At 71.5% G+C, this 55,772-nt stretch carries 52 protein-coding genes and 6 pseudogenes (2 of these 58 only partly in view); 38 read left to right on the forward strand and 20 right to left on the reverse strand.

Annotated features, from left to right (window positions below; all coding sequences use genetic code 11):
* Positions 1-1,503, forward strand: the 3' portion of a protein-coding gene (gene argS / locus ACQPXS_RS43600; protein ID WP_433455009.1) for an arginine--tRNA ligase. It extends 159 nt beyond the left edge of the window; the window shows 1,503 of its 1,662 coding nt (coding positions 160-1,662); the start codon falls outside the window, past its left edge; the stop codon is at positions 1,501-1,503.
* Positions 1,504-1,580: 77 nt separating this feature from the next.
* Here argS and ACQPXS_RS43605 read toward each other — a convergent pair whose 3' ends face one another.
* Together ACQPXS_RS43605 and ACQPXS_RS43610 are read right to left on the reverse strand one after the other, a co-directional pair.
* Positions 1,581-1,874 carry a hypothetical protein gene (locus ACQPXS_RS43605; RefSeq protein WP_433455010.1) on the reverse strand — a complete coding sequence of 98 codons (294 nt, stop codon included), beginning with the start codon at positions 1,872-1,874 and terminating at the stop codon, positions 1,581-1,583.
* Positions 1,875-1,953: 79 nt separating this feature from the next.
* Positions 1,954-2,229 (reverse strand): annotated as a pseudogene (locus ACQPXS_RS43610) (PIG-L deacetylase family protein); the annotation flags it as partial.
* 92 nt (positions 2,230-2,321) lie between these two features.
* Between ACQPXS_RS43610 and ACQPXS_RS43615 the strand changes: the two are divergent.
* Positions 2,322-2,972 (forward strand): HAD family hydrolase, encoded by a 651-nt coding sequence (locus tag ACQPXS_RS43615; protein WP_433455011.1) that lies wholly within the window; start codon positions 2,322-2,324, stop codon positions 2,970-2,972.
* 33 nt (positions 2,973-3,005) lie between these two features.
* On the opposite strand, the gene ACQPXS_RS43620 is transcribed toward ACQPXS_RS43615, so the two are convergent.
* Entirely contained in the window at positions 3,006-3,659 is a 654-nt protein-coding gene (locus tag ACQPXS_RS43620) for a class I SAM-dependent methyltransferase (protein ID WP_433455012.1), read from the reverse strand.
* Between the two features lie 247 nt (positions 3,660-3,906).
* Between ACQPXS_RS43620 and ACQPXS_RS43625 the strand changes: the two genes are divergently transcribed.
* The 9 genes and pseudogenes from ACQPXS_RS43625 to ACQPXS_RS43665 all read left to right on the forward strand — a co-directional run bounded on the left by ACQPXS_RS43625 (position 3,907) and on the right by ACQPXS_RS43665 (position 12,509).
* Entirely contained in the window at positions 3,907-4,458 is a 552-nt protein-coding gene (locus tag ACQPXS_RS43625) for a YciI family protein (protein WP_433455013.1), read from the forward strand.
* Positions 4,459-4,669: 211 nt separating this feature from the next.
* Entirely contained in the window at positions 4,670-6,334 is a 1,665-nt protein-coding gene (locus ACQPXS_RS43630; RefSeq protein WP_433455014.1) for an alkaline phosphatase family protein, read from the forward strand.
* A 360-nt stretch (positions 6,335-6,694) separates the two neighbouring features.
* Positions 6,695-7,252 carry a lamin tail domain-containing protein gene (locus ACQPXS_RS43635; RefSeq protein WP_433455015.1) on the forward strand — a complete coding sequence of 186 codons (558 nt, stop codon included), beginning with the start codon at positions 6,695-6,697 and terminating at the stop codon, positions 7,250-7,252.
* A gap of 119 nt (positions 7,253-7,371) precedes the next feature.
* Positions 7,372-7,566, forward strand: a pseudogene (locus ACQPXS_RS43640) (diflavin oxidoreductase); the annotation flags it as partial.
* A gap of 153 nt (positions 7,567-7,719) precedes the next feature.
* Positions 7,720-8,736 carry a cytochrome c oxidase assembly protein gene (locus ACQPXS_RS43645; protein WP_433455016.1) on the forward strand — a complete coding sequence of 339 codons (1,017 nt, stop codon included), beginning with the start codon at positions 7,720-7,722 and terminating at the stop codon, positions 8,734-8,736.
* Positions 8,737-8,802: 66 nt separating this feature from the next.
* Positions 8,803-9,462 carry a flavin reductase family protein gene (locus tag ACQPXS_RS43650; RefSeq protein ID WP_433455017.1) on the forward strand — a complete coding sequence of 220 codons (660 nt, stop codon included), beginning with the start codon at positions 8,803-8,805 and terminating at the stop codon, positions 9,460-9,462.
* 124 nt (positions 9,463-9,586) lie between these two features.
* On the forward strand, positions 9,587-10,849 hold the full coding sequence (locus ACQPXS_RS43655) for an FAD-dependent oxidoreductase (RefSeq protein ID WP_433455018.1): 1,263 nt from the start codon (positions 9,587-9,589) through the stop codon (positions 10,847-10,849).
* A 96-nt stretch (positions 10,850-10,945) separates the two neighbouring features.
* Positions 10,946-11,287 (forward strand): YciI family protein, encoded by a 342-nt coding sequence (locus ACQPXS_RS43660; protein ID WP_365328740.1) that lies wholly within the window; start codon positions 10,946-10,948, stop codon positions 11,285-11,287.
* A complete protein-coding gene (locus ACQPXS_RS43665) occupies positions 11,274-12,509 on the forward strand; it encodes an RNA polymerase sigma factor (protein ID WP_433455019.1) in 1,236 nt (411 codons plus the stop codon). The genes ACQPXS_RS43660 and ACQPXS_RS43665 overlap by 14 nt, the downstream gene beginning before the upstream one ends.
* A gap of 183 nt (positions 12,510-12,692) precedes the next feature.
* On the opposite strand, the gene ACQPXS_RS43670 is transcribed toward ACQPXS_RS43665, so the two are convergent.
* The 3 genes from ACQPXS_RS43670 to ACQPXS_RS43680 all read right to left on the reverse strand — a co-directional run bounded on the left by ACQPXS_RS43670 (position 12,693) and on the right by ACQPXS_RS43680 (position 14,843).
* Entirely contained in the window at positions 12,693-13,751 is a 1,059-nt protein-coding gene (locus ACQPXS_RS43670) for an LLM class flavin-dependent oxidoreductase (RefSeq protein WP_433455020.1), read from the reverse strand.
* Positions 13,751-14,257 carry an SRPBCC family protein gene (locus ACQPXS_RS43675; protein ID WP_433455021.1) on the reverse strand — a complete coding sequence of 169 codons (507 nt, stop codon included), beginning with the start codon at positions 14,255-14,257 and terminating at the stop codon, positions 13,751-13,753. The genes ACQPXS_RS43670 and ACQPXS_RS43675 overlap by 1 nt, the downstream gene beginning before the upstream one ends.
* An 85-nt stretch (positions 14,258-14,342) precedes the next feature.
* Positions 14,343-14,843: a winged helix-turn-helix transcriptional regulator gene (locus tag ACQPXS_RS43680; protein WP_433455022.1), complete on the reverse strand. Its 501-nt coding sequence runs from the start codon at positions 14,841-14,843 to the stop codon at positions 14,343-14,345.
* A gap of 112 nt (positions 14,844-14,955) precedes the next feature.
* Here ACQPXS_RS43680 and ACQPXS_RS43685 point away from each other — a divergent pair, with 112 nt between their 5' ends.
* Entirely contained in the window at positions 14,956-16,326 is a 1,371-nt protein-coding gene (locus ACQPXS_RS43685; protein WP_433455023.1) for a HEAT repeat domain-containing protein, read from the forward strand.
* A gap of 26 nt (positions 16,327-16,352) precedes the next feature.
* On the opposite strand, the gene ACQPXS_RS43690 is transcribed toward ACQPXS_RS43685, so the two are convergent.
* Entirely contained in the window at positions 16,353-16,874 is a 522-nt protein-coding gene (locus ACQPXS_RS43690) for an N-acetyltransferase family protein (protein ID WP_433455024.1), read from the reverse strand.
* On the opposite strand from ACQPXS_RS43690, the gene ACQPXS_RS43695 reads away from it, so the two are divergent.
* The 3 genes from ACQPXS_RS43695 to ACQPXS_RS43705 all read left to right on the forward strand — a co-directional run bounded on the left by ACQPXS_RS43695 (position 16,873) and on the right by ACQPXS_RS43705 (position 21,010).
* The gene (locus tag ACQPXS_RS43695) at positions 16,873-17,463 is read left to right on the forward strand and encodes a helix-turn-helix domain-containing protein (RefSeq protein ID WP_433455025.1); all 591 of its coding nucleotides are present in this window, start codon (positions 16,873-16,875) and stop codon (positions 17,461-17,463) included. The two genes, ACQPXS_RS43690 and ACQPXS_RS43695, sit on opposite strands and share 2 nt — an antisense overlap.
* Positions 17,460-18,692 carry an MFS transporter gene (locus tag ACQPXS_RS43700; protein ID WP_433455026.1) on the forward strand — a complete coding sequence of 411 codons (1,233 nt, stop codon included), beginning with the start codon at positions 17,460-17,462 and terminating at the stop codon, positions 18,690-18,692. The genes ACQPXS_RS43695 and ACQPXS_RS43700 overlap by 4 nt, the downstream gene beginning before the upstream one ends.
* Positions 18,693-18,892: 200 nt before the next feature.
* Positions 18,893-21,010 (forward strand): SpoIIE family protein phosphatase, encoded by a 2,118-nt coding sequence (locus ACQPXS_RS43705; RefSeq protein WP_433455027.1) that lies wholly within the window; start codon positions 18,893-18,895, stop codon positions 21,008-21,010.
* Between the two features lie 55 nt (positions 21,011-21,065).
* Here the strand turns inward: ACQPXS_RS43705 and ACQPXS_RS43710 are convergent, their stop codons facing one another.
* Positions 21,066-21,716, reverse strand: a complete 651-nt coding sequence (locus ACQPXS_RS43710) for a substrate-binding domain-containing protein (RefSeq protein ID WP_433456215.1) — start codon at positions 21,714-21,716, stop codon at positions 21,066-21,068.
* A 31-nt stretch (positions 21,717-21,747) separates the two neighbouring features.
* Here ACQPXS_RS43710 and ACQPXS_RS43715 point away from each other — a divergent pair.
* Positions 21,748-22,014, forward strand: a pseudogene (locus ACQPXS_RS43715) (hypothetical protein); the annotation flags it as partial.
* 36 nt (positions 22,015-22,050) lie between these two features.
* On the opposite strand, the gene lpdA reads toward ACQPXS_RS43715, so the two are convergent.
* A complete protein-coding gene (gene lpdA, locus ACQPXS_RS43720; RefSeq protein WP_433456217.1) occupies positions 22,051-23,463 on the reverse strand; it encodes a dihydrolipoyl dehydrogenase in 1,413 nt (470 codons plus the stop codon).
* Positions 23,464-23,645: 182 nt separating this feature from the next.
* Between lpdA and ACQPXS_RS43725 the strand changes: the two genes are divergently transcribed.
* Complete coding sequence (locus ACQPXS_RS43725; protein ID WP_433455028.1) at positions 23,646-24,515, forward strand: helix-turn-helix domain-containing protein; 870 nt, start codon at positions 23,646-23,648, stop codon at positions 24,513-24,515.
* Between the two features lie 85 nt (positions 24,516-24,600).
* On the forward strand, positions 24,601-24,753 hold the full coding sequence (locus ACQPXS_RS43730) for a helix-turn-helix domain-containing protein (RefSeq protein WP_433456219.1): 153 nt from the start codon (positions 24,601-24,603) through the stop codon (positions 24,751-24,753).
* Positions 24,754-24,779: 26 nt separating this feature from the next.
* Here ACQPXS_RS43730 and ACQPXS_RS43735 read toward each other — a convergent pair whose 3' ends face one another.
* The 5 genes from ACQPXS_RS43735 to ACQPXS_RS43755 are packed head-to-tail and all read right to left on the reverse strand — an operon-like array spanning position 24,780 to position 31,097.
* Positions 24,780-25,970, reverse strand: coding sequence for a thiolase family protein (locus ACQPXS_RS43735; RefSeq protein ID WP_433455029.1), 1,191 nt, complete (start codon positions 25,968-25,970; stop codon positions 24,780-24,782).
* Positions 25,967-26,611, reverse strand: coding sequence for a CoA transferase subunit B (locus tag ACQPXS_RS43740; protein ID WP_390679691.1), 645 nt, complete (start codon positions 26,609-26,611; stop codon positions 25,967-25,969). Before ACQPXS_RS43740 ends, ACQPXS_RS43735 begins: the two co-directional genes overlap by 4 nt.
* Positions 26,608-27,366 (reverse strand): CoA transferase subunit A, encoded by a 759-nt coding sequence (locus tag ACQPXS_RS43745; RefSeq protein ID WP_433455030.1) that lies wholly within the window; start codon positions 27,364-27,366, stop codon positions 26,608-26,610. The genes ACQPXS_RS43740 and ACQPXS_RS43745 overlap by 4 nt, the downstream gene beginning before the upstream one ends.
* A gap of 12 nt (positions 27,367-27,378) precedes the next feature.
* The gene (locus tag ACQPXS_RS43750; protein WP_433455031.1) at positions 27,379-29,151 is read right to left on the reverse strand and encodes an FAD-dependent oxidoreductase; all 1,773 of its coding nucleotides are present in this window, start codon (positions 29,149-29,151) and stop codon (positions 27,379-27,381) included.
* 17 nt (positions 29,152-29,168) lie between these two features.
* Complete coding sequence (locus ACQPXS_RS43755; RefSeq protein ID WP_433455032.1) at positions 29,169-31,097, reverse strand: maleylacetate reductase and hydroxyquinol 1,2-dioxygenase domain-containing protein; 1,929 nt, start codon at positions 31,095-31,097, stop codon at positions 29,169-29,171.
* 374 nt (positions 31,098-31,471) lie between these two features.
* Between ACQPXS_RS43755 and ACQPXS_RS43760 the strand changes: the two genes are divergently transcribed.
* The 11 genes and pseudogenes from ACQPXS_RS43760 (at position 31,472) to ACQPXS_RS43810 (ending at position 38,567) form a co-directional block, all read left to right on the forward strand.
* Positions 31,472-31,687, forward strand: coding sequence for a hypothetical protein (locus ACQPXS_RS43760; protein WP_433456285.1), 216 nt, complete (start codon positions 31,472-31,474; stop codon positions 31,685-31,687).
* Positions 31,617-31,772: pseudogene (locus tag ACQPXS_RS43765) on the forward strand (LuxR C-terminal-related transcriptional regulator); the annotation flags it as partial. The gene ACQPXS_RS43760 and the pseudogene ACQPXS_RS43765, both read left to right, overlap by 71 nt.
* Positions 31,732-32,091: a zinc ribbon domain-containing protein YjdM gene (locus ACQPXS_RS43770; protein ID WP_433455033.1), complete on the forward strand. Its 360-nt coding sequence runs from the start codon at positions 31,732-31,734 to the stop codon at positions 32,089-32,091. The pseudogene ACQPXS_RS43765 and the gene ACQPXS_RS43770, both read left to right, overlap by 41 nt.
* 165 nt (positions 32,092-32,256) lie before the next feature.
* The gene (locus ACQPXS_RS43775; RefSeq protein WP_356312772.1) at positions 32,257-32,598 is read left to right on the forward strand and encodes an ArsR/SmtB family transcription factor; all 342 of its coding nucleotides are present in this window, start codon (positions 32,257-32,259) and stop codon (positions 32,596-32,598) included.
* Positions 32,595-34,343, forward strand: a complete 1,749-nt coding sequence (locus tag ACQPXS_RS43780) for a SulP family inorganic anion transporter (RefSeq protein ID WP_433455034.1) — start codon at positions 32,595-32,597, stop codon at positions 34,341-34,343. Before ACQPXS_RS43775 ends, ACQPXS_RS43780 begins: the two co-directional genes overlap by 4 nt.
* Positions 34,340-34,747 (forward strand): pyridoxamine 5'-phosphate oxidase family protein, encoded by a 408-nt coding sequence (locus tag ACQPXS_RS43785; protein ID WP_433455035.1) that lies wholly within the window; start codon positions 34,340-34,342, stop codon positions 34,745-34,747. Before ACQPXS_RS43780 ends, ACQPXS_RS43785 begins: the two co-directional genes overlap by 4 nt.
* On the forward strand, positions 34,747-35,172 hold the full coding sequence (locus ACQPXS_RS43790; protein WP_433455036.1) for an ATP-binding protein: 426 nt from the start codon (positions 34,747-34,749) through the stop codon (positions 35,170-35,172). Before ACQPXS_RS43785 ends, ACQPXS_RS43790 begins: the two co-directional genes overlap by 1 nt.
* 49 nt (positions 35,173-35,221) lie before the next feature.
* Complete coding sequence (locus tag ACQPXS_RS43795) at positions 35,222-35,635, forward strand: anti-sigma factor antagonist (RefSeq protein ID WP_433455037.1); 414 nt, start codon at positions 35,222-35,224, stop codon at positions 35,633-35,635.
* A gap of 201 nt (positions 35,636-35,836) precedes the next feature.
* Positions 35,837-36,187, forward strand: coding sequence for an ArsR/SmtB family transcription factor (locus ACQPXS_RS43800; protein ID WP_356312758.1), 351 nt, complete (start codon positions 35,837-35,839; stop codon positions 36,185-36,187).
* Positions 36,188-36,492: 305 nt separating this feature from the next.
* Positions 36,493-38,139 (forward strand): aa3-type cytochrome oxidase subunit I, encoded by a 1,647-nt coding sequence (gene ctaD, locus ACQPXS_RS43805; RefSeq protein WP_433456221.1) that lies wholly within the window; start codon positions 36,493-36,495, stop codon positions 38,137-38,139.
* Positions 38,140-38,141: 2 nt separating this feature from the next.
* The gene (locus ACQPXS_RS43810; protein ID WP_433455038.1) at positions 38,142-38,567 is read left to right on the forward strand and encodes a hypothetical protein; all 426 of its coding nucleotides are present in this window, start codon (positions 38,142-38,144) and stop codon (positions 38,565-38,567) included.
* A 43-nt stretch (positions 38,568-38,610) separates the two neighbouring features.
* Here the strand turns inward: ACQPXS_RS43810 and ACQPXS_RS43815 are convergent.
* A pseudogene (locus ACQPXS_RS43815) lies at positions 38,611-38,751 on the reverse strand (helix-turn-helix domain-containing protein); the annotation flags it as partial.
* Positions 38,752-38,833: 82 nt separating this feature from the next.
* Here ACQPXS_RS43815 and ACQPXS_RS43820 point away from each other — a divergent pair.
* Positions 38,834-39,199 (forward strand): helix-turn-helix transcriptional regulator, encoded by a 366-nt coding sequence (locus ACQPXS_RS43820; protein ID WP_433455039.1) that lies wholly within the window; start codon positions 38,834-38,836, stop codon positions 39,197-39,199.
* A gap of 518 nt (positions 39,200-39,717) precedes the next feature.
* On the opposite strand, the gene ACQPXS_RS43825 is transcribed toward ACQPXS_RS43820, so the two are convergent.
* Positions 39,718-40,293, reverse strand: a complete 576-nt coding sequence (locus ACQPXS_RS43825) for a Dps family protein (protein WP_433455040.1) — start codon at positions 40,291-40,293, stop codon at positions 39,718-39,720.
* A 308-nt stretch (positions 40,294-40,601) separates the two neighbouring features.
* On the opposite strand from ACQPXS_RS43825, the gene ACQPXS_RS43830 reads away from it, so the two are divergent.
* The 5 genes from ACQPXS_RS43830 (at position 40,602) to ACQPXS_RS43850 (ending at position 46,283) form a co-directional block, all read left to right on the forward strand.
* Entirely contained in the window at positions 40,602-42,878 is a 2,277-nt protein-coding gene (locus ACQPXS_RS43830) for a xanthine dehydrogenase family protein molybdopterin-binding subunit (protein WP_433455041.1), read from the forward strand.
* Entirely contained in the window at positions 42,875-43,807 is a 933-nt protein-coding gene (locus ACQPXS_RS43835; RefSeq protein ID WP_433455042.1) for an FAD binding domain-containing protein, read from the forward strand. The genes ACQPXS_RS43830 and ACQPXS_RS43835 overlap by 4 nt, the downstream gene beginning before the upstream one ends.
* Positions 43,804-44,286: a (2Fe-2S)-binding protein gene (locus ACQPXS_RS43840; RefSeq protein ID WP_433455043.1), complete on the forward strand. Its 483-nt coding sequence runs from the start codon at positions 43,804-43,806 to the stop codon at positions 44,284-44,286. Before ACQPXS_RS43835 ends, ACQPXS_RS43840 begins: the two co-directional genes overlap by 4 nt.
* A gap of 284 nt (positions 44,287-44,570) precedes the next feature.
* Positions 44,571-45,542 carry an alpha/beta hydrolase gene (locus ACQPXS_RS43845; protein ID WP_433455044.1) on the forward strand — a complete coding sequence of 324 codons (972 nt, stop codon included), beginning with the start codon at positions 44,571-44,573 and terminating at the stop codon, positions 45,540-45,542.
* A 21-nt stretch (positions 45,543-45,563) separates the two neighbouring features.
* On the forward strand, positions 45,564-46,283 hold the full coding sequence (locus ACQPXS_RS43850; RefSeq protein ID WP_433455045.1) for an alpha/beta fold hydrolase: 720 nt from the start codon (positions 45,564-45,566) through the stop codon (positions 46,281-46,283).
* 169 nt (positions 46,284-46,452) lie between these two features.
* Here ACQPXS_RS43850 and ACQPXS_RS43855 read toward each other — a convergent pair whose 3' ends face one another.
* Both ACQPXS_RS43855 and ACQPXS_RS43860 read right to left on the reverse strand, forming a co-directional pair.
* Complete coding sequence (locus ACQPXS_RS43855; RefSeq protein WP_433455046.1) at positions 46,453-46,647, reverse strand: cupin domain-containing protein; 195 nt, start codon at positions 46,645-46,647, stop codon at positions 46,453-46,455.
* A 380-nt stretch (positions 46,648-47,027) separates the two neighbouring features.
* Positions 47,028-47,735: a TetR/AcrR family transcriptional regulator gene (locus ACQPXS_RS43860; protein ID WP_390679674.1), complete on the reverse strand. Its 708-nt coding sequence runs from the start codon at positions 47,733-47,735 to the stop codon at positions 47,028-47,030.
* Positions 47,736-47,871: 136 nt separating this feature from the next.
* On the opposite strand from ACQPXS_RS43860, the gene ACQPXS_RS43865 reads away from it, so the two are divergent.
* The gene (locus ACQPXS_RS43865; RefSeq protein WP_433455047.1) at positions 47,872-49,095 is read left to right on the forward strand and encodes a saccharopine dehydrogenase family protein; all 1,224 of its coding nucleotides are present in this window, start codon (positions 47,872-47,874) and stop codon (positions 49,093-49,095) included.
* 53 nt (positions 49,096-49,148) lie between these two features.
* On the opposite strand, the pseudogene ACQPXS_RS43870 reads toward ACQPXS_RS43865, so the two are convergent.
* A pseudogene (locus ACQPXS_RS43870) lies at positions 49,149-50,425 on the reverse strand (ATP-binding protein).
* Positions 50,426-50,822: 397 nt separating this feature from the next.
* Between ACQPXS_RS43870 and ACQPXS_RS43875 the strand changes: the two are divergent.
* Complete coding sequence (locus ACQPXS_RS43875; protein WP_433455048.1) at positions 50,823-53,108, forward strand: ATP-binding SpoIIE family protein phosphatase; 2,286 nt, start codon at positions 50,823-50,825, stop codon at positions 53,106-53,108.
* A gap of 1,393 nt (positions 53,109-54,501) precedes the next feature.
* Positions 54,502-55,224 (forward strand): VOC family protein, encoded by a 723-nt coding sequence (locus tag ACQPXS_RS43880; protein WP_433455049.1) that lies wholly within the window; start codon positions 54,502-54,504, stop codon positions 55,222-55,224.
* 300 nt (positions 55,225-55,524) lie between these two features.
* Here ACQPXS_RS43880 and ACQPXS_RS43885 read toward each other — a convergent pair whose 3' ends face one another.
* Positions 55,525-55,772, reverse strand: partial view of an SUKH-4 family immunity protein gene (locus tag ACQPXS_RS43885; RefSeq protein WP_433455050.1) — the 3' portion only. 244 nt of this gene lie beyond the right edge of the window; 248 of the gene's 492 nt are visible here — the last part of the coding sequence; its start codon lies off the right edge, out of view — the gene reads right to left on this strand; it ends in the stop codon at positions 55,525-55,527.

Raw genomic sequence — 55,772 nt, forward strand, 5'->3', positions numbered from 1 at the left:
AAGTCCGCCGGCATGCCCGCCCGCGCCGTCGCCGAGGTACTGGCGCCACTGGTGAGCGCGGCCACCGGAGTGGCGAAGGCCGAGGTGGCGGGCCCCGGGTTCCTCAACATCACGCTGGAGACCGCGGCGATCGGTGCCCTGGCCCGGGACATCGTCCTGGCCGGCGACGCCTACGGCCGCACCGACCGGCTGGGCGGCCTGCGGCTCAACCTGGAGTTCGTCTCCGCCAACCCCACCGGCCCGGTGCACATCGGCGGGGCACGCTGGGCGGTCGTGGGCGACGTCCTCGCCCGGCTGCTCGAGGCCGCGGGAGCGGACGTGTCGCGGGAGTACTACTTCAACGACGCCGGCGTGCAGATCGACCGCTTCGTCCGCTCGCTGCTCGCCGCCGCGCAGGGCCTGCCAGTGCCCGAGGACGGCTACAGCGGCGCGTACGTCCAGGAGATCGCGGACGCCGTGCTGCGGCACCACCCCGGCGCCCTGGACCTGCCGGAGAGCGAGTCCTCCGCCGTGTTCCGGGCGGTGGGCACAGAGCTGATGTTCGACGAGATCAAGACGTCGCTCGCCGCGTTCGGGACCCACTTCGACACCTACTTCAACGAGAAGGACCTGCACGACCGGGGGGACCTGGACGCCGCCGTCACCCGGCTGCGCGACGGCGGCCACGTCTACGAGACCGACGGCGCACTCTGGCTGCGCACCACGGACTTCGGCGACAACAAGGACCGGGTGCTGGTCAAGAGGGACGGCTCGTGGACGTACTTCACCGCGGACTGCGCGTACTACCTGAACAAGCGGTCCCGGGGCTTCGAACGGGTCGTCATCATGCTCGGCGCCGACCACGCCGGCTATGTCGGCCGGATGCGGGCGATGGCGGCCTGTTTCGGCGACGACCCGGACCGGCATCTGGAGATCCTCATCGGCCAACTGGTCAACCTCGTCAAGGACGGCAGGCCGGTCCGCATGAGCAAGCGCGCGGGTACGGTCCTCACCCTCGACGACCTCACCGAGGCGGTCGGCATCGACGCCGCTCGCTATGCGCTGGCGCGGGCCAGCGTGGACGCGATGATCGACCTGGACGTCGACCTGCTGACCCGGCAGTCGAACGACAACCCGGTCCACTACGTCCAGTACGCGCACACCCGGCCCTGTGCCGTACTGCGCAAGGCGAGGGAAGCCGGGATCGACAAGGGCGCCCCGGAGGAATTCGACCCAGCCCTCCTCACCCACGGACGCGAGGCGGACCTGCTGGGCATACTGGCCGAGTTCCCGCAGGTGGTGACCACCGCGGCCACACTGCGCGAACCACACCGCGTGGCGCACTACCTGGAGGCGCTGGCCGGCACCTACCACCGCTTCTACGACGCGTGCCGGGTCCTGCCGCGGTCGGGCGAGACCCCGGACGACCGTACCCGGGCCCGGCTGTGGCTGACGGAGGCCGCCAGGCTGGTGCTGCGCAACGGGCTGCGCCTGCTCGGTGTGTCGGCGCCGGAACGGATGTGAGCCCCCCGGTCCGCAGCTCGGCGGGCGCTGCCGGAAGGCCGGTTGGAGGGAGATGCTCGGGGGCCGGCAGGCGGCTGTTAGACGACCGGTCGGAAGATGTCGGCGACGACGTCGGACGGCGCCGGAGCCGCATACGCCTCGACGAACCACTCCCGGCCGAACAGCCACCCGAAGACAGGGGCCGGAATCCGGACCAGCACCCTCAGCACCGGAGCAATCCGACCGGTGCCCGACACCTCTGAACGATGAGCGGCGAGAGCCGCCCGCTTCCGTGCCGCGAACCGCCGGACATCCACCGTGTGGGTGATGGCCGCGCGCGAGGTGTAGGCGGTGCGCACCGGGTCCTCGTCGAGCCGCAGCGGGATCCTCATAGCCGAGGAGCACGTTCACCCCTTCCTCGCGGAGGACGGCGGCCAGCCGCCCGGCCGCCTCCTCCGGGTCCGCCCGCACGAAACGTGCCCGGTCCGGCGGATCCGGATAGAGCACCGCACCGTGGCCGCTGTCCGCATACCCCAGATGCACCACACGCTGCACGCCCAGCAGAGCAGCACTCGCCCGAAGCTCCGCCAGTCGCGGCGCTCCGCCATCCGGCACGGCGTCCATGAGCCCGTCCGTGGCGACCACGATCACGACACGATGCCCCTCGGCCGCGGCCCGCGCGAGGGTGCCTCCCGTCAGAAACACCTCGTCGTCAGGGTGGGCGTGAAAGGCCAGGACGGTTGCCATGAGTCCATCCTGGACCACGAACCCCGCGAACGGCCTTTGCTGCTCCGGCCGGTGGACGCCATGGTGAGCACCCGACCCTCTATGCTGCCGGGATGATCAAGCCGATTGAGCTCGTCATATTCGACTGCGACGGCGTGCTGGTCGACAGTGAGCGCATAGCGGCGTGCGTCCAGGTCTCTCTCGGCGCGGAGTTGGGCTGGCCGCTCACCCAAGAGGAGGTCGTCGAGCGCTTCATCGGGCGCTCGCATGCCGTCATCCGTGAGCAGGTCGCCGCCCGGCTGGGCGAGGAGACCGCGGCGGTCTGGGCGGAGCGGTTCGAACAGCTCCACCGCGAGGCCGTGAACGCCGATCTCGCGCCGGTGGACGGACTGCCCGAGGCGCTGGACGCGATTGCTCTGCCGACCTGCGTGGCCTCCAGCGGGTCCCACGACAAGATGCGCCACACCCTCGGCCGTACCGGGCTCTACGACCGGTTCGCGGGCCGCATCTACAGCGCCACCGAGGTCGCCCGTGGCAAACCTGCCCCCGACCTGTTCCTGTATGCCGCCCGGCACATGGGGGTCGATCCCGCCGCCTGTGTGGTGGTCGAGGACAGCCGGCCCGGCGTCCTGGCCGCCCGCGCGGCCGGCATGCGTGCCTTCGGGTACGCCGGCGGACTCACCCCGGCCGAACGGCTCGAAGGCCCTGGCACGACCGTCTTCCACGACATGCGCAAACTGCCCGCACTCATCGCCGAGCAGTGAGTCCTCGACGACTGGGCGTAGGAATGACGGTGACTACCCTCCGGTGACGTCACATGCCTCGTCGCGCTCGAAGCCGAGATAGGTCCAGGACACTCCCGGACGGCCGTGCGGGTCCTCCCGCTGGGCGTGGTGGAGGAGGTCCAGGCCGTGCCTGCGGGCGAGACCGGTCGTCTCCTGCGCCGTGACAGGGAACATGCGGCGGCCCTGCGGTACCGGGCCGTGGCGCAAGGAGAGGATGATCCGGCCGCCGCCCGCGAGCAGGCCGGCCAGACGGGCCATCGCGAGGGCGCGTTGCCGCTCGTCGAGATGCATCCAGACCGCGGTGAGCAGGATCAGGTCGAAGCGGGTCCCCGCCGCGACCAGACCGGGCAGTTCGGGCAGCGCGTCATCGGTCCATTCGATCCGCTGGTCGGCGTGGCGGCGCCGGCCCAGCGCGCGCAGCTCGGCAGTGGGTTCGGCGGCGACGACCCGGTGCCCCTGCGCAGCCAGCGCTGTCGCGTCGCGCCCGCTGCCCGCGCCGACGTCCAGCACCGTGCTCGGCCGGGTGGGGAACAGATGCAGCACTTCGCGGTGCACCTCGGCGAAGGTCACGCTCTCGTACTGCTCGGCCAACGCCTCGGCCGCCTGCCCGTATCCGGCGGTGCTCTCCATTCCCTGCAACTGCTCGCTGGTCGCGTCACGGCTCATGTCCCGGAACACTACGGCTCCTTGGGGATCAGTCGCCGACGCGACGAAGATCACCGCCTTGCCGTGCCGGACTCCCCGGTTCCTATCGCCGGTTCCACCACGGACGACGGGAGTTGGGCGAACGTCGAACTGGCCGACTCATAGGACCCGCTACCGACCCCGACGTTGACGACCGAGCGCGCCCACCGAGAGCGTTCTCACAGACAATCGCCGTGCTGTCGTGCCCCGGCACCGACAGACTGCGGGCATGGAATTCTTCTGCTACCACCGCGATCGGCGAGGCTCGCTGGCGCTGCGCATGGAGCTCCTGGAGGCGCACTGGTCGTACATGGACCGGTTCGACAAGGAGCTGATCGCCCGCGGTCCGACCCTCACCGGTGACGGTGAAGTGCCCACCGGCAGCGTGCACATCGTCGACCTGCCCGATCCCGCCGCTGCCCGCGCGTTCGCCTTCGACGAGCCCGGCTACCAGGCCGGCATGTACCGTGACGTGCTGCTGCGCCGATGGCGCAACATGCTGGGGCGCACCATGTGGGACTTCCCCGGCGGGCGGAACGGCGGCCGCCGGTACCTCGTGCTCGGCCTCGGCCAGGGACAGGCCGCCGACCTCGCCGTGCCGCCGGACCGGGACGAGCTGATCGCATACGGACCACTGCTGTCCGACGACGGCAACACCTGGCTGGGTACGGCAGCCCTGCTCCGTGCCCCGGACCCGGACACGGCACGCGCCGTGCTGACCGTGGACCGGTATGCCGAGATCGAGGTCCACGACTGGCAGTTCGGCGGACGGCCATCATGAACTGCCGTGCGGGGCCCCGCCAGGGCCGTCTTCTCTGCGTGACGGCTGCGACCTGAGCGGCTGTCAGAAGGACGGAAGTCTTTGCCCGGGCCGATGCGTTTCTTGGGCTGGACCCGGCATGACGCTCCGCTGGCGTACATGTTCCACCTCTCGGATGTCGGTGCACGACGCGCACCCCGCTCGCCGGCTCGACACAGTCCGAGGAGAAGCCATGTCCCGACGTCCGGCCCACCCCGCACGTTCCGTCACGGCGGCTGCCGCCGCGCTGGCCGCGGTCGGTGCGCTCACCGCCGCGGCCGCACCCGGCCCGGCGCGCGCCTCCGTCCAGCCGCACCCGGCTGCCCGGCACGTCCTGCTGCTGTCCGTCGACGGTCTGCACCAGTCCGACCTGGCCTGGTACATCGCCCGTCACCCCCACTCGGCGCTCGCCGGGCTCACCGCAGGCGGCGTGCAGTACACCCGCGCGGCGACCACCAACCCCTCCGACTCCTTCCCGGGGATGATCGGCCAGCTCACAGGCGGCGACCCGGGCACCACGGGCGTCTACTACGACGACACCTACAGCTCCGCCCTCCTGCCGGCCGGCACGACCGACTGCGCCGGCGCGAAGCCCGGTGCCGAGGTCGACCTCACCGAGGACCTCGACCGGAACAAGGACTCCCTCGACGCCGGTCAGGGCCTGAGCGGCCTGCCCGGCAGCATCCTGCAGATGACCGGCGACCCCGCCCGGCTCATCGACCCGTCGAAGCTGCCGGTCGACCCGACGACCTGCAGACCGCTCTACCCTCACTCCTATCTGCGGGTGAACACCGTCTTCGACGTGGTCCGCACGGCCGGCCTGCGCACCGCGTGGTCCGACAAGCACGCCGCCTACGACATCCTCGACGGTCCCTCCGGCAACGGCATTCAGGACCTGTTCACGCCCGAGATCAACAGCAAGGCCATCGGCTACGACGCGGGTGACTGGACGAAGGACAACGCCGCGACCGAGCAGTACGACGGGTACAAGGCGCAAGCCGTGCTCAACGAGATCGACGGCTACGACCACAGCCGTACCCACAAGGTCGGCACCCCGGCGGTCTTCGGCATGAACTTCCAGTCCGTCTCGACCGCCCAGAAACTGCCCACCTCCGACGGTCTGACGGGCGGTTACCAGGCGAAGGGCGTGCCCGGCCCCCTTGTGGTGAAGAACCTCGACTTCGTCGACCGGCAGGTCGGTGCGTTCGTCGCCGAACTCCGCGAGCGGCACCTCGCCGACAGCACCACCGTCATCCTGTCCGCCAAGCACGGACAGTCGCCCACCGACCCCACGGCGCTGATCCGCATCGACGACGGCCCGCTGTTCGACGGCCTCAACGCCGCCTGGAAATCCGCCCACCCGGGTTCCGGCGACCTCGTCGCCCACGCGGTGGACGACGACGCCATGCTGATCTGGCTCACCGACCGTTCCCCGGCCGCCACCGGCTTCGCCAAGGACTACCTGCTCGCCCGGTCCGGCACGGGCAACGACATCGACGGCAAGGCCAAGCCGTTCACCGCGAGCGGTCTGCGGGCCCTCTACGCGGGTGCGGACGCCGCACGGTACTTCCACGCCCGGCCGGGCGACTCCCGCGTGCCCGACCTGGCCGGCGTCGCCCAGTACGGCGTCGTCTACACGGGCGGCAAGGGCAAGATCGCCGAGCACGGAGCCGCCCACGCCGACGACCTCGACGTCCCGCTCGTCGTCTCCGGCGCCGCCGCCCCGCACGGCGTACGCCTCGACGGACCGGTGCACACGACCCAGATCGCCCCGACCATCCTGCGGCTGCTGGGCCTGGACCCGCAGGACCTGGACGCCGTCCGTATCGAGCACACCCCGGCGCTTCCCGTGCGCTGACCCTCTGAACCCCCGCGCCGCTCAGGCGCCTGCTCCGGATGGCGTACTGCCTTGTTACACACTTTCGGGTGGCCGGCTTGGGTGGCGCGTGGGGTGGCGGAATCAGGAGTTGGTTGCCTCAGGCTCGTGTTTTCAAGGCGCGCGCGGCTGACCGGCCCTCAACTTTCTGCATTCAGAACATGAATGGTCATTGCAGGCGAGAGTCATAGATTCATGCAGGATCCGTAATCTCCTTCGCGTTTTCTGCACAAATCGGGACGTAAGTAGCAAGGTGTGCGTGTGCGGCCGACCGGTCGCCGACTCCCACCACGCACCCTCGTGAAGGGGGACCTAGTGTCCGTTTCTTCTCCCGCCCGCCGTATGACCGCAGCCGCCGCCGTGGCCGCAGCCATTGTGGGCACCGCGGCGCTCCCCGCCGCTGCCGTCGGCCACCAACTGGGCCGTATGCACCACGCGGAGGTGTACATCAGCGGCGTACGGCACGACTGGCAGGGCCGGGACTACCGCTCCAACCGCTCGCTGAACAAGGAGTGGGTGGACATCACGAACGACTCCCGCCGGGGGATGAACCTGAACGGCTGGACGCTGTCCGACCGGGACGGCTACACCTACACCTTCCGCCACGTGTGGCTCGAGGGCCGGGGCACCGTCCGTGTGCACACGGGGATCGGCCGCGACACCAGGAACGACCTCTACCAGGACCGCCGTTACCGCGTGTGGGATCTCAACGCCGACACCGCGGCCCTGCGCGACGACCGCGGCCGCCTGGTCGACTCCGTCTCCTGGGACTGCCGCAGCCACCGCTGGGACATGGACCGCCGCGACGGGGCCGGATGGCACCACGGCCACGGCCGCTACCGCCTCGGTGCCGGCGAGTACCACCACGGTGACTACCACCACGGCGACTACCGTCACTGATCCGCCGGCCCGAGGCCCCGGGTGCACTGCTGAAGGCACACCTGCACGGGGCCGGCCCCGGACGGCCGCACGCCGTCCGGGGCCGGCCCCTCACACTCTGCCCAGAAGCCCTGTGCGGCGGGCGCCTGCTGTGGTCCTGGCTCCGCGACGGCGCCCACTTCTACGTCTGCGGCGACGCCTCCCGCATGGCCAAGGACGTCGACCAGGCCCTCCGCGAGATCGCCATGGTCCACGGCGGCCTGGACGAGGCGGAGGCGGCGGCATACGTCAAACAGCTCGGCGCCGAGAAGCGGTACGTACGCGACGTGTACTGACGGCCCGCACCAGCGCCCGGTCCCGCTCGCTCCCCGCTTTTCACCCCGGCGTGCGGCACCCCGATGCCCGCTGTCGGGCCGTGGGGGACTAGCGTCTTCCCGTTACGGATCCGGGCCGGTTCTTCCGTGTCGCGCCGAAGGAGGACGATCTGCATGGATGGTCACGCGACGACCGAACTGTCGGCGGGCCAGCTCCCCGAGCTGACCACGGGGCGTCTGCTGTCCAACTGGCACCTGGACGTCCCCGCGCTGCTGCTGGTCATCGCCCTGGGCGCGCTCTACGGCTGGGGCGTCGCGCGGCTGCGCGAGCGGGGTACGCCCTGGCCGCCGGCCCGGGTCGCCGCGTTCGCGCTGCTCGGCCTGGGCGCGCTGGTGGTGGCCACGATGTCCGCCCTGGCCGTCTACGACCACGTGCTGTTCTGGCCGGCCGCCGTGCAGAACATCCTCCTCGACCTCGTCGCACCCCTGGGCCTGGCCCTCGGCGATCCGCTGCGGCTCGCCGTCGAGGCACTGCCGGAGGGGGCCGCCGTACGAGTGCGCCGGGCCATGTCCGGCCGTCTGGTACAGGTGCTGACGTTCCCGCTGGTGAGTACGGCTCTGGTGCTGGGCACCGAGCTGACGGTGTACTTCACGCCGTACTTCGAGACCGCCCTGCGCGTGGGCTGGCTGCACGAACTGATGTATCTGCACCTGCTGGCGGCCGGATGCCTGTTCGTCGTACCGGTGCTGACCCATGAAGCGGCGCTGCCCACCTGGTGCACCCACCCGGTACGGGCGGCGCTGGTGTTCCTGGACGGCATCGTCGACGCGGTCCCGGGTGTCGTGGTGATGACACACAGCACGCTGATCGCGGGCGCCTGGTACCTGCACCACGCGCCGACCTGGTCCCCGGACGTGGAGCACGACCAGCAGATCGGCGGCGGCGCGATGCTCAGCATCGCCGAGCTGGTCGCCTTGCCCTTCCTGCTGGCGCTGCTGTTCCAGTGGGCGCGGGCGGAGCGGGTCCAGACCGCGGCCCTCGACCGCCGCCTCGACGCGGAACTCGCTCCCGTCACGGCACCGTCCCCGGACGCCGGCCAGGCGGCCGCTCCCGAACGGGTACGCCCCTGGTGGGAGACCGAACAGAACGAGGTGGCCGCGAGGATCCGCAGCCAGCACCGGGAGAAGTGAGCCTGTCATGATCGCGTGTGCACGGTTCGGCTTCCGCCGAACGGTCGGCGCCCTACCGTCACCCGCATGGACACCGCACCGCACCCGGCCGGGAACACCGGCACCCACCTGACCATCACCCCGAGCATCCTCTACTTCGGCACCCCCGTCGTGCTGCTGAGCACCGAGAACGCCGACGGCACCTTCAACCTGGCGCCGATCTCGTCGGCCTGGGCGCTCGGGCAGGTCGTGGTGCTGGGGCTCGGCAGACAGGGGCAGACCGGAGCGAACCTGGCGGCCCGGCCCGAGCTGGTCATCAGCCTGCCCGAACCCCGGCACTGGGCGGCCGTCGAGCGACTGGGCGAGCTCACCGGCCGGCCCGCGGCCGCCGGGCACGGACCGCGCCGCGCCCGCTACGAGCCGGACAAGTTCGCGGCGGCCGGCTTCCGGGCCCAGGCCTCGCACACCGTCCGCCCGCCGCGGGTGGCCGAATGCCCGATCCAGCTGGAGGCGCGGGCCGCCCGTGTGGGCGCCGACGCCGCCGGGGACTTCCTGATCGTCGAGGCCCGGGTGCTGAAGGTGCACGCCGACCCGCGCCTGGTGGTCCCCGGAACCCAGCACATCGAGCCCGCGGCCTGGAGCCCGCTGATCTACAACTTCCGGCACTACTTCGGACTCGGCCCCGAGCTCGGGCACAGCGGCGTCTCCGAAACGCCGAGCAGGGGCGCCGTCGCCTCCGTGCGCTGAGTGCCTCGCCCCATGGCGCGGTGGCGCGGTCCGGGGGAGGCCGGAATCCGCCCGAAGGAGTAGGCTGATATTCATCGAATGGTGAATTAGGTGAACCGATGGTCTCGTGAAAGGGCAGACCGCCATGGAACAGACCACATGCTGCGTCGTCGGAGGCGGCCCCGCGGGCATGGTGCTCGCTCTGCTGCTGGCCCGCTCCGGTGTCCCGGTGACGGTGCTGGAGAAGCACGGCGACTTCCTGCGCGACTTCCGCGGCGACACCGTCCACCCCTCCACCCTGGCGCTGCTGGACGACCTCGGTCTGGCCGAGCGCTTCGCCGAGCTGCCGCAACGCCGGGTCCGCACCGTCCAGTTGCCCATCGGAACCGACGGCGCGGCGGTCAAGGTCGGGGACCTCTCGGTCCTGCCAGGTCCCTACAACTACGTGGCGATGGTGCCCCAGTGGGACCTGCTGGACCTGCTCGCCGACGAGGCCCGGCGCGAGCCGTCCTTCGAGCTGCGGATGAACACGGAGGCGACCGGCTTCCTGATCGAATCCGGACGGGTGAACGGGGTGCGCTACCGCACCGCCGACGGCCGCACCGGCGAGTTGCGCGCCCTGCTCACCGTCGCCTGCGACGGCCGCGGCTCACTGGCCCGTTCCCGCCCGGAGCTGCGCCTGCGCCGCTTCCCCTGCCCGATGGACGCCTGGTGGTTCCGGCTGCCGCGCCGGGACAGCGATCCGCAAGGGCTCTACGGCGCCGCCGGTGACCGCTTCCTGACCGCGATGATCGACCGCGGCGACTACTGGCAGTGCGCCGGGATCATCCCGAAGGGCACCGACGCCCGGCGCCGCGCCGCCGGCCTCGACCGCTTCCGGGCCGACTTCACCGCGGCCGTCCCCTGGATCGCCGACCGCGCGCACGCCCTGCGCTCATGGGACGAGGTCAAGCTCCTCGAGGTACGCCTGGACCGCCTGCGCCGCTGGCACCGACCCGGCCTGCTGTGCATCGGCGACGCGGCGCACGCGATGTCCCCGATCTTCGGCATCGGCATCAACCTCGCGGTCCAGGACGCCGTGGCCGCCGCCCGCTACCTCACCGAGCCACTGCGCCGGGGGAGGGTGGACCGGCGCGACGTACGCCGTCTGCAGCGCCGCCGCCGTCCCACCACGGTCGCCACACAGACCCTCCAGCGAGTGGCCCACGCCCGCCTCATCGCTCCCGTCCTGCAGGGCCGGCCACCGCTCGGGCGGGAGCAGCGGGCCCGGCGCATGGCGCGGCTGCTCGCCGAGTCACGGTGGGTGCGCCGGCTGCCCGCGTACTTCATCGGCTACGGCGCACTCAAGGAACGGCCGCCCGAAGCGGCCGTCCGGCGGGCACGGCCGGACACCGAAACGGTCGGATGAAAATGGTCGGACTGAAATTGCCGGGACGTTGCTGTCCTGTCGGCGTCGGCTCGTTCGTCGTGAAGGTGGACGGCAGACACGACCAAGGAGGACACCATGAAGTACGTACTGCTGCTGACGCGCGGCGCCTGGCAGGAAGAGGGTTCCGACGAGGAGCGCGGAGAGGTCTACGGCCGGCTCATGGAGTGGTTCACCAAGCACCGCGCCGACGGGACGATCGTCGACGCCCAGCAGCTCCGCGAACCCGACACCGCGACCACGGTCGTGGTCGAGGAGGGCCGCTCCACCATGATCGACCGCCCGCTGCTGGAGGCCAAGGAGGCGATCGGCGGCTACGCGATCGTCGAGGTGCCCGACCTGGACGCCGCCCTGGAACTGGCGGCGAGCTTCCCGGTGCCGGACGGCAAGGTGGAGGTGCGTCCGCTTGTCGAGCGCTGACCCGGCAGGCGCCGGGGACACCCGGTCGCTGATCGAGCGGGTCTTCCGCGAGGAGGCGGGCCGGCTGACCGCCAGCCTGGTCCGCCTCCTCGGCGACTTCGACCTGGCCGAGGAGATGGTCAGCGAAGCCGTCGTCGAGGCGCTGCGGCACTGGCCGAGCACCGGCCCGCCCAGGCGGCCCGGAGCCTGGCTCCTGACCTGCGCGCGCAACAGGGCCCTCGACCGCATCCGCCGCGAGGCCCGCTTCCAGGACCGCCTCCCGCAGCTCGCGGCCCGCATCGAGGCCCTGCCCGAGTCGGCCGAGCGCGAGCCCGACGACCGCCTCCGGCTCATCTTCACCTGCTGCCACCCGGCGCTGGACCCGGACGCCCAGGTCGCGCTGACCCTGCGCGCCGTCGTGGGCCTGACCACCGCCGAGATCGCGCGGGCGTTCCTGGTGCCCGAGGCCACCCTCGCCAAGCGGGTGACCCGGGCCAAGAAGAAGATCGCCACCGCCGGCATCCCCTACCGCGCGCCCGAGCCCGAGGAGCGCGCCGCACGACTGCCCCAGGTCATGCGCGTGGTCTACCTCGTGTTCAACGAGGGCTGCTTCACCACCGGGGGAGACCTGGGGGTGCGGCGCGAACTGGTCGACGACGCCGAATGGCTCGCCGCCCTCCTCGCCGGCTCACTGCCCCAGGAACCGGAACCCCTCGCCCTGCTCGCCCTGATCCGTCTGCACGCGGCCCGCTGGCCCGCCCGCCTGGACCCCGAGGGGCGGCTCATTCCGCTCGCCGACCAGGACCGTACCCGGTGGGACAGCCGGCGCATCCGCAGTGCCACCGCCCTCATCGAGCGGGCCGCCGGGCTCGGCAGGCCGGGCCCGTACCAGGTCGAGGCCGCCATCGCCGCCGTGCACTGCGAGGCACCCACCTGGAAGGACACCGACTGGCCCCAACTGTTGCGCCTCTACGACATGTTGCTGGCCGTCGACCCGTCGCCGGTGGTGTGCCTGAACCGTGCGATCGTGCTCAGCCACACCGACGGCCCGGCCGTCGCGCTGGCCCAAGTCGAGGCTTTGGGTGATCAGTTGGGACGCTATCACCTGTTCCATGCCACCCGGGCCGCACTCCTGCGCGACCTCGGCCGCGACGCGGAGGCCATCGAGGCCGACCGACAGGCCCTCCGCCTCACCGCCAATCCCGCCGAGCGCTCCCTGCTCACCGCCCGCCTGACGCCGTAGACGTGACACGTGCTTCAGGGGGGCCTTGCTTCAGCGGAGGTGCGCCCGGAGGGTAGCGGCCGGAGATGTCTCCTTCCAGTGACACGACGGTCCTCACCACTTCATCGGCATCCTGTACGCCGTAAGCCGGTGTTGTGCGCGCCGCTCGCGTGAACCGGTCCACCGGCCCACGGCACCGACACATCACGTCGTGCCGTCGACCTCCCGCACCAGCTCTATCGCCCTGGCCAGGGTGTCCAGCCGGGCGTGCAGCGTCTCCCCGGCCGGGTACAGGCGCACGGTGTCCACCCCGGCGGCGCGCCACACCCGGAGCCGGTCGCGCACCATGGCTTCGGTACCGATCAGCGTCGTACCCAGCACCATCTCGTCGGTCACCAGCGCCGCCGCGCCGTCCCGGTCGCCGGCCTGCCATCGCCGGCGCACCTCGGCGGCGACCTCGGCCCAGCCCTGACGGCTGTAGGCGTCGTTGTAGAAGTTGGTGGACGCCGAGCCCATGCCGCCCAAGCTGAAGGCCAGTTCCTTCTTGCGCCGGGCGGTCATCGCGCCGAGCGCCTCCTCGTCGGGTGCGAAGGCGACTTCGGCGCCCTGGCAGACGTCCAGGTCTCCGCGGGTACGGCCGCCGCGGGTCAGGCCGTCGTCGAGATGGGTGAAGTAGGCGTCGTCCGCGCCTTCGGGTACGAAGCTGGTGCCCAGCCAGCCGTCGGCGACCTCCCCGGTGAGCCGCAGCATGGCCGGTGACAGGGCGGCCAGGTACAGCGGGACCGGGTGCTCGGCCCGCATCGACAGCCGCATGGGAACCGCCTCGCCGCCGGGCAGCGGGATGGTGAACTCCGCCCCCGAGTAGGAGAGTTTGTCGCCGCTCAGCAGCAGCTGGACGATCTCCACGGTTTCCCGCATGCGGCGCAGCGGCCGGGCGAACGGCACCCCGTGCAGTCCCTCCATGACCTGCGGGCCGGAGGCTCCCAGGCCCAGCAGGAAGCGCCCACCGGAGAGGTTGGACAACGTGATGGCGGTCTGCGCGACGGCGGCCGGGGTGCGGGTGCCCAGCTGCATGATCCCGGACCCCAGCAGCATCCGGTCGGTGAGCGCGGCGTAGTAGCCCAGCGCGGAGGGGGCGTCGGAGCCCCAGGCCTCGGCGACCCAGCAGATGTCCAGGCCCAGCTTCTCCGCCTCGACGACGAAGTCCGCCTGCTCGGCCCAGTTCTCGCCGCCCGACGCCTCGATCGTGGTGGCCGTACGCATCACGCCTCCGCCTGCTTCTTGATGTGGCCGAGGGTCGTGGTGATGCTGCGCTCGAACTCGCGCAGTCGTACGAACACGATCTTCTGCTCCTTGTCCGGCATCCGGTCGATCGCGTCGGAGAGCCCTGAGCGTCCCGGGCCCAACTGCATCCACTGCGACAGCTCCGTGCCGCCGTTCTCGGGCCGCAGGCGGAAGCGCCAGATCGCGGAGGGGCTGGCGGGGTCCTGCACCGCCCAGGCGAGGACTCGTCCGGGTTCGCACTCGATGACATGCGAGGTGGTGGACCACTCGCCGAACGCCTCGTGCCTGCTGTGGCCGACGAACCGGGCGCCCACGGAGGGTCCGTCGGCGCCGTCGAGCCATTCGACGGACTGGAGTTCCTCGCTCATGGCCGGCATCAAGGCGATGTCGCTGACCAATCCCCACACCCGGTCCGGTGGGGCGTCGATCCAGGTACGCACCTCGACCGTGGGTTTGTCCGCGTAGCGCGCGCCTGTCCACCCCACGTCAACCGGCCTCCTTGCCGTCAGGGTGTGGCATCAGCGTTGCGTCATAAGACTTACCCTGTCAAGAGCGCGAAGGCAGTCCTGATCAGGCCGTACCGAACCGGCGTTGGACATCCGGCCGGCGCCTGAGCCGCTCGGGATAGCCGGGTCCCATGTGCATCGACGTCTCCTGGGCCGTCAGGGGGCGTCGGCAGACGGAGCACACCACCTCCGCCGTGGTGTCGTGGTCACACGCATCGTGGTGGAACACCACGGGGATGCCCTCGTCGCCGGCCAGCCACCGGTCGCCCCATCGGGACATGGTGGCCAGCACGGTGAAGAGGTCGCGTCCCTTCTCCGTCAGGACGTAGTCGTAGCGCGGTGGTTCGCTCTCGTAGAGCCGCTTCTCCAGCACCCCCTCGTCCACCAGACGGCGCAGCCGGTCGGTGAGGGTGTTGCGTGCGATCCCCAGTTCCTGCCGGAACTCGTCGAAGCGGCGGATGCCGTAGAACGCCTCCCGCACGACGAGGGGTGTCCAGGGGTCACCCAGCAGGTCGAGGGTGCGCGCGACGGAGCACGGCCAGTTGGCGAAGGACGTTCGTTTCATGCTCCCGATGGTAGTCAGTCTCGCGAAGAAACTCAGCAGGGTCATGGCGGGTCGCTCGATCTGCCAGGTCACACCAACCCCAGTGTCGGTGCCCCCGGTTATGGTGCCCGCCATGGACAAAGGACTGCTGACACAAGCACTCTGCGGTTCCTGGGAACAGACCCGGTCGGCCCGCGATGCTCTGGTGGAGCAGGGGGCGGCCGTCGTCGGCGCCGTGCTGGACGTGCTCTGCGACGAGCAGTCCCCCGTCGAGTGGACGGTCTCGGCGAACGTGCTGTGCCGGATCGGGGAGCCCGCTCTGCTCCCCCTGGCAGACGCAGCCGGGACGGCGGACTCGCCCGAGATCGAGAGAAGAGCCGGATGGGCGCTGGGACGGCTGGAGGTGGGCGATCAGGGGGTCTATGCACCACTGCTGGATCACCCGCATCCGACGGTGCGCGGCACTGCTCTCTTCGCCTTCCAGACCCAAGGAGAGGCGGCGGTGGGGTTCGTCGACCGGCTGATCCCGTTGCTCGGAGACCCGGAACCCGAGGTCCGGCGGCGAGCGGTCGTGACGTTCCAGGCGATCGGCACCGCGGCCGTCCCCGAGCTGCGACGCGTGCGTCGTAGTCCCGCACCCGGGCCCAGGGTGAGAGCCGGCGCTCTGGAGGCGCTTGCCGCCGCCGCGGGCCCCGCCGCTCTCGACGCGGGGGACCAGAACGCCTGGCGTCGGCTGACGAGAATCAGGCTCTTGGCCGAGGTTCCCGAAGGCATGCACCTGTGCGGGTCCTGGTACGCGGTGCGGACCGCCGACCAGGCCGCGGTACTGGACGCCTTCGACCTCGCCGACCCCGAGCCGGTCACGCTTCGAACCGGCGCGGCGGCCTGGAACCACGATCACCACGACTGGCGGCGCACCCGCCCGCACTCCGGCTGCTCCCGGGTCTTCGTCAGCCCCGCCCTGGAAGGCTGGACGCTGGTCTTCGGCGACTCCTCCGAGCACAGGCACCGGATCGACGAGGCAGAGGACCCGGACGAGGCCCTCGACCAGGTCGTGCGACAGCGGTGCGCCGACCTGAGCCGCCGCTTCGGGGCCGCGCAGTGGTACGGGATGAGCTGCGGCGACGGCTGGACGGCCTGGTGCATCGCCGAAGCCGGAGAAGTGGTGCGCCAGTACGACGCGTACGACGCCGAGGAGCACGGTGACCGAGGACCCGCGCACCCCGCCGAGTCCGGCTATCTCCTGCCTCACCAGGACGGGTTCCCCGAGGGCGCCTTCGACGGCGTGAGCGCCTCGGACACCGAAGCGTTCACCGCCCGCTACCACCAGGTCAAGGAGGAACTCCGGATCCCTGACACCTGCTACGCCAACGACATCGCGGCTCGGCTGTCGGTCGATCCCGCGGCGCTCGGCGCGAACACCAGGATCGAGGGCTGCGGAGTCCTCGCTCTCACGGCGTGCGGCCGGGAGCACGGCCATCCCGCCGGAGCGTTGCCCGCGTGACGCAGCCGAATCCGGTCTCGCGCGGCTCAGGTGAGGGGCAGTCGCATGAGCGTCAGGTCGAGCCATCGGCCGAACTTAGTGCCCACCTCCGGCACGGTGCCGACATGCTGGAACCCGAACCGTTCGTGCAGCCGGATCGACGCGGTGTTCCCGGCTTCGATGCCGGCGATCATGACGTGGTGACCGGCAGCGCCCGCCGAGTCGATCAGGGCCGCCAGCAGTGCGGAGCCGATGCCGAGCCCGTGCCGGTCCTCGCGGACGTAGACCGAGTCCTCGACCGTGTAACGGTATCCGTCCAGCACTCGCCAGGGACCGTAGACGGCGAACCCGGTCACGTCGCCCGCCGTCTCGGCCACGAACGCCGAGCCCCGCTCCAGGTGGGTGGCGAGCCATGCGACGCTCTCGGGGGAGGACTGCGGGGTCTGGGTCCACAGGGCCGTGGAGTGCTCGATCGCGTGGTTGCGGATGGCCCGGATGGCCTCCGCGTCACCGGGCAGGGCTCGGCGGACCGTGACGGCCGCAGGGCGTCTCTCGTATATTGGATCCATGTCCAACATAGTAGATCCGCTGGTGGGGCGGATCGCTGCCCGAGTCCGCACCGAACGCGAACGGCGCCGGTGGACCCTGGCCCAGCTCGCGGACGTCTCCGGTGTGTCGCAGGCCATGATCAGCCGCATCGAGCGCGGGGAGAGCAGCCCCACCGCCGTCGTCCTGGGCAAGCTGTCGGCCGCGTTCCAGCTCAGCATCGCCTCCCTGCTGGCCCTGGCCGAAGGGACGCCGGACGGCTCCCCGAGCGCGGCATGCGTGCGCCGCCGGACGGACACGGCCGAGTGGCGGGACCCCGGCACCGGCTACCGGCGCCGCCAGATCACCGGCCCGGACTTTCCCGCCGAGGTCGCCGAGATCCGCCTGCCCGCCGGCGCCCGGGTGCCGTACCCGGCGGCCGCCTTCGCGTTCGTCCGACAGGTCGTCTGGGTCCTGGAGGGCCGTCTGACCTTCCACGACGGCGACACGGTCCACGAACTCGACGCGGGCGACACCATCGAACTCGGCGAGCCCGCCGAGCGCGCCTTCGCCAACGCCACCGACACGGAGTGCCGTTACGCGGTGATCCTCACCCGCGGCACGCAGCCATGACCCGCCCCCTTCCCCGAGGCGGCACGCTGCTCCTCGCCTCCATAGCCGGGACGGCGATCGCCAACAACTACGCCGTGCAGCCCGCGCTCACGGCCGTCGCCGCCGAACTGGGCGTTTCCCTCTCCGTGATCGGTCTCGTACCGACCGCCGCCCTCACCGGCTGCATGACCGGATTCGCCCTCCTGCTTCCCCTCACCGATCACCTCGCCCCCAACCGCCTGGTGGCCGTCCAGCTCACCGCCCTGGCCGCCGCGCTCACCCTCGCCGCGACGGCACCCGGACCGGTCGTACTCCTGGCCGCGTACCTGCTCGTCGGGGCGGCCGCCAGTGTCGCGGCCCAGGGAAGCACCATCGCGGGACGCCTCGCCCCGCCCGGGCGCCGCGGAACCGGCGTCGCCGCGGTGTCCGCCGGTATGTCGGCCGGCATCCTGCTCAGCCGCCTGGTGGGAGGAGCGCTCACCGACATGCTGGGATGGCGCCGGATGCTTCTCGTCTTCGCGGTGCTCGCCCTGCTCGGTGCGATCGCCGCGGCCGCGCTCCTGCCCGGGGAACGGCCTGCCGCCGACCGCAGTTACCGCGCCGCTCTGCTGTCACTGCCTCCATTGCCGCGCCGGTTCCCCAAGCTGCGCCGCGCGGTGGTCATGGGCGGACTGTGGTACTTCGCCTTCAACATCATCTGGGTCGCTCTCGCCCTGGCCTTGGCCGAGCCTCCGTACTCCCTCGGCCCGACCACCATCGGCCTGTACAGCCTGGCCGGGCTCCTGGGCTTCGGCGCCCTCCCGCTCACCGGCCGACTCGCCGACCGCCACACCCCGGCCACGGTGATCATCGCCGCCATCCTGGCCGCGGCCGCCGGAACCGCGCTGCTGGCCACCGGCCTGAACACCCCGCCGGTCACCGCCCTCGGCCTCGCCCTCTTCGACGCCGGCTGTTTCGCTGCCCAGGCCGCCAACCTCAGCAGCATCATCGCGCTCGACCCGCACCGCTCCGGCAGCCTCAACAGCGTCTATCTGGTGCTGTACTTCACGGTCGGAGCCCTCGGCACCGCACTCGCCGCACCCCTGCTCGACACCCTCGGCTGGCAGGGAACCGCCCTCACCGCCCTCACCGCGCTGCTCCTCGCCGCCGCCCTCGCGCTCGCGGACGTCAAGGCCGGGCGCACCGGCCGGACTCTGCGACGCGATCCGCAAGCACCGGAGCGGGAGCGAGTGGGCGGATCAACGACCTGATGAACTCCCGGGCCGCATACGGCTGTGTGCCGGCACGGTGGCCATCGGGTGGGCGGCGACGGCGTGCCGATCGTCGCCCGGGGGCGTACCGTCCCCATAGGAGGGGGCGGGTGCAGCCGGCGTGCCGACCCGCGCTGCCCGGTCGGAGGCCCCTCCGCGTGACGTTCGAGGAGTCACGGCTGCCAGGCTGGAGGCGTCTTGTGACCAGTGCTGGTGCTGGGGCAGCGGACGCGGAGGCGCTCGATGCCGCGTTCGCCGACGCCGTGCGCCGGACGGGTGCGGCCATCGGCGGGCTCTACCTCCTCACCCCCGACGAAGAACAGCTGTTCCTGGACGTGCTGTACGGGGCCCCGGTCGAGTTCGCGGCGCCGTGGGTGAGGGTCCCGCTGACCGCTCCGGCGCCCGTGGCCGACGCGGTGCGTGAGGATCACCTGGTGTGGGTGGCCCCGGAGGAGACGGCCTGCCGCTATCCGCGCACCGCGATGGCGCTGCCGTACCCGCTCGCGATCGCCGCCGCCCCGGTCGCCGGTGTGCGCCGGTGGGGAGCCCTGCTGCTGATGTGGCCAGCCACCCGTCCGGCGCACATGACGCAGCGGGAGCGAGGACACATCATGTCCAGCTGCGGACGGCTGGCCAGGCTGCTCGAGGAGGGCGTCGCCCACGGACGGTTTCCGGCCCCGCGGGACGTCCCGCGCACCCTCCCCGCCGGAGCGGCCCGCCCGGCCGCGGGTCCCCCTCTGGCCGCCGCGGACTTCGTGGAGCGACTGCCGGGCGGCAGCTGCGCCCTGAGCCTGGAGGGGCACTTCACCTACCTGAGCTCCGGTGCCTGTGAACTGCTGGGCCGGGGCGCCGACGAACTGCTGGGCACGCTGCCGTGGCAGTCCCTGCGCTGGCTGGACGATCCGACGTACGAGGACCGTTACCGCGCTGCGGTCATCAGCCGGGAGCCCGTCGTCTTCACGGCCTGCCGTCCGCCGGACTGCTGGCTGGACTTCCATCTGTATCCGGACGCCAGCGGCATCAGCGTCCGTATCGTGCGTGCCGGGGTGGAGCGCCCCTCCACCCCGGCACGCCCCCGTACGGCGCGCACCGACGCACCGGCCCGGGCGGGCCGCATCTACCAGCTGATGCACCTCGCCGCGGGGCTGACGGAGGTGGTCGGTGTCCAGGACGTCATCAACCTCGTCGCCGACCAGATCATGCCCGCCTTCGGAGCCCAGGGACTGGTTCTGTCCGCCGCGGAAGCCGGGCGGCTGCGGATCACCGGACACCGCGGGTACGACGCCGACAGCATCGAACGCCTCGACGGACTGCCCCTCGACACCACCTTCACCCCGGCCGGGCAGGTCCTCGCCCGGGGCATCCCCGCCTTCTTCTCCCATCCCGAGGAACTGCGGCGCGTCTATCCCGAGTCCTCGCAGATCAGCGGCAAACAGGCCTGGGCCTTCCTGCCGCTGATCGTCTCCGGCAGGCCCGTCGGCTGCTGCATCCTGTCCTACGACCGGCCCCACGAGTTCACGGCCGAGGACCGTGCCGTCCTGACCTCGCTCGCCGGCCTCGTCGGCCAGGCCCTGGACCGCGCCCGTCTCTACGACGCCAAGCACGACCTCGCCCACAACCTCCAGCAGGCGCTGCTCCCGCCGGCTCTTCCCGTCGTCCCCGGCCTGCGGACCGCCGCCCGCTATCTGCCCGCCACCCGGGGCATGGACATCGGTGGAGACTTCTACGACCTCATCACGCTCAGCGCAACCTCAGTCGCGGCCGTCATCGGCGACGTCCAGGGGCACGACGCGGCCGCGGCCGCCCTCATGGGGCAGGTCCGCACCGCCGTCCACGCCCACTCGACCCTCGGCACCCCGGACCGGGTGCTCGCCGCTACCAACCGGCTCCTCACGGATCTCGCTCCCGACCTCTTCACCAGCTGCCTGTACGCCCGCCTCGACTTCGCCGTCGGCAGCGTGACCCTGGCCAGCGCCGGACATCCGCCACCGATCATGCGCCTGCCCGGCGGCGACACGCGGCCCCTGGAGGTGTCTCCCGGGCCCCTCCTCGGCATCTGCGCGGACGCCGCCTTCCCCGTGACCGAGGTTCCGCTCGCTCCTGGGCTGATGCTCACCTGCTACACCGACGGCCTGATCGAAGTGCCGGGAGTCGACCTCGACGACTCCATCGCCGCCCTCACGCGCCATCTCGCCCAGGCGGACGACAGGGACCTGGAGGCACTCATCGACACCCTGGTCGGGGCAACCGGCACCCGGCGGCAGCGCACCGACGACCTCGCCCTGCTCGTACTGCACTTCCTGGGTCACGAGCCGTGATGTCCGTTCGGCGCGTCGGTCATGCCTGGCATGGCCGTGTGTCAGCCGAGGTCTCTCAGGTCGACTCCCGCACCACCAGTCGGCACGGCACCGTGTGCATCCCGGGCGTCGCGTCCGCGTCGATGGCCTCCAGCAGACGCAGCGCCGCGACCCGCCCGATCTCGGCGAGGTTCATGTCGATCGTGGTGAGCGGAGGACGGCTGGCCAGCGCCATCGTGTCCCAGTTGTCGTAGCCGACGACGGCGATCTCGCCGGGGACGTCCGCACCGCGTTCGCGCAGGGCGTCGGCCACGCCCCGGGCGATCTGGTCGTTGCCGCAGAAGAACGCGTCGGTGTCCGGGGCCGTGCGCAGCACCGCGTCGGCGGCGCGGCGGCCCCAGGCCTCGCTCCACTCGCCGAAGTGGACGCGGCCCGTCGACAGGCCGAGTTCGGCGGCCTCCAGGTGTTCCACGGCGTGGCGGGCGCGGTCGCGGGCGGCGGCGTGGTGCTCAGGGCCGGTGACGTGGGCGATGCGGGTACGGCCGGTGGCCAGGAGGTGCTCCATCGCCAGCCGGGCTCCACCCCGGTCGTCGGAGACCACCGACGTGTCCGCGGGGTCGGTGGAGGGGGACAGCGCGTAGACCACCGGGGTGGACTCCAGGCCCGTGACACCGGTCAACGGGGCACGCGCGTCCGTGCGGCGGCCGGTGACGATGATGCCGTCCACCCGGCGGTCCAGCAGGTTGCGCAGATGGTGGACCGTCGAGCATCCCAAGCCGGGCGAGGTCGTCTACGCCGACGCCACCGGCGTCCTCACCCGCCACTGGAACCACCGCGACGCCCACCGCACCCGCGTCACCGAGGACTCCGCACACGTCGCGTTCGTCCTCGAAACCCTCCGCGCGGACCGTGACGGCGACCTCCTCAAGGTCGCGGCCGACGAGTTGCGGGGTCTGCTCGCCCCGCACGCCGACCAGACCGCCGTGCACTACCTCAGCCCCACCCAGCCCCAGGCCACTGCCTGAGACCTCGGCGCGCGAGGCGCGATGTGCCGGCGTCCGTCACAGGTTGATCATGTGCCCGGCCAGGCCGTGGACCGCCTCCTGGATCGCCTCGCCGAGCGTCGGGTGGGCGTGCACGTTGCGGGCGATCTCATGGACGGTGAGGTCCCATTGCTGGGCCAGGGTCAGCTCGGGCAGCAACTCGGTGACGTCCGGGCCGATGAGGTGCCCGCCGACCAGCTCGCCGTACTTCGCGTCGCTGATCAGCTTCACGAAGCCGGTGGCGTCGCCGAGGCCGTGCGCCTTGGCGTTCGCGGTGAACGGGAACTTCGCCACCTTGACGTCGTAGCCCAGCTCGCGTGCCTGCGCCTCGGTGTAGCCGAAGCTGGCGATCTGCGGCTGGCAGAAGGTGGCCCGCGGGATCATCGCGTAGTCCAGTTCCATGGTCTCCGCGTCCGCGATCGTCTCGGCGGCGATCACACCCATCGCCTCGGCCGCGTGCGCCAGCATCAGCTTCGCGGTGACGTCGCCGATGGCGTAGAAGTGCGGGACGTTCGTACGGCAGTGGCCGTCGACGTCGATCGCGCCGCGCTCGGAGACCTGCACGCCGGTGTTCTCCAGGCCGTAGCCGCTCACGTTCGGGGCGAAACCGAGCGCCTGGAGGACCTTGTCGGCCTCCAGGACCTGCGGCGAGCCGTCCTTCCCGGTGACCGTGACCCGGACCCGGGGGCCGGATTCGTCGATGGAGTCGACGCGGGTGGAGGTGAGCGCGTCGATGCCCAGCCTGCGGTACTGCTTGGCGAGTTCGGCGGAGACCTCGGCGTCCTCCAGCGGGGCGAGCCGGTCCAGGAACTCGACGATGGTGACCTTCACGCCGTAGCTGTGCAGGATGTAGGCGAACTCGACGCCGATCGCGCCGGCGCCCGCGATGATGATCGACTGCGGCAGGTCCTCGGCGAGGATCTGTTCCTCGAAGGTGACCACGCGGGAGCTGCGCCGGGTGCCGGGCAGCAGCTTGGGTGTGGCGCCGGTGGCGATGATGCAGTGGTCGAATCCGATGGTGCGCGTGTCGCCGTCGGAGCCGGACACCCGGAGGGTGTGCGGGTCGAGGAAGGTGCCGTGACCGTCGATCTCGGTGATCTTGTTCTTCTTCATCAGGAAGTGCACGCCCTTGACCCGGCCGTCGGCGACCTTGCGGCTGCGGCGGAACGCCTCGCCGTAGTCGAAGGACACCTGCCCGTCGACGCGGATGCCGAAGGTCTTCGCCTCGCGGGTGACGATGTGCGCGAGCTCGGCGTTGCGCAGCAGGGCCTTGGTCGGGATGCAGCCCACGTTCAGACAGATGCCGCCCCAGTACTTCTGCTCGACGACGGCGACGCGTTTGCCTAGCTGGGCGGCGCGGATCGCGGCCACATAGCCACCGGGGCCGGCACCGAGTACCACCACGTCGAAGCGGTCGTCCTGCTGGTCCACCATCGATGCCTCCTGCAGTGGGACGCGTTCGGGCTCCGGCCAGAGTTCCCCGTTCGACGCCGGCGGCAAACAGGTGGCTCCTCTCGGCGGTGGTGGACTTCACCCGCGCGATCGGAACGCTTCTCGATGACCGGCTCCTGGTTTACCCTTCAACCACATGGGTGCCGTGAGGAGGTCGCACCATGACGGAACTAGGCCTTGCCGACACGGTCGGCATCCTGCGGCAGCCCGGCGTGCGGACACGACACAGCAGCTCAGGGCTTGGATGGGACCGGCTGTATCTCTCCGCGCAGCGGGAGCAACCCTACCGCGCGGCCTTCGATCCGGCCCCCACCCACCTGCTGATCCTGCACCTCAGTGGCCCCGTCACGGTACGGCGGGGGCAAGGGGCGGAAAGGCGGTCGCGGGCGATCCCGGCCGGTGGACTCTTCTTGCAGCCGGCCGGCCGGAGTCTCGCCGTCGAACTCGGCGGGCGACTGGACACGATCCACGCCTACCTCACGGACGACGCCCTGCGCGACGCGAACGGCGGGCGGCCCGTGGAACTGACCGAGGAGCTCGGGACCAGCGACCCACTCGCCGAACAGCTCATGCTCGCGCTGGAGAACACGGTCCGCTCCTGGGAGCCGTCGGCCCGCACGTACACCGATCAGCTGACCGGGATGCTCGCCGCGCAGCTCGTACGCCGCCACGGTGTCCGCGCGGACGCACCTCCCCCCGACCGGTCCGGGCTGTCCGACCGGCAGCTCGCCGCCGTCCGTGACCTCATGGACGAGCGCCTGGCCGAACCGCTGCCGATCGCCGACCTCGCCGCCTCCGCCTCGCTGAGCCCGAGCCAGTTCACCCGGAGGTTCCGCGTGAGCACCGGCCAGTCGCCCCACCAGTTCCTGCTCAGGCTGCGCCTGGAGGCCGCGTGCCGGCTGTTGCGCAGCACCTCCGTGCCGATTGCGGAGGTGGCCGCCGCCTGTGGTTTCTCCCATCAGGAGCACCTGACCCGGGTGATGCGGGCCCGGCTGGGCACCACCCCGGCGGCGCTGCGCCGGTCCGGCTGAGGGCGGGCCCCCTTCGCGGCCTCGCCTCAGCGCTCCAGTACCAGGGTCGGCGCCTGCCCACCCCGGCCACCAGTTCCTGCTCAGGCTGCGCCAGGCCGCGTGCCGGCTGTTGCGCAGCACCTCCGTGCCGATTGCGGAGGTGGCCGCCGCCTGTGGTTTCTCCCATCAGGAGCACCTGACCCGGGTGATGCGGGCCCGGCTGGGCACCACCCCGGCGGCGCTGCGCCGGTCCGGCTGAGGGCGGGCCCCCTTCGCGGCCTCGCCTCAGCGCTCCAGTACCAGGGCCAACGCCTGGCCCACCCCGATGCACAGTGCCGCCAGGCCCGTGCCGGTGCCCGCTGCGGCCAGCTGGTGCGCGACCGCTCCGGTGATACGGGCGCCCGACGCGCCCAGCGGGTGGCCGATGGCGATGGCGCCGCCGCGCGGGTTGACCACCTCGGGGTCGAGTTCCGGCAGCGCGGCCAGGCAGGCCAGCGCCTGGGCCGCGTAGGCCTCGTTCAGCTCGATCGTGTGCAGATCGCCGGGAGCGACCGCCGCCTTGGCGAGCACCTTGCGGATGGCGTCGACCGGTCCGAGCCCGAAGTAGTGCGGCTCGATGCCCGTCACCGCCGCCGCCCGGACCCGGGCCAGCGGCTCGCGCCCGATCGCCGCGAGCCCGTCCTCGTCGGCGAGCAGCAGCGCGGCCGCCCCGTCGTTGAGCGGCGAGGCGTTGCCCGCCGTGATCGTGCCGTCCGCGACGAAGGCCGGCCTGAGCCGGGCGAGCGCCTCCAGGGAGGTGTCGTCCCGGATGCCCTCGTCGCGGGGCAGGTCCACGCCCTCGACGGGGACGACCTCTCCCGCGTACTGGCCCTCGCGCCAGGCGCGGGCCGCGTTGCGGTGGCTGGCCAGGGCGAACGCGTCCTGTGCGTCCCGGGTGACGGCGTACTTGGCGCCGACGAGCTCCGCGCTCTCGCCGAGCGGGATCGTCCACTGCGCCGGCATCCGCGGGTTCACCATCCGCCAGCCGAGCGTAGTCGAGTACAGCTGCTGGTCCTTCGCCGGGAAGGCCCGCTCCGGCTTCGGCAGCACCCAGGGCGCGCGGCTCATGGACTCCACACCGCCCGCCACCGCGATCGACGCGTCGCCGAGCGCGATGGCGCGGGCCGCCTGGATGACGGCCTCCATTCCGGATCCGCACAGCCGGTTGACCGTGGCGCCGGGCACGCTGACCGGGAGCCCGGCGAGCAGGACGGCCATGCGGGCCACATCGCGGTTGTCCTCGCCCGCGCCGTTGGCGTTGCCGAGCAGCACGTCGTCGATCCGCGCGGGGTCCAGGCCGGGGCTGCGGCCGACCAGGGCGCGCAGCACACCGGCGGCCAGGTCGTCAGGGCGCACGCCCGCCAGGGCACCGCCGTAGCGGCCGAACGGGGTACGGACGGCGTCGACGACGTACACGTCACGCGGTCGCTCGATCATCGGTCGCTCCCAACAGGACTGACGAGGAAGGGCGTAAGAGTGGCGACCTGATCAGCCGTCACTCCCGGTGCCGTCTCGGCGAGTTCGAGCCCGTCGGGCGTGACGTCGAGGACGCACAGGTCGGTGATGATCCGGTCCACGCAGGCGCGGCCGGTCAGCGGCAGCGTGCACTCCTGGACGATCTTGGAGTTGCCGTCCTTCGTCAGGTGCTCCATGAGCACCACGACCCGGCCGGCGCCGTGCACGAGGTCCATCGCACCGCCCATCCCCTTGATCATCTTTCCGGGGACCGCCCAGTTGGCGAGGTCGCCGCGGACCGAGACCTGCAGCGCGCCCAGGATGGCGGTGTCGATGTGGCCGCCGCGGATCATGCCGAAGGAGAGCGAGGAGTCGAAGAAGGACGCCCCCGGCCGTACGGTCACCGTCTCCTTGCCCGCGTTGATGAGGTCGGCGTCGACCTCGTCGGGCGACGGGTACGGCCCGACGCCGAGCAGCCCGTTCTCCGAGTGCAGGACGACATCCACGCCCGGTGGCAGGAAGTCGGCCACACGCGTGGGCAGTCCGATGCCCAGGTTCACGTAGTCGCCGTCCCGTAGCTCGCTCGCGGCGCGCGCCGCCATCTCGTCCCTGCTCCAGCTCATCGCTCGCGCACCGTCCTCTTCTCGATTCCCTTGTCGGCCGCCTGCTCGGGGCTCAGCGCCACGACACGCTGCACGAACACCCCCGGCAGATGGATCTCGTCGGGGCCGAGCACGCCCGGCTCGACCAGCTCCTCCACCTCGGCGACGGTGATGCGCCCGGCCATGGCGGCGAGGGGGTTGAAGTTGCGGGCCGCGCGCCGGAAGACGAGGTTGCCGTGGCGGTCCCCGCGCGCCGCCCTGACCAGCGCGTAGTCCGTGGTGATGGCGTGTTCCAGGATGTGGTCCACGCCGTCGAAGGTCCGCGCCTCCTTGGGCGGCGAGGCCACGGCGACCGAACCGTCCGGTGCGTAGCGCCACGGCAGTCCGCCCTCGGCGACCTGGGTGCCGACGCCGGCCGGGGTGTAGAAGGCCGGGATGCCCGCGCCGCCCGCGCGCAGCCGCTCGGCGAGCGTGCCCTGCGGCGTGAGTTCGACCTCCAGCTCGCCCGCGAGGTACTGGCGGGCGAACTCCTTGTTCTCGCCGATGTACGAGCCCGTGACCCGGGCGATGCGGCCGGCGGCCAGCAGGACGCCGAGGCCGCGGCCGTCGACGCCGCAGTTGTTCGACACGACCGTCAGGCCGCTCGCCCCGCTCTCGTACAGGGCGCCGATGAGCACCTCGGGGACGCCGCTCAGCCCGAAGCCGCCGACGGCGAACGACCGTCCGTCCGTCACGTCCGCCAGGGCCTCGGCGGCCGTGGCCATCACCTTGTCCATGCCGTTCCGCTCCTACCGGGCCAGCACCCGGCGCAGCGCGCCGAGCAGTTCGTCCTGGGCCGACCGCGCGCTCTCGGGGGCGGTGGTGCGCCGCCAGGCGACGTAGCCGTCCGGGCGCACCAGCAGCACGCCGTCCTCGGCGATCTCGCCGACGCGGCCCCATTCGCCGTACGCATCACGGGAGTTGTCGTCCCCGATGCGCACCACCCGCAGCGGGATCCCGAGGTCCGCCCGGCACGCGGTCGCGGCCGCCTCCCAGACGCCGCCCGACAGGCCGGTCAGCACGGTGAAGGCGCCGCCGCCGACGACGTCCAGCGTGGACAGCCGCTCGCCCTGGCCGTCGACGAGCCACGCGTGCGGCAGTTTCGCGCCGGGACGGGTGGTCGGCCGGGCCGTCAACTCCCGGTCGCGCTCCCAGACTTCGGTGAGACCGTCGTCGGGAAGCACGGCTGCGGAGACATAGCGCTGGTTCATCTCGACGCCGTGCGCGTTGAACTCGTAGTTCTTCAGCTGGATCGCCTCTTCGAGCAGACGCCGCTTCTTGGCACCCTCGGGCGTGGGCGCGCCGATCGCCGCGAGCCCCTCGGCGATGGCCGCGTGGTCGCCGCCACCACCGATGCCCAGCACGTCGAAGATCGGGCCGAACTGGTCCCGGCTGAGGTTGGCCCGCTCGACGATCTGCCGTCCGACGGGAGCCCGTTCGGCGGAGTAGCTGTCGAGCAGCTCGGGTCCGGCCTCGCCGCGGACCACCATCGCGAGTTTCCAGGCGAGGTTGTACGAGTCCTGGATGGAGGTGTTGGAGCCGAGGCCGTTGGACGGCGGATGACGGTGCACCGCGTCGCCCGCGCAGAAGACCCTCCCGGAGGCGTACTCCGTGGCGTAGGCGTGGTTGACGGTCCACAGCGAGGTGGAGGTGATCTCCACCGGCAGGTCGGGGTCACCGACCAGGTCGCGCACGATCCGCCGGGCCGACTCCTCGTCCACCTCCGGCGGCGGCTGCTCGATGTCGTACCCCCACACCAGCAGCCACTCGTTCCACGGACGGACCATACGGACCAGGCCCATGCCGATCCCGCCGGTCTCCGCCCCGGGCTGCAGCACCCAGTACAGGACGCTCGGCCGGTGGGCGCAGTACCGGGTGAGGTCGGCCTTGAAGACGATGTTCATGCTGCCGGCCTTGGCCATACGGCCGTCGAAGGGGAGGCCGAGCTGCTCGGCGACCGTGCTCCGCCCGCCGTCCGCGCCGATCAGATAACGGGCCCGTACGGTGAACTCGTCGCCGCGGACTCGGTCGCGCAGCAGCGCGGTGACGCCGTCCTCGTCCTGGGTGAAGCCGAGGAACTCGGTGTCGAAGCGCACCTTGGCACCGCGGGCCGCCGCGTTGTTCACCAGGATCGGCTCCAGGTAGGTCTGCGGCAGGTCGATCATCTCGCAGGGGCTGGTCGAGGCGTACTCGGTGGCCGACGCGGGTCCCGTGCCCCAGCTGCGGATGCGGCCGATCTCCTGCCCGGTCAGCGCGGTGCACAGCACCGTGTCGCCCATGAGGTGGGACGGGCTGCCGGCGGCCGCCGCCTCGGACTCCACCCCGAGGTCGCGCAGGACCTCCATGGTGCGCTGGTTGGTGATGTGCGCCCGCGGCGTGTTGGCCAGCCAGCCGTACTTCGTCACCAGCAGGGTGCGGATGCCGTAGGTGGCCAGCAGCAGCGCGGCCGAGCCGCCGGCGGGGCCGCTGCCGACGACGAGGACGTCGGTGTCGTACGTGTCGTGCGTGTCGGTGATGGACATGGGCGGGCGCTCCTCGGTCATCCGGCCAGGGGGGCGAGACGGAAGGTGTATTCGAGCCGGCGCCACTCGCCGTCGACCGCGCGGCCGTCGGGGGTGGGGCCGGTCTGCGGCGTGAAGTCGACGACGAGCTCGTCCTTGACGCCGAAGACGGTGTCGCTGTCCAGGTAGGCGCCGCCCGACACGAACAGCTGCGTGACGAGCCGGCGGTGGCCGGGCGCGTCGAACATGAAGTGGAGGTGGGGCGCCCGGAAGGGGTGGCGTCCGGTCGCCTTGAGCATCTGCCCGACCGGCCCGTCCTGGGGGATCGGGTACTCCGAGGGCAGGATGGACCAGAACGTGATGCGTCCCTCGGCGTCGGTGCGCAGCCGGCCGCGCAGCACCGGCCCTTCCAGTTCCGGGAGTTGGACGTCGTAGAAGCCGTCCTCGTTGGACTGCCACACGTCCACGACCGCCTCCCCGACCGGCTCACCGCCGGTGTCCGTGACCCGGACGTCCACCCAGAGCGGGGTGCCGGGCAGCCCACCGGAGATGTCGCCGCCGTGCGGGGTCTCGGGCGGGCCCTCCACGTAGAAGGGGCCGAGCACCGCGGACGGAGTGGTGTGCGGTGTACGGGAGTTGGTGAGCAGATCCACGGCGCTGGAGACGCCGAGCGTGTCCGACAGCAGCACGAACTCCTGACGGGTCGGGCTGCAGCTTTCGCCGGTGCGGGTGAGGAAGTCGATGGCGTACTGCCACTCGGCATCGGTGACGTCGTTGACGGCGACGAAGGTGTGCAGATGCCGGACGAGGTCGCTCAGCAGGGTGCGGACGCGGGGATCGGGGGCCTGCGCGAAGCTGGACACGACCTGCTCGGTGAGGCGGGCCAGCTGCGTCTGCGGGGCGGGGGGAGCTTCGGGGCGGCGTCCGTGCCAGGCGCCGGCCAGCAGCTCCGCGATGCCTCCGGTGGTCAGCTCACGCGGGTTCGGGTACGGCGTGGAGGTGGCCAGTTCGGCCGCGCGGGGAAGGCCGGACTCCGGCATCCCGAGGTCACGCAGCGACGTGGGGCCGCCGAGAGAGGCGACCAGGTCGTACACGCCGGTGGGCGCGTCGGACACGCCCAGGGCGTCGGCGATACGGCGCATCACATCGGGGACCGCGGGCGCGTTGTAGGCCATGGCGTGCGGCAGGACGACGGTGTGCGTCTCGGCGTGCGGCAGATCGAAGCTGCCGCCGAGGGTGTGGCACAGCTTGTGGTGCAGGCCCATGCCCACGGTGGCGAGGCAGGTCCCGGCGAGCCAGGCCGCGTGCAGCAGATCGGCGCGGGCCTCCACGTCGGCCGGGTCCGCGGCGAGGCGGGGCAGCGCCCGGGCGATGCGGGAGATCGCGTCGAGGGCCTGCTGGTCGGTGACCGGGTTCGCGTCGGCGGAGTACAGCGCCTCGACGGCGTGGGCGAGCGCGTTGACGCCGCTTGTGACGGTCAGGGACAGCGGCAGGGTGAGGGTGAAGTCGACGTCGTAGACGACGGTCTCGGGCAGGATGTCCGGAGACGACCGGGTGACCTTGCGACCGTCCCGCGTCTCACCGAGGACGGGGGTGACCTCGGAGCCGGCGTACGTGGTCGGCAGGATCAGCTGCGGCAGTCCGGTGCGCAGGGCCAGCGCCTTGGACAGGCCCGTCGTGGAACCGCCTCCGACAGCGACGATGCCGTCCACGGAGGCCTCCCTGAGCACGTCGAGCGCCTGCTCGGTCACCTCGACCGGGGTGTGCATGGCCGCGCGGTCGAACTCCGCCGCCAGGAGGCCGCCGAGCGCCTGGCGGACCCGCGCGGAGGCCGCCGCGAGGGGTCCGCTGGACAGCAGCAGCACCCGGGAGCAGCCGAGCCGCTCGACCTCCTCGCCGAGCCGGCCGACCGTGCCGGCACCGAAGACCACCCGCGCCGGGTGGGATGTGTAGACGAACGTCCGCATGGAACTCTGCCTCCGCGTGTCATCCGGTCCCGTCGGTTCCTTGAGCCACCGAGTATGCGAATGACATCCGCGTTAACTCCTGCACGATCCGCGCGCTCCCCTGCACGAAACACGCGTGCGCGTCGGGAAACGGCCTCGGACCGCCGGGATCGGCACGGGCGGCCCAAGGCTGTCTGGCCCCCCGGAACCGGGCCGCGCGGCCTTCGCCGCCCGGGCAGACCGCGGCGGCGCGGTCCCGGGCCTGCGGGAGACGGTGCGGCAAAGAGGCCCGAACGGCCCTGGCCCTGCGCCCCGGCGAGGGGAAGATCGCGGCGGGCACGCCGATACGGCCACGAGCGGACATCGGCACGGAACGCGGAAACGAGCGGCAACCGATGGCGGACGGCGAGCAGGGCAGCCAGATCCGGGTCTTCCTGCTGGACGACCACGAGGTGGTGCGGCGCGGGGTGCGCGACCTGCTGGACGACGACCCGGACATCATCTCGGCCGTCCGCACCGTGCCCTCCGGCCAGTGCCTGCTACCTGGCCGAGAAGACGGTGCAGAACCACATCTCCCGCCTCCTGGCCAGGCTCGGCATGGAAAGCCGTAGCCGGGCCGCGGTCATCGCCACTCGGAGCCCGATACGCTGGCCGGATGAACGAGAACCTTCCTCCCTGTCCGAAATGCTCCTGTGAGTACACCTATGAGATGAACTCCCTTGTGGTCTGCCCGGAGTGCGGCCACGAATGGGTTCCCGCGGAGAGCGGGACAGAAGGCGGGGACGCCGCCGGGGAGCGGGTCGTCAGGGACTCCGTCGGCAATGTGCTGCAGGACGGCGACTCCGTGGTCGTCGTGAAGGCGCTCAAGGTGAAGGGGAGCCCCTCGGGGATCAAGGCCGGAACGAAGGTCCGCAACATCCGGCTGGTCGACGGGGTGGACGGGCACGACATCGACTGCAGGATCGAGGGCTTCGGGGCGATGCAGCTCAAGTCCGGCGTGGTCAAGAAGGCCTGAGCGCTCCCGCCCTGCCGGAGCAGGGCGGCATCGGGGCAGCTTGCTGCGGAATTGCAAAATTTCGCAATTGGTTAGATGCTGAGTTGGCTGTGCCCGCAGGTAGCCGCGGGCACAGCCGTTCGCGTCCGCCCCCGGGTGGGGGCCACGAGGGGAAGCCGAGGGGCCGTGTCCGTTCCGCTGTACCAGGCCAAGGCCGAGTTTTTCCGCATGCTCGGTCACCCCGTGCGCATCCGGGTGCTGGAGCTCCTGCAGGACGGGCCGAAGCCGGTGCGGGACCTGCTCGCCGAGATAGAGGTGGAGCCGTCCGCCCTGTCGCAGCAGCTGGCGGTACTGCGCCGCTCCGGCATCGTCACCTCCACCCGGGAGGGCTCCACGGTCGTCTACGAGCTGGCCGGCGGAGACGTCGCGGACCTGATGAAGGCCGCCCGCCGGATCCTGACGGAGATGCTGGCAGGGCGGAACGAACTGCTGGCCGAGCTCCGGGAAGCGCAGGGCACCGCGCGATGACCTCCGGGATCAACCGGGCCCGGGCCCGTATCCGCTCGCTGCTGCCCGCCGGCGCCGATCTCGACCAGATACGGCGCGACCCGCGCCGGGACCTGCTGGCCGGACTGACCGTGGCGATCGTGGCGCTGCCACTCGCGCTCGGATTCGGTGTCTCCTCCGGGCTGGGCGCGGAGGCGGGACTGGCGACCGCGGTGGTCGCCGGTGCGCTCGCCGCCGTCTTCGGCGGTTCGAACCTGCAGGTGTCGGGGCCGACCGGCGCGATGACGGTCGTACTCGTGCCGATCGTCGGCAGGTACGGCCCGACCGGCGTGCTCACCGTCGGCGTGATGGCCGGCGTGATGCTGGTCGCGCTCGCCGCGCTGCGCGCCGGCAAGTACATGCAGTACGTGCCTGCGCCCGTCGTCGAGGGCTTCACGCTCGGCATCGCCTGCGTGATCGGACTCCAGCAGATCCCGAACGCCCTGGGCGTGCCCAAGCCGGACGGCGACCGCGTCCTGGTCGTCACCTGGCGGGCGGTCGAGGAGTTCGCGAAGGCCCCCGACTGGACCGCCCTCGCCTTCACGGTCGGCGTGGCCGCGGTCATGCTGGCGGGCGTCCGGTGGCGGCCGACGGTCCCCTTCTCCATCGTCGCGGTGATCGCCGCGACGATCGTGGCCCAGGCGGCCGGGCTGGACGCGGCGCAACCGATCGGCGCGCTGCCCGCGGGGCTGCCCGTGCCGTCGCTGTCCTTCCTCGACGTGGGGTCCCTCGGCACCCTGCTGGCCCCGGCCGTCGCGGTCGCGGCCCTGGCCGCGCTGGAGTCGCTGCTGTCGGCATCGGTCGCCGACGGCATGACCGTGGGCCAGAAGCACGACCCGGACCGCGAGCTGTTCGGCCAGGGCCTGGCCAACATCGCCGCCCCGCTGTTCGGCGGCGTCCCGGCGACCGGCGCGATCGCCCGCACCGCCGTCAACGTCCGCACCGGCGCGAGCTCCCGGCTCGCCGCGCTCACCCACGCCGCCGTCCTCGCCGTGATCGTGTTCGCGGCCGCGCCCCTCGTGTCGAAGATCCCTCTCGCCGCCCTCGCCGGTGTCCTGCTGGCCACGGCCATCCGCATGGTGGAGGTCGGCTCACTGCGGGCGATGGCGAAGGCGACCCGCTCGGACGCGGTGATACTCGTGCTGACCGCCGTCGCGACGCTCGCCCTGGACCTCGTCTACGCCGTGATCATCGGCCTGGTCGTCGCGGGCGCCCTCGCCCTGCGTGCCGTGGCCAAACAGGCCCGCCTCGACCAGGTGCCGCTGGACCAGGGCGACCACAGTGCCGAGGAACACGCCCTGCTCGCCGAGCACATCGTCGCCTACCGCATCGACGGGCCGCTGTTCTTCGCCGCCGCCCACCGCTTCCTGCTGGAGCTCACCGAAGTGGCGGACGTCCGGGTGGTGATCCTGCGCATGTCCCGCGTGTCGACCATGGACGCGACCGGCGCGTTGGTCCTCAAGGACGCGGTCGAGAAGCTGAACCGGCGCGGCATCCTCGTCCTCGCCTCCGGCATTCGCCCCGGCCAGCGGCAGGTCCTCGACTCCGTCGGCGCACTGCAGCTGCTGCGCGACGAGGGCGGGGAGTACGCCACCACACCCGAGGCGATCCGTGCCGCCCGCGACCACCTGGAGAACGCCGGAGTCCTGCCCGCCATCCCCGCTCCCGGGACCGGTCGCACGCCCGGCCCCAAGTCCGGCCCCAAGTCCGAGGAAGCCGTCCGATGAGCACGTCTCCCGCCCCGCTGCGCATGCTCGAACTGTCCGGCGCCGAGGCGTTGTGGCTGCTGGAGGGCGGCAGCCTGGGACGCCTGGTGTACGTACTGCGGGAGCAGACCGTCGTCCGCCCGGCCCGGCACGTGTTCCAGTACGGCCGGCTGGTCGTACGGACCCCTGCCCCGAGCACGACGGTGCCCCCCACCGCGACGTACCACGTGGACGAGATCCAGGAAGCGACCGGTACGGGCTGGACCGTGACCGTCGCCGGCCCCACCGAGGTGATCGCGGATCGCGACGAGATCGCCCACTACCGGCGCACGCTGGCCGGCTGGGTCCACGGTCCGCACGACACGGTCCTGCGCATCCACCCCAAAACCGTCACCGGGTTCCGTCTGGACCGCGCGGAGGTCTGATGTCGACGCAGCTGGAAGTCCTGCCGTACCGGCACGTACTCACGGTGCCCAGCGAACCGTCCGCTGTCCGGCTGGCCCGTCAGACCGCGGAGCTGGCCCTGGTGGAGTGGGGAATCGGACTACGACACCCCGCGGTGGACCCGGCCCTGCTGATCCTCAGCGAACTCGTCACCAACGGCGTCCGGCACGCGGCCGCCCTCTCACCGCAGCTCACGGTGATCTACGCGGCGGGCAGGGACTGCCTGGCCTTCGCCGTCCACGACCGCCATCCCTACCAGCCGCGGCTGTACGGATCCGTGCCGAGCGGGCGTAGGGGCGGTCTCGCCACGGTCATGGAACTCGTCACCGGCCTGAGCGGCACCGCGGTCGTCCGCAGGGACGCCGACGGCGGAGGCAAGAGCATATGGATCACCCTGCCTCTCTGATCCCTGCGAGCGCCCGACCGGCCACCTACACAAGGAAGTTGACCACTCAATGACCATCGACTGGCGGTACACGGCCGAGGAGCACCGCGGCATCCTGTCCGTCGCCGGATGCCTGAGCCCGGATACCGTACGGCGCTTCAACGGCGCCATCGGCTGGGCCGTCGCCCGCGGTACCGGCCCGGTCATCGTCGACCTGACCCGGCTGCGCGGCTGGTCGGCCGAGGGCCAACTGGCCATCACCGATGCCGCCCGCCGCCTCGCGGAGGCGGGCCGGGGCCTGGAACTGGCCGCCATCCCCGCCGACGGATCCCTCGTCCCGGACGGGGACTGCCCGCCCATCCCGGTTCACGCGGACCTGGCCACGGCACTCGCCGCGCACGGAGCGGAGTCCGCTGAGCGGGTGGACGGGCGCCATGAGTGGCGTACGACGGGCTGGCCGCCGGGGGATCGACTGGGGGAGTGACCCGAGCCCCGGGATCACGTCATGTCTGCGCCGCCAGCGGTCGCTGGTGTGGTTCGGCGGCTCGGTTCCTCGGTGGGCGGGTTGGGTCCGGCCGGTTCCGCAGGCGAGGATGGGCCGCATGTGTGTGACGAGTGGGTGGATGCGATGCGCCGGGGCCCGGCCGGCGGGGCCGTACTGTGGTGTCGACAAGGAGACGGCTTGATGAGTACGCCGCTGTACCAACTGAAGGCCGAGTTCTTCAAGACGCTCGGTCACCCGGCCCGCATCCGAGTCCTGGAGTTGCTGAGCGAGCGCGAGCACGCGGTCGCCGAGATGCTGCCCGAGGTGGGCATCGAGCCCGCGCACCTGTCCCAGCAGTTGGCCGTCCTGCGGCGCGCGAACCTGGTCAAGACGCGGAAGGAGGGCTCGGCGGTGTACTACTCCCTGACCAGCCCCCACGTCGCCGAGCTTCTCCGGGTCGCCCGCACCATCCTCTCCGGTGTGCTGGCCGGTCAGGCAGAACTGCTCGCCGACCTGAAGGCCGCCCAGTCACAGGGTGAGCCGCGGTCGTAGCGACGGCCACCGCAATGGGCGGCACGGGTGGCCGCCGGCCGCGGCGGCCCGGCGGCTCCCGAAGAGGGCCATTGGGCCCCCTGCGTTGACCGATCCGGGGCTGTTCGGCCCTATCCGGCCCCGGTACGCCTCCGACGATCATGAGGCGGCGGCCGGGAAGGCCGGCTCCACCCCGCATATCCGCACCAGTGGACCCTTCCCGGTTCGCGGTTTTCCGTGACAGCAGGGGAGGACGTCGTCCGGTGGACGAGACGCAGGTACAGCAGGTGAAGTCGGCACGGCCGAGGGGCGCGGCGGCGGTCGCCGTGGCCGTCGGGACGGCCGGGCGGACGGAACAGGCGGCGAGCGGACGGCCGTCGTGGGCGGAGTGGCTGACGACCACCGACCACAAGAAGATCGGGACGATGTACCTGGTCACCGCGTTCGCCTTCTTCATCGTCGGCGGTGTGATGGCCCTGCTGATGCGCGCCGAGCTGGCCCGGCCGGGTCTGCAGATCATGTCGAACGAGCAGTTCAACCAGGCCTTCACCATGCACGGCTCGATCATGCTGCTGATGTTCGCGATGCCGCTGTTCACCGGCTTCGCCAACTGGATCATGCCGCTGCAGATCGGCGCGCCCGACGTGGCGTTCCCGCGGCTGAACATGCTGGCCTACTGGCTCTTCCTGTTCGGTTCGTCGATCGCGGCCTTCGGCTTCCTGACCCCGGGAGGCGCCGCCGACTTCGGCTGGTTCCTGTACGCCCCGCTGTCCGACGCCGTCCACTCGCCGGGCCTCGGCGCCGACCTGTGGATCATGGGTGTGGCGCTGTCCGGCTTCGGCTCGATCCTGGGCGCGGTCAACTTCATCACCACGATCGTCTGCATGCGGGCGCCGGGCATGACCATGTTCCGGATGCCGATCTTCACCTGGAACGTGCTGCTGACCGCGGTGCTGGTCCTGATCGTCTTCCCGGTCCTGGCGGCCGCCCTGTTCGCCTTGGAGATGGACCGCAAGTTCGGCGCCCACGTCTTCGACGCGGCCAACGGCGGGGCCCTGCTGTGGCAGCACCTCTTCTGGTTCTTCGGCCATCCCGAGGTGTACATCCTGGCGCTGCCGTTCTTCGGCATCGTCTCCGAGGTCATCCCGGTCTTCGCCCGCAAGCCGATGTTCGGCTACATGGGACTGATCGCGGCGACGATCGCCATCGCGGGCCTGTCGGTGACGGTGTGGGCGCACCACATGTACGTCACCGGCGGCGTCCTGCTGCCGTTCTTCTCCTTCATGACCTTCCTGATCGCGGTGCCGACAGGGGTGAAGTTCTTCAACTGGATCGGCACGATGTGGAAGGGCTCGCTGTCCTTCGAGACACCGATGCTGTGGACGACGGGTTTCCTGGTCACCTTCCTCTTCGGCGGACTGACCGGAGTGATCCTGGCCTCGCCGCCGATGGACTTCCACCTCTCCGACTCGTACTTCGTCGTCGCACACTTCCACTACACGGTGTTCGGTACGGTCGTGTACGCGATGTTCGCCGGATTCCACTTCTGGTGGCCCAAGTTCACCGGCAAGATGCTCGACGAACGCCTGGGCAAGATCACGTTCTGGACGCTCACGGTCGGGTTCCACACCACGTTCCTGGTCCAGCACTGGCTGGGCGCCGAGGGCATGCCCCGCCGCTACGCCGACTACCTGGCGGCCGACGGCTTCACCGCTCTCAACACCGTTTCGACGATCGGTTCGTTCCTGCTCGGCCTGTCGATCCTGCCGTTCTTCTACAACGTCTGGAAGACCGCGAAGTACGGCGAGCCGGTCGAGGCCGACGACCCCTGGGGCTACGGCCGTTCACTGGAGTGGGCGACCTCCTGCCCGCCGCCGCGCCACAACTTCGTCTCGCTGCCCCGTATCCGCAGCGAGTCCCCGGCCTTCGACCTGCACCATCCGGAGATCGCGGCGCTCGAGGCGGCGAAGTAGACATGACCCGAGCCGTCCTCGCCCTGGGGGCCGCCACGGTGACCGCGGCCGGGTGCGTCTGGTACCTGCCGGCGCTCGCGGACCTGCGCGCGGGGGCCGACCGGCCCCTCTCCCACCGCCGGGCCGCCGCGGCCTGCCTCAGCGGCTGGACCACGGCAGGGCTGGTCGCCGTACTCCTGCTCGTCTGCGAAGCGTGGTGGACACCCTCCGCCGCGGCCGTGGCCGGCGCCGCCGTCACGCTGGGGTTCCGGGCCGGGGCGGCCGTGCAGCGCCGCCGTGAGACGCGTGAGGCAGCGCACCACTGGGCGGAGTTGCGCGTGGAACGGCGACCAGTCGACACCGAACGCGCCCGGAAGGCGGTCGTCGTGCTCATCACCTCGGGTCTGGTCGTCGCCGTGGCGGCGGCTGCCGTCGGGGTGCTCGGGTAGCCAGGGCACCGTACGGACGTACGCGCGTTCGCCCGGCATCCCGTCACTGGGGCGGCTCCTGCGAGAGGGCGTCGCGGAGTTGGGCCCTGGCGCGGATGCCCAGCTTGGGGAAGATCTTGTGCAGGTGGTAGCCGACGGTGCGGGGTGAGAGGTACAGGCGGGCCGCGATGTCACGGTTGGTCAGCGGGCTCGTCGAGGAGGTCACCAGAGCCCATCCGGCCCGACGCGACGAACTCGCCCGTCACGCGGCGGAGAGCCTGGCCACCGTGGCCCTGGAGCAGGCCGGCAGGCGGCCCGCGCCGGCGCTGTGGGAGCGGATCACGGCATCCGTCCAGGCCCGGCTCCAAGACCCCGGACTCACCCCCCAGGACATCGCCGACCAGCACGCGATCTCCCTGCGCTACCTGCACCGTCTCTTCCAGACGCACGGCACCACCGTGAACGCCTGGGTGCGGACCCGACGCCTGGAGGCGGCACGCGAGGAACTCGCCCGGACCGGCGCGGCCCACAGGTCGATCGCGGCGGTGGCCGCCCGCTGGGGTTTCCCCAACCCCTCTCACTTCAGCCGGGCATTCCGCGAAAGGTACGGGATGTCACCGGTGCAGTGGCGCAGCGCGCACCTGGCGACCTGACGTCCAGTCCGCGCAGTTCCCGGCAGCAGCACAGAGCGAGGGCATGGACGCTGCCCGCCCCATGGGGGCGCTGAGCTTGGGGGGATCGGGGGCGCCGTCCCCAGAGAGCGGGCACAGCTGGGTCGTCGTGCCCGTCGGCGACCCCGCCCGTGCGCATCCGGCGGGTGGTGAGCCGGCCACTGATGGAGACCCGTCCGGCCGAGCCGGTACCCGAGGACGGCGTCACCGCGCTCGAACGGGTGCGCTTCGCCTGACCTCGGACGAGGGGTACCGCTGAACCGCTGCCGGCCCGGTCCGCGGACTGCCCCAGACGGACGATCTCGGCGGGCGGCCGGGCCGCTGCCCGTGGGACGACAGGCGCCCGCCGGGGCCGGGCCCCACCGGGGTCTCCAGCGGCAGCGCGAGAGGACCGACTACCTCCGGTGCGGCCCGCAGAGCGCCGTCTTACCGGGCATCGGGTGTGGTCCGGGCCTCCGGTCCGCGCTGGAAGTGGGCACACCTTGTGCGTGCCGCACGGCTCAGGCGCGTACCAGCGGAGTGTCGACCAGGTGTTCGGCCAGGAACCAGGCCTGGAGTTCGCCGGTGCGGATGATCTGCGACACCAGCAGGTCGTTGGTGCCGTCGTCGCCCAGTTCGGCGGTGCGGGTGGCCGCGTCATGGGCCTCCGTCAGGATGAGCTCGTGGGCTTCGAGCAGCCGCGAGAGCATGGCCGGGACCTCCTCCACACCGTCCGGCGGGCGTGGAATCGACGTGATCTCGGCGACGTGCCGGGGGTCGCCCACGGCGACACCGCCCAGCGTCTGGACACGCTCGGCGAGGGTGTCGACGAGTTCCAGCTGGTCCCCCGCGTGCTTGTCCAGGAGGAGGTGCAGCTGGTAGAAGGTCGCACCCCGCATGATCCAGTGGTGCTTCTTGTAGAGGCCGTAGAGGATCTGGGTGTCCGCCAGCACCTTGTTGAGGCGCTGGGAGGAGTACATGCGCGCCTCGTAGGACAGAGCGAGGGGGAACTGCTTGACGGTCCCGAACTCCTGGATGACCGAGCCCTTCTGATGCAGCCACGGCTGGCTGCTCGTGGGCTTGGAGCTGGTGGTCATGGGTGCCTCCCGCGATGTCGTGCCGAATCGTGCGCGGTCGACGCTAGGTGTCGAAGCGGGAGCCGCATTGCCTGCGAGCGCACGCGCAGGTGCCTCTCAGCGCACGGGTTCGTTTCATCGGCTGGAGCCGCAAGCAAATTGTCGAAACGTTGGGCGACTGCCAAAACCGTCCTGACAGCGCACAGGACCCGCCTGTCGCCCGCTCCGCCGCCGTCCCCTCGGTTAGTGTCCGGGAAGTGCAATTCCGCCGGAGCGGCTTTCCCTCGCAATGGCGTCGATTCCCGCAAAGACACGGACGGGGTGTTGTTGTGGAGCGATGGACAAGACGCGAGGACGAGCGGCTGCTTTACGGGAAGGGCCGGTACGTTGCCGACATCCATGTTCCGGGATGTCTGGACGCGGCATTCGTGAGAAGCAAAGTGGCCCACGGCGTACTGCGCGCAGTGGACTGTACGGCGGCCCGTGACGTCGCCGGGGTCGTGGGAGCCTGGTCGGCCGCGGATCTGCCGGACCTTCCGCCGGTGCCGTACACCCTGCTGGCCCGGCTTTCCACCGAGGACGCCGTCGCGGGCCGGGAGTGGCCCGCTCTCGTGAAGGACCGGGTGCGGTATCCGGGAGAGGCGCTGGCCGTCGTCCTCGGCGCGGACCGGTACCGGGCCGAGGACGGAGCCGCCGAGGTCACCGCCACGATCGATGCACTGCCCGCCGTGGTGACAACCGCCGCGGCGCTGGACGACACCGTTCGCCTGTTCGACGGACTGAGCAACATCGCCCTGCGGGGTGAGGCCGGAGCGCCCATCGACCCGTCCGTCTGGCAGGAGGCGGCCGCCGTGGTCGAGGCCACGTACCGCCAGCAACTGCTGCTGCCCAGCCCCATGGAATGCCGCACCATCCTCGCCGTACCCGAAGGGGACCGGCTGACCGTGTGGTCGGGGCACCAGATGCCGCACCGGTTGCGGCGCGAGCTCGCCGCGCTGCTCGGCTGGTCCACGGACCGGATCCGGGTGGTCGTACCCGACACGGGAGGCGCCTTCGGGTCCAAGAGCGCGGCCTTCCCGGAGTACGTGGTCGTCGCCTACCTGGCCGTCAAGCTCGGGCGGCCCGTACGCTGGATCGAAGATCGCCTGGAGTCGATGCTCGTCGCCACCCGGGGCAGGGGACAGGACCAGACCGTCCGGCTCGCCGCAGATGCCGAAGGACGCCTGGTGGCCTACGAGTTGACGATCGACGCCGACGTCGGCGCCTATCCGCACCTCGGCGCGGGACTGCCCATGCAGTCGGCATGGATGGCAACCGGCGCCTACACCACCCCACGCGTCCACGCGACCCTGCGCTCGGTGCTCACCAACACCATGGTGACCTACCCGTACCGAGGCGCCGGACGCCCCGAGGCGGCGACCGCCATCGAGCGGACGATGGACCTGCTCGCCCGCCGGCTCGGGATCGACCCGGTCGAGCTCCGGCGGCGCAACTTCATCCCGCCCGACGCCTTCCCCTACGAGACACCGACCGGACGCCGCTACGACAGCGGGAACTACGCCGCCGCCCTGGACCTGGCCCTGGAGACGCTCGGCTACGAGGAGTGGCGCACGGAACAGGACCGTCGCCGCGCGGATCCGGACGCGCTGCCGCTGGGCATCGGAGTCTCGTGCTATGTGGAGCGCTCGGGCGGCGAACCCGGTGGCCTGCACGAGTTCGGCAGCCTCGAGGTGCACGAGGACGGCAGCATCACCGCCCGCTGCGGGGCGGCCCCCAGCGGCCAGGGGCACGAGACGGTCTTCCCGGCTCAGGTCGCCGAAGTCCTGGGCATCCCGGACGCTCAGGTCCGGCTCATCGAGGGCGACACCGACGAACAGCCCGAAGGACTCGGCTCCTTCGCCAGCCGGTCGGCACAGGTCGCCGGCGCCATGCTCCGGCACGCCGCGACCCTCCTGATCGCGGAGGCCCGCACCCGGGCGGCTGACCTGTGGGGCCTGCCGGTCGACGAGATCGAGTGGGCGGACGGCAGTGTGCACGCCGCCCACGACGGTTCGGCGGCCACCAGCCTCGGCGATCTGGTGAAGGCGACCGGCCCGCTGCGGGTCGAGGACACGTACGAGGCCGGCATGGCGTTCCCCTTCGGCGCCCATGCCGTGGTCACCGAGGTCGATCCGGACCTGGGCACGGTGACCGTCCTGCGGCTCGTGGCCGTCGACGACTGCGGAGTGGTCCTCGATCCCACCGTGGTGCGCGGCCAGGCATTCGGATCGGCCGTGCAGGGCATCGGCCAGGCACTCTACGAGGGCATGACGTTCGGTGACGACGGGGTACCGCACCTGGCGAACGGCTTCCTGGACTACCTGCTTCCGACGTTCACCGAGATCCCGCCCATCGACGTCACGGAGACCCGCACACCCGGCCCCGGCACACCGCTCGGTGCCAAGGGAGCCGGCGAGTCGGGCTGCATCGGCACCCCGGCCGCCATCGTCAACGCCGTGGCCGACGCCCTGCGGATCGCCGATCCCGGCCTGCTGCAGATGCCGCTCACCCCGGACAGCGTCTGGCGGGCGGCACACGCCCCGCGGCCCGAGGAAGGCAGCCGGTGAAACCCGCACTCTTCGACTACGTGGCCCCCCGCACGGTCGCCGAGGCCCTCGCGGCACTCGGCGACACCAGGCGCAAGGCGCAGGTGCTCGCCGGAGGACAGAGCCTGATCCTGGAGATGCACCTGCAGCGCATCCGCCCCGGACTCGTCGTCGACATCAACCGCATTCCGGAGCTCGACCGCATGAGCGTCGAGGGCGGCGAGTTGCGCGTCGGCGCCCTGATCCGCCACGCGACCTTCGAAACGGCCGACGCCGTACCGGGCCCGCTCGGCACCCTGCTGTCCCGGGCCGTGGTCAACATCGCCCACCCGCCCATCCGGTCCCGTGGGACCCTGGCCGGCAGCTTCGGCTGGGCCCATCCCGCCTCGGAATGGTGCGCCATCGGCGTCGCCCTGGACGCCACGGTGGAGGTGACCGGCCCCGACGGCGTCCGTTCCCTGGCGGCCGGCGAGTACTTCCTCGGGCCGCACCGCACCGCTCGCCGGCCGCAGGAGCTCATCACCGCCGTACGCCTGCCCCTGCTCGGCGAGCGCACCGGGGTCGGCTTCGTCGAGCATCGCCGTACCCACTTCTGTTTCGCCCAGGTCGCCGTCGCGGCGGCCCTCACGGTGCACGACGGAGTGATCGGCGACGCACGGATCGGGCTGGTCAACTGCGCCGACCGCCCGGTACGGGCCCGCGCCGCCGAACGGACACTCATCGGAGCCGAGTTCGACGCCCTCCCCGCGGGCCGCCGGCTCCCCGACGACCATCCGTTCGCCCGCGCCGGCCGGGTCGCCGCCGTGCAGGACGCCGCGCCGGTCGCCGAACCGTACGCCGACGTCGCGTACAAGCGGCAGGCCATCGCCGTGCTGGTCGGCAGAACCCTGTGCGAGGCGGCGACGGACCTGCGCGCGCGTCTCGCCGCACGCGAGAGAGACGACCGATGAAGATCACACTCCATGTGAACGGCACCGCACACCCCCTCGACGTGGAACCGCGAGGCCTGCTCGCCGACGTCCTGCGCGACGACCTCGGCCTCACGGGTACGCACCTCGGCTGCGAGCACGGCATCTGCGGGGCCTGCACCGTCCTCATGGACGGCGAGCCGGTCCGCTCGTGCCTGGTGCTGGCCGTGCAGTGCGACGGCGGCTGGGTCCGCACGGTCGAGGACCTCGCCGGACCGGACGGCGAACCCCACCCGCTGCAACGGGCGTTCTCGGCCGAGCACGCTCTCCAGTGCGGGTTCTGCACCCCGGGCTTCCTCATGGTGGCCGCCGGAGCGCTCGAAGCCGACCCCGACCTGGCGGACAAGCCCGATGCCGTCGCGGGTGTCGTCGGCTCCAACATCTGCCGGTGCACCGGCTACGAACCCATCCGGCGCGCCGTCACCCGCGCGGCCCGGGAGCGGCGGGGAGACACACCGTGAGCGGTCACATCCCAGCCGGGCGCTTCCCGCTGCGCCACGTCATCGACCTGTGTACGACCCGAGGCACCCCGGGACCAGGGCCCACGACGGCCACGGGGACGGCGACCTCCGGGCAGGCCGGGACACTTCCGTGCGCTGTGGGGAAAGCAGACGTGCACTTGCGGGCAACTACCGCGCGCACCGGAGATCTACCGTGCGCAGCAGCGGCGCCGGAGCGCCCGGCACGACCATCCGGGTTCCGGCACGGAACGACCGCCGTACCCGACGAATTCCTGGAGATGCCCATGTCTGATGCCGTAACGCCGGTCGAGCCGGTGCTGGAGCCCGCGGCAGCCGCGTTCGCGGAGGCGACCGCCAACCCGCCCTACCTCTTCGATCTGCCTCCGGCGGAGGGTCGTAAAGCGGTGGACGAGGTGCAGTCCGGCGACATCGAGAAGCCGGCCGTGGACGAGGAGTGGATCACCGTCTCCGGCGGTCCGACGGGCAGCGTCAGGGCCCGGATCGTCCGCCCCGCGGGCGCCCAGGGCACCCTGCCGGTGATCCTCTACATCCACGGCGCGGGCTGGGTCTTCGGCAACGCCCACACGCATGACCGTCTGGTGCGCGAGCTCGCCGTCGGCGCGGATGCCGCCGTCGTGTTCCCGGAGTACGACCTGTCGCCCGAGGCCCGCTATCCGGTCGCCATCGAGCAGAACTACGCGGTCGCGCAGTGGGTGGTGGAGCAGGGCGGCACCAAGGGTCTGGACGGCTCGCGGCTGGCCGTGGCCGGGGACTCGGTCGGCGGCAACATGACGGCCGCGCTGACCCTGATGGCCAAGGAGCGCGGCGGCCCGGCTCTGGTGCAGCAGGTGCTGTTCTACCCGGTCACCGACGCGAGCTTCGACACGCCGTCCTACCACCAGTTCGCCACCGGCTACTTCCTGCGCCGCGATGCCATGCAGTGGTTCTGGGACCAGTACACCACCGACGAGAGCGAGCGCGCCCAGATCACCGCCTCCCCCCTGCGCGCAACGACCGAGCAGCTGACCGGACTTCCCCCGGCGCTGGTCATCACCGGCGAGGCCGACGTGCTGCGCGACGAGGGCGAGGCCTACGCCAACAAGCTGCGCGAGGCCGGAGTGCCGGTCACCGCGGTGCGCTTCCAGGGCATCATCCACGACTTCGTCATGCTCAACGCCCTGCGCGAGACCCACGCGGCCGAGGCCGCCATCGACCTGGCCGTCCGCACCCTGCGCACTGCCCTGCACACCACCTGAGCACAAGGAGACGACACAGACATGACGACTTCCACACCCACGGTCGTTCTCGTCCACGGCGCGTTCGCGGACGCCGCCAGCTGGTCCGGGGTCATCGCGGAGCTGCAGAGCCACGGCATTCCCGTGATCGCACCGCCGAACCCGCTGCGCGGCCTGGCGTCCGACGCCGCGTACATCGCCTCCGTCGCCTCGCAGATCGACGGTCCGGTCGTGCTGGTCGGCCACTCCTACGGCGGTGCCCTCATCACCGTGGCCGGCACCGCCGACAACGTCGTCGGCCTCGTCTACGTGGCCGCCTACGTCCTGGAAGAGGGCGAGAGTCTCGGCGAACTGCAGGGACGCTTCCCGCTCTCGCCGCTGGTGAACAACCTCAAGCAGTGGACCTATCCGGTCGCCGACGGCGATCCCGCCGTCGAGGTCACCATCGCCGAAGAGGCCTTCCCGTGGGTCTTCGCCGGCGATGTGCCCGCGGAGGTCACGAAGGTCTTCGCGGTGGCACAGCGCCCACTCGCCGCCGCGGCGTTCGAGGAGAAGGCCTCCGCCGCCGCGTGGCGGACCAAGCCGTCCTGGGCCCTGGTGGCCGGCGCGGACGAGGCGATCAATCCGGAGGTGGAGCGCTTCGGCGCGAAGCGGGCCGGGGCGAAGGTCGTCGAGATCGCGGGCGCGTCGCACGCGGTCGCCGTCTCCCGGCCTCAGGACGTCGCCGACCTGATCCTCGAGGCCGTCCGAGCGACGAGCTGACCCGGCGGCACCGACAGCCGCGCGGACCACTCCCCGCACCGAGTCCGCGCGGCACCGCCGTCCTGCGCCGGCGCACCGCACGATCCCTGACGCTCGTCCGCCGGTGCCGCACGAGCGGGGCGCGACGCCGCCCCACCGCGCCGATCGTCCGGCCGGCGCCGCCGATGCCTCAGCCCATCTGGTCCTCCGCCGACAGATGCTCCACGGTCCGGCCGGTCTCCGTGAACGTCCGCGTCACCTGCCCGGACGAGTACACCCAGAGGATGCGCAGCGGCCGGTCCCCGATGTTCCGGAACAGGTGGGGGACCGGGGCGGGGATGTAGGTGGCGTCGAACCGCTCCAGCTTCGTCACCTCGCCGTCCACCACCACCTCCGCCTCGCCGTCCAGGACGTGACGTGCTCGTCGCAGTTGTGCGAGCGCAAGGGGCGCCCGAGCCGACCGGACACACGCTCATGCCGCTGGTGATCCGGTTCTCCCCGCCCGCCGACGGTGTGGTGATGAGCGGGGTCGTCACGACGGAGCCCCCGCGGTCGAGCAGGGGCAGCTGCTGGAGCCGTGCCGGACAGCGGAGGCAGGTGCCGGCCCTATGAGGCTCCCCGTACTGACGGAATAGGGTGCAGCTGGTCGACCGCACAGGTGTTCGCAGGAGCATGCGAGCGCTGTGTCATCCGGACATCTGACAGAGGGACACGCCTGGAAGAAAAACCCGCGGACGGGAAGCCACGCCGGTGGAGCCCCATGCCTCACGCCCCCGGTCGGGACAGTTGCGCGGCGGTGTGTTCCAGGAGTATCTCCAGGGCGGCGGGATAGGCGCTGTGCGGCATGTGGCGGGCGAGCAGGTGGGCCGTGGCGGCGATGTTCGGATGGGACTCGGCGGGCAGGCGGGCGTAGGTGGAGTGCCACATCTCCTCGTCGCCCGCACGGGCCTCGTCCGCCAGCGCGAGGGATCCGGCGTCGAGCGCGGCGAACGCGAGACTCTGGTCGATGAACGCGTGGTACACGCGGACCGCCACGGGGTCGGGCAGCCCGGCGCCGCGCAGGATGCCGAGGATGGTCTCGTCCACCGCGATCTCGCGAGGCCTTCCGGTGACCCGGCTGGCGGTGAGGACGGCAGCCTGCGGGTGGGCGAGGTAGGACGCGTGGATGGCCCGGCCCAGCGCGCGCAGGTCCGTGCGCCAGTCCCCGGTGGCCGTCCAGCTGTCCAGAGCCCTGCCCATCAGCTCGTCCCCGATGGCCCGGGCCAGATCGTCCATCCCGGCGAAGTAGCGGTAGAGGGTGCTCGGATCGGCGCCCAGTGCCGCGCCGAGACGGCGTGCCGTCAGCCCGGTGCTGCCGTGCTCCCGCAGGACACGCAGGGCGGTCCGCACGATGATCTCCTCCGACAGCACGGTGCCGCCGCGCGTGGGCCGCCGCCGGCGGCGTGCCGCCTCCGGCACCACCTGCTTCGCCATCTCGGTCGTCCTTCCGTCGCCGGTCCGGAGCCGCCTGAGCCCACCCTTATGCCAACGGGGTTGACCTTATATCCCGGCGTCGCGTTGCATCGACCCCGTCCGGAGGCGCTCGCCTCCCGGCAGAAAGGTGTGTGACATGCGCGTACTTCTGGTGGGTGCGGGCGGCGTGGGAACCGCCGTCACCCGGATCGCCGCTCGTCGCGACTTCCTCGCCCACATGGTCGTCGCCGACTACGACCTCGCCCGTGCCGAGGCCGCGGTCGCGGCGCTCGGGGAGCGGGGCGCGCGGTTCAGCGCACGGCGGCTGGACGCCTCGGACCAGGACGCGGTGGCCCGGACGCTTGTCGAGGAGCGGTGCGACGTGCTGCTCAACGCCACCGACCCCCGGTTCGTGATGCCCCTGTTCCACGCCGCCCTGGAGGCCGGCGCGCACTACCTGGACATGGCGATGTCGCTGTCCGCCCCGCACGGCTCGCGCCCCTACGAGGAGTGCGGTGTCAAGCTCGGGGACGAACAGTTCGCACTGGCCCGGCGCTGGGAAGAGGCCGGACGGCTGGCACTGGTGGGCATGGGCGTAGAGCCGGGCCTGTCCGACGTCTTCGCCCGGTACGCGGCCGACGAACTGTTCGACGACATCGAGGAGATCGGTGTCCGCGACGGCGCCAACCTGACGGTCGAGGGCTATGACTTCGCGCCGTCCTTCAGCATCTGGACGACCATCGAGGAGTGCCTCAACCCGCCGGTGGTGTACGAAAAGGGCCGCGGCTGGTTCACCACCGCACCGTTCAGCGAGCCCGAGGTCTTCGACTTCCCCGAGGGCATCGGTCCCGTGGAGTGCGTCAACGTCGAGCACGAAGAGGTGCTGCTGATCCCGCGCTGGGTGGATGCGCGTCGTGTCACGTTCAAGTACGGGCTGGGCGACGACTTCATCGCCAAGCTGAAGACCCTCCACGAACTGGGCCTGGACGCGACGGCCAGGGTGAGCGTGCCCGGGAACGACGGACCCGTGCAGGTCTCGCCGCGGGACGTGGTCGCCGCGTGCCTGCCCGACCCGGCCGGCCTGGGGGAGCGGATGACGGGCAAGACGTGTGCCGGCACATGGGTCAAGGGCACCAAGGACGGGGCGCCGCGTGAGGTGTACCTGTACCACGTGGTCGACAACCAGTGGTCGATGCGCGAGTACGGCTCGCAGGCCGTCGTCTGGCAGACGGCGCTCAACCCGGTCGTAGCCCTGGAACTGCTGTCCACCGGCGCCTGGTCCGGCAAGGGCGTTCTCGGTCCGGAAGCCCTGCCCCCGCGCCCCTTCCTGGACCTGCTCACCGAGTACGGCTCTCCGTGGGGCCTGCGCGACGACAGCTGATCGCGCTGTCCTCCTCCCTCGACAGGCAGGCGCGCGGCGAGCGATGCCGTGGCTCAGAGCCGGCTGTAGGTGTCGATGTCCTCGGTGAACTCCTCGATCGCCTGCGCGGTGAGCGTCGGCCGCGTGTCGGCGATCGCGGTCATGTAGTCCTCGGTGGTCGCCGGCCGGCCCGGCGCTGGGTGACTTCCCGTTCGAACGCCGCCTGCGCGCCCTTGCGGGCGGCGAATGCGATGTCGGCCGGGGTGAACAGCTCGCTGGCCCCGACCAGTTGGTCGAGGTCGACGGAGGCCGCGGATGCCCTGAGATAGCGGTCCCAGATCGCCGCGCGGGCGGTCGGGTCCGGTGGGCCGACGGGAATGACGTAGTCGAACCGGCCCGGCCGCAGGAAGGCCGCGTCGAGAGAGCGGACCGAATTGGTGGCGCAGGCCAGCAACCGGGAGTCGTGCTCGCGGAAGACAGGGATGAGTTTGAGCAGCTCGTTGGTCACCCCGTGCCCGGGATCGACCGCCTTTCCGGAACGCACCCCGGCGATCTCTTCGACTTCGTCGATGAAGAGCAGCACCGAGTCCAGTTCCGCCAGGTCCGCGAAGGTCTCTCGCAGCGCGGCGGCCAAGCCCTCACTCGTGTCGGCCGCGAGCCGGGACGGGAAGAGTTCCACGAACGGCCAGCCGAGACGGGAGGCCACCGCCTTGGCGAAACTGGTCTTGCCGGTGCCGGGCGGACCGAACAGGATGATCGCCTTGGGCGGGGTGACTCCGTAGCGGTCCGCCAGCGCCGGCTCGGTCAGCGGGAGCACGACACGGCGCTCGATGACCGCCTTCTCGCGCTCCATGCCGGCCATGGTGTCCCAGAGTCCCTCGGGGAGCACACGGCCGCCGAGCGCGGCGAGGACGTCGGCGTTGGCGGTTCCCGGAGGTTCCAGTTTCTCGTAGTACGTCAGGTCGTCGCGGAACCGGTAGCCGGAGTTCTCCAGAGCCTTCGTCCCGGCGGCACCGGCCGGCAGCAGCGCGCTGATGTGGCGCACGTCGAGTGCGCGGAGGCGCCGTTCCAGTTCGGCGAGGAGAGCACTGCCGATCCCGCGCTCGCGCCATCGGGCGGCGAGCGCCAGCAGAAGGATCCATCCCCGTTTGCCGTGGGCCTGGGCCACGGCCATACCCACCAGTTCGTCGCCGACCACGGCGACGACTGCCGTCTGACCGGCCTTGGCCGCGGCCATCACCTCCGAGACGGGAAACACCCGGTCCTCGTCGGCCCGGCGGCTCTGGTCCCAGATCTGTATGGCTTGGTCGAGATCGTCGTCGTGATAATCGCGCAGATGCCAAGCGGGCATCGCCACCACCTCGCCCGGTGCGGGAGCCCCATTGTCTCCGGTGCGGCACCCGGGGACGAACCGAGCCGATCCCGAGCTTTCGCAGCGGCGCCGCGATCGATCACGTGGATCCGACGGCACCGCCGCTGTGCCCCGGCCGCGGCGTGCTCAGCCACGCCTGCTCGTCGCGACCGCCCCGGAGCCGGCCACGCCGGACTCCGACCCCGCCTGAACGGCCATCAGGCATGGCTGGACGGCCTGTCCCGCACCGCCACCGGGAGGCTCGGCGCCTGACCTTTGCGGAACGCGGGGTGTGCCAGACCCTCGTCGTAAAGCGCCCCGCGCCCCTCCGCACCGCCCACACCGGTGACGGGCCGCACCGCATGCAGGAGCGCGTGCGCGGCGTAACGTCGTAAGCGTGGACTTCACCGCGGACAGTCTGCTGAGCCGTGCGGCGCAGGTGCTCGGCCCGAAGGCGGGCGCCCTGGTGCGGGAGATGGAGGATGCGCTGCGCCGGGACGTTCCCGAGCTGTGGGAAGACCCGGACGTCCTGACCTCGCAGAACATCGCCGAGCACGTGGCCACCGTGCTCTTCGCCCTTGAGCACGGCCCCGACAGGAGCCTGCTCGAACCGCCGGACGCCGACGCGGAGCATGCACGCCGGCTGGCTCGGCACGGAAAGCCCGTCACCGCCATGCTGAGGGCCTTTCGCCTCGGGCAGGGCGTAGTCGTCGCCAGACTGCTCGAGGAGATGCCCCGGCTCACCAGCGATCCAGAACTGATCAGCGCTGCCGCCGGCAAGCTGATCGGGATTGCGACCGAGTACGTGGACCGCACGTCCGAGCGCGGCGTCATCGCGTTCCAGGAGGAGCGCGACCGCAGGCTGCGATGGCGGCTGTCGGTCGTGAACGAGGCGAGCACCCGCATCGGGACCACCCTGGACATCGCCCGCACCCTCCAGGAGCTGGCGGACCTCGCGACCGAGCAGTTCGCCGACCTCGTCACCGTCGACCTGCTCGACTCCGTGCTCCGCGAACCCGGCACGCCGGCCGGCGGCGGCCCGCGAGCCCTGCGCCGCATCGCCCAGAAGTCAGCGGCCGGCGACTCGCCGGAACCGACGACCGAGCCTCGGCAGCTGATCACCTACCTGCTCGGATCTCCACCGGATCGCGCCCTCGCCACCGGGCGGTCCGCCCGGTACGACGCCGACGCCTCCGCCCTCATCGGTCTCACGGGCGCATCGCCCACGACCGCTGAACCCGGCCTCGCCGCCGGCGCCCGCCGTATCCACTCGACCCTGGTGATACCGCTGCGTGCCCGGGGCACCACTCTGGGCGTCGCCCAGTTCTTTCGTCACCGGGGCACCAAACCCTTCGACGACGGGGATCTGCTCTTCGTGCAGGACATCGTCGCCAGGACGGCGGTGGCCGTCGACCATGCCCTCCGCTTCACGCAGATGCGCACCGCCGCGCTCGCCCTGCAGCGCAGCCTGCTCCCGCAGCGCGCGCCGGGGCATTCGGCCGTGGAGGTCGCCCGCCGCTATGTGCCGGTCGACGCGGAGCTCGGTGTGGGGGGCGACTGGTACGACGTCATCCCGTTGTCCGGTGCCCGGGTCGCCCTCGTGGTGGGCGACGTGGTCGGCCACGGCATCCAAGCCGCTGCCACCATGGGCCGGCTGCGCACCGCGGTACGCACCCTGGCCGACATCGACCTGCCGCCCGACGAACTGCTCACGCATCTGGACGACGTCGTCATCCGGCTGTCCGCCGAGACCACCGCCACCCCGGACGGACAGGGCACCGACCCGGCCGAAGAGGGCGGCGGGTCGGCCAGGGCAGGCGAAGGGCCGGCCGGGGGAGGGGGTGGCCCCGCCGGGGATGGCGACGGGCCGAACAGGGGAGGCGACGGGGACATCGGCGCCACCTGCCTGTACGCCGTCTACGACCCCGTCTGCCGCCGCTGCACCCTCGCCCGTGCCGGGCACGTACTGCCCGCCATGGTGAGCCGGGACGGCGCGGTCGACATCCTCGACCTGCCTCCCGGTCCACCGCTGGGACTGGGCGGCCTGCCCTTCGAGGCGGCGGAGGTCGACCTGCCCGACGGCAGCCTCCTCGCCCTCTACACGGACGGACTGCTGGTCGCCCACGACCGCGACGTCGAGTCGGGCCTCGCCAAGCTGCGTCATGTCCTCGCCCGGACCTCGGTCTCCCTGGAGGCCACCTGCGACACCGTGCTCGACGCGCTGCTCCCGGCCCGGCCGGACGACGACGTCGCGCTGCTCCTGGCCCGCACCAACGGCCTCGGGGACCGCCAGGTCATCACCTGGGAGCTGGAAGCGGATCCCGCCGCCGTTTCCCGAGCCCGGTCGAGCGTCTCGGAGCAACTGACCGCCTGGGGTCTTGATGAGCTCGGCTTCACCGCCGAACTGGTGGTCAGCGAGCTGGTCACCAACGCCCTCCGCTATGGCCGGCCGCCGATCCGGCTGCGTCTGATCAACGACAGCACCCTGCTGTGCGAGGTCTCCGACGACAGCAACACCACCCCGCATCTGCGCCGGGCCCGTGTCTTCGACGAGGGAGGACGCGGCCTGCTCCTGGTGGCCCAAATCGCCCGACGCTGGGGGACGCGCCACGCCCGCCGGGGCAAGACGGTCTGGGCCGAGCTGGACGACGGCGCCGGACTGCCGACGCCCGCCTCCCTCTAGCCGAGCGGGCGCCTGCGTACTTCGGGTTCTCGATCCGGCCGATGGGGGAGGCTACCGGTTGCTCCTGGTGTGCAATCCATTGATCTGCACGCCGATGGGTAATTAGACCGTCCCCTTGCGGGGCCCAGCTGGACTTGCGTCCTGCTGTCCCGGACGGTGAGGCCGACCGCCATGCTGGACGGCTGGGCAGGCTTGGGGTCCGACCAGCTCGACGCGATCAACCGCGGCAGCGCGCAGACCCTCTTCTCCCGCCTCACCGACGCCTGAGCGCACGGCTGGGAAACGGTCGTCCGCACCGACACCCGCGCCCCAGAAGCCCTATAGGCCGGTGACCGACCAGCGGTGCAGGGCGGCCTAGTCGGAACAGTCCATCCCGCGCGGCCCGGTTCGTCCTGTCGATCTGACCCGTCGCAGCCCGCTGCCGACTGCTCCTCGCGCTCACCCGGCAGGATCTCGGGACGCGACGGGTGACCGAGATCCTCGAGCCGGCCCGCCATCAGGCCACCGCCATCCTCGAGCGAGGACAGCGTGCCGGCGTCTCCCACGAGCACCTCCCCGCGGCGGTACTGAGCGCTGCCCTCGAAGCCCTGACCCTCTCCCTGCTGGAGAGCGTCAACACGGGAACGTGGCAGGACGACCCGACCGCACCGCGGTGGCTGCACAGGTCGCGGCCGTCGAAGGCGTGGCGGCGCAGATGCGGGCCGAGACCAACGAGGGCTGATCTCGCACCCGACGTTCCCGCGGACCAGGCGGCCGCCGCACTCGGACGGAAGATGACGGCCTCGCCGGTGAAGCGGCCGTCGGTCCCGTCTTCCGCGGTGGCGACGGATCGCAGGCGCAGCCCCTCGGGGATGTTCCGGAGAGCGCCCGGCGCTGCCAGTGCCCTGTCCAGCAGCGCCTTCGCGGGAGGTCGGGAACATGACTCGTTCGGCGAAAGGCCCCGTCGAGTAGCCCGGCACAAGCGTGTACCTGAAGGCCGGTCTGAACCGGTGCAACCGCGCCCAGGGCTGGGGACTCCTGCGCCGACGTACCGGAGAGAAGGGCACCCGGCCGGGTCGAGGATGTCCCCGCCTGCTGCAGATCCCTGCCGTGCAGTGCCTGCGGGTGGATCGAGAAGAACGCGCGCAAGAGCCAAGCCGAGTTCGCCCGCGTGCCCATGCGAAGTGGGCCGGGACACGCCTCCGAGGGCGAACCGGCCGCCGCCCCTGCATGACGGGTAACTCAGCCGGTGCTGTGGGCGATGGTGCCGTTCGGCAGGATCGTCATCGAGCAGGGGACTGGGCTCCCCGCGACGGAAACTCGGATGCGAGTGCCCCGCGGCCACCTCTAGGCTGCGCTCGCGGCGAGGTCGAGGCGCTGTATCGACCGTCAGTGGATCGGAGATGCACGGGATATGACCAGTCAGCTGTACGCGATCTGCTTCAACACAGCCCAGCCGTCGGGCCTGGCCCGGTTCTGGTCCCGGCTGCTGGGCTGGGAGTTGGCCGATGGCCCGGACGACGACGTCGAGATCCTGCCCCCTGATAACTCCGGGTTCCGCATCCGCTTCGTGCCGAGCCAAGTGCCCAAGATCGGTCAGAACAGGGCGCATTTCGACCTGACGAGCACCTCCCCGGAGGATCAGCAGCGGACGGTGGCCAGGGCGCTGGAATTCGGCGGGAAGCACATCGACGTGGGCCAACTCCCCGAAGAGGGCCATGTGGTGCTCGCCGATCCGGACGGCAACGAGTTCTGCGTGATCGAGGCGGGCAACAAGTTCCTCGCCGACACCGCCTTCATCGGAGCGCTGGCCTGCGACGGTACGCAGGAGGTCGGCTACTTCTGGAGCGAGGCGCTGCGGTGGCCACTCGTCTGGGACCAGGACCAGGAGACCGCGATCCAATCCCCGGACGGCGGTACGAAGATCACGTGGGGTGGTCCTCCGGTGGCGCCGAAGACGGGCCCGAACAGGCTGCACTTCGAGCTGGCGCTCCCCGCCGACGCCGCCTGGGAGGCGGAGGTCGACCGCCTGATCGCCCTCGGCGCGACGCGCACCGACATCGGCGAAGACGATGGCGTCCGGGTACTGATGCTCGACCCCGACGGCAACGAGTTCTCCGTACAGAGGCCGGGGTAGCGGTGCTGTTGTCGGCTGGGCTGTGTTTCATAGGCGTTCACCCGTGACACGAGCTGTCACTCAGTAGTCCACCTGTGCCGCCCCGGCGGGCTCGCCCTGCGCACGGGCAAGAACAAGGTGGCGATCCGGCACCACACCGCCCGCTTCCGCCCGTCCCTCGCCCTCGGAAAGGCGTCACCCTCGCCGGCGAACTGCGGGCACAGACACCTGCCGACCCTGGCCGAGGAGCCCAAGGCGAGCGATGTCGGCCTGGAGTTCCTCACCGGTGAGCTCCAGGCGAATCAGCACCCCTCCGGGCCGTCACTCTTTCTCGGGATCCGGAGGCCACCAATCGACGTCCTCGGTGCAGAAATTGCCGATGGAGACATCGTGGACAAACGACGCCCAGAACGCTCCCTCAGCCTCGTAGGGTTCGGAGTCGATCTGCCGAAGGAGCGTCTTGAGTCGGTTCGCGACCTGCACGTGCTCCTCTGGCTCCGCGCCGGCAAGGTAATAGGGGAAGATCTGTTGCGCGGCCTCCAGGCAGCGCACGAATTCCTCGATACCCG

Origin of the sequence: Streptomyces sp. CA-142005 (assembly GCF_050942335.1) — a bacterium.
Classification (GTDB): Bacteria; Actinomycetota; Actinomycetes; order Streptomycetales; family Streptomycetaceae; genus Streptomyces.

Coding starts and splice junctions, on each gene's coding strand:
- ACQPXS_RS43680 (WP_433455022.1), bottom strand. CDS start 14,843: ATGAAACGAACGTCCTTCGCCAACTGGCCGTGCTCCGTCGCGCGCACC.
- ACQPXS_RS43685 (WP_433455023.1), top strand. CDS start 14,956: ATGGACAAAGGACTGCTGACACAAGCACTCTGCGGTTCCTGGGAACAG.
- ACQPXS_RS43755 (WP_433455032.1), bottom strand. CDS start 31,097: ATGCGGACGTTCGTCTACACATCCCACCCGGCGCGGGTGGTCTTCGGT.
- ACQPXS_RS43620 (WP_433455012.1), bottom strand. CDS start 3,659: ATGAGCCGTGACGCGACCAGCGAGCAGTTGCAGGGAATGGAGAGCACC.
- ACQPXS_RS43670 (WP_433455020.1), bottom strand. CDS start 13,751: ATGCGTACGGCCACCACGATCGAGGCGTCGGGCGGCGAGAACTGGGCC.
- ACQPXS_RS43745 (WP_433455030.1), bottom strand. CDS start 27,366: ATGGACAAGGTGATGGCCACGGCCGCCGAGGCCCTGGCGGACGTGACG.
- ACQPXS_RS43650 (WP_433455017.1), top strand. CDS start 8,803: ATGGACACCGCACCGCACCCGGCCGGGAACACCGGCACCCACCTGACC.
- ACQPXS_RS43810 (WP_433455038.1), top strand. CDS start 38,142: ATGACCCGAGCCGTCCTCGCCCTGGGGGCCGCCACGGTGACCGCGGCC.
- ACQPXS_RS43840 (WP_433455043.1), top strand. CDS start 43,804: ATGAAGATCACACTCCATGTGAACGGCACCGCACACCCCCTCGACGTG.
- ACQPXS_RS43770 (WP_433455033.1), top strand. CDS start 31,732: ATGAACGAGAACCTTCCTCCCTGTCCGAAATGCTCCTGTGAGTACACC.
- ACQPXS_RS43850 (WP_433455045.1), top strand. CDS start 45,564: ATGACGACTTCCACACCCACGGTCGTTCTCGTCCACGGCGCGTTCGCG.
- ACQPXS_RS43735 (WP_433455029.1), bottom strand. CDS start 25,970: ATGATCGAGCGACCGCGTGACGTGTACGTCGTCGACGCCGTCCGTACC.
- ACQPXS_RS43750 (WP_433455031.1), bottom strand. CDS start 29,151: ATGTCCATCACCGACACGCACGACACGTACGACACCGACGTCCTCGTC.
- ACQPXS_RS43695 (WP_433455025.1), top strand. CDS start 16,873: ATGTCCAACATAGTAGATCCGCTGGTGGGGCGGATCGCTGCCCGAGTC.
- ACQPXS_RS43845 (WP_433455044.1), top strand. CDS start 44,571: ATGTCTGATGCCGTAACGCCGGTCGAGCCGGTGCTGGAGCCCGCGGCA.
- ACQPXS_RS43660 (WP_365328740.1), top strand. CDS start 10,946: ATGAAGTACGTACTGCTGCTGACGCGCGGCGCCTGGCAGGAAGAGGGT.
- ACQPXS_RS43865 (WP_433455047.1), top strand. CDS start 47,872: ATGCGCGTACTTCTGGTGGGTGCGGGCGGCGTGGGAACCGCCGTCACC.
- ACQPXS_RS43605 (WP_433455010.1), bottom strand. CDS start 1,874: ATGAGGATCCCGCTGCGGCTCGACGAGGACCCGGTGCGCACCGCCTAC.
- ACQPXS_RS43795 (WP_433455037.1), top strand. CDS start 35,222: ATGACCATCGACTGGCGGTACACGGCCGAGGAGCACCGCGGCATCCTG.
- ACQPXS_RS43760 (WP_433456285.1), top strand. CDS start 31,472: ATGGCGGACGGCGAGCAGGGCAGCCAGATCCGGGTCTTCCTGCTGGAC.
- ACQPXS_RS43630 (WP_433455014.1), top strand. CDS start 4,670: ATGTCCCGACGTCCGGCCCACCCCGCACGTTCCGTCACGGCGGCTGCC.
- ACQPXS_RS43700 (WP_433455026.1), top strand. CDS start 17,460: ATGACCCGCCCCCTTCCCCGAGGCGGCACGCTGCTCCTCGCCTCCATA.
- ACQPXS_RS43880 (WP_433455049.1), top strand. CDS start 54,502: ATGACCAGTCAGCTGTACGCGATCTGCTTCAACACAGCCCAGCCGTCG.
- ACQPXS_RS43740 (WP_390679691.1), bottom strand. CDS start 26,611: ATGAGCTGGAGCAGGGACGAGATGGCGGCGCGCGCCGCGAGCGAGCTA.
- ACQPXS_RS43625 (WP_433455013.1), top strand. CDS start 3,907: ATGGAATTCTTCTGCTACCACCGCGATCGGCGAGGCTCGCTGGCGCTG.
- ACQPXS_RS43615 (WP_433455011.1), top strand. CDS start 2,322: ATGATCAAGCCGATTGAGCTCGTCATATTCGACTGCGACGGCGTGCTG.
- ACQPXS_RS43785 (WP_433455035.1), top strand. CDS start 34,340: ATGAGCACGTCTCCCGCCCCGCTGCGCATGCTCGAACTGTCCGGCGCC.
- ACQPXS_RS43860 (WP_390679674.1), bottom strand. CDS start 47,735: ATGGCGAAGCAGGTGGTGCCGGAGGCGGCACGCCGCCGGCGGCGGCCC.
- ACQPXS_RS43635 (WP_433455015.1), top strand. CDS start 6,695: ATGACCGCAGCCGCCGCCGTGGCCGCAGCCATTGTGGGCACCGCGGCG.
- ACQPXS_RS43655 (WP_433455018.1), top strand. CDS start 9,587: ATGGAACAGACCACATGCTGCGTCGTCGGAGGCGGCCCCGCGGGCATG.
- ACQPXS_RS43790 (WP_433455036.1), top strand. CDS start 34,747: ATGTCGACGCAGCTGGAAGTCCTGCCGTACCGGCACGTACTCACGGTG.
- ACQPXS_RS43645 (WP_433455016.1), top strand. CDS start 7,720: ATGGATGGTCACGCGACGACCGAACTGTCGGCGGGCCAGCTCCCCGAG.
- ACQPXS_RS43800 (WP_356312758.1), top strand. CDS start 35,837: ATGAGTACGCCGCTGTACCAACTGAAGGCCGAGTTCTTCAAGACGCTC.
- ACQPXS_RS43780 (WP_433455034.1), top strand. CDS start 32,595: ATGACCTCCGGGATCAACCGGGCCCGGGCCCGTATCCGCTCGCTGCTG.
- ACQPXS_RS43725 (WP_433455028.1), top strand. CDS start 23,646: ATGACGGAACTAGGCCTTGCCGACACGGTCGGCATCCTGCGGCAGCCC.
- ACQPXS_RS43825 (WP_433455040.1), bottom strand. CDS start 40,293: ATGACCACCAGCTCCAAGCCCACGAGCAGCCAGCCGTGGCTGCATCAG.
- ACQPXS_RS43690 (WP_433455024.1), bottom strand. CDS start 16,874: ATGGATCCAATATACGAGAGACGCCCTGCGGCCGTCACGGTCCGCCGA.